General features: G+C 65.1%; 40 protein-coding genes and 1 tRNA gene. 7 read left to right on the forward strand and 34 right to left on the reverse strand.

What is annotated here, in order from left to right; translation table 11 throughout:
• From ATE71_RS18560 to ATE71_RS18655, 20 genes are all read right to left on the reverse strand, one after another.
• Nucleotides 1-876 (reverse strand): tetratricopeptide repeat protein (locus ATE71_RS18560; RefSeq protein WP_414893034.1); only part of this gene is annotated, 876 nt, incomplete at its 3' end.
• 59 nt (nucleotides 877-935) lie between these two features.
• The gene (ftsZ, locus tag ATE71_RS18565; protein ID WP_058804833.1) at nucleotides 936-2,393 is read right to left on the reverse strand and encodes a cell division protein FtsZ; all 1,458 of its coding nucleotides are present in this window, start codon (nucleotides 2,391-2,393) and stop codon (nucleotides 936-938) included.
• 153 nt (nucleotides 2,394-2,546) lie between these two features.
• Nucleotides 2,547-3,803, reverse strand: coding sequence for a cell division protein FtsA (gene ftsA / locus ATE71_RS18570; RefSeq protein WP_082665308.1), 1,257 nt, complete (start codon nucleotides 3,801-3,803; stop codon nucleotides 2,547-2,549).
• A gap of 4 nt (nucleotides 3,804-3,807) precedes the next feature.
• A complete protein-coding gene (locus ATE71_RS18575; protein ID WP_058804835.1) occupies nucleotides 3,808-4,746 on the reverse strand; it encodes a cell division protein FtsQ/DivIB in 939 nt (312 codons plus the stop codon).
• Nucleotides 4,743-5,669 (reverse strand): D-alanine--D-alanine ligase, encoded by a 927-nt coding sequence (locus ATE71_RS18580; protein ID WP_058804836.1) that lies wholly within the window; start codon nucleotides 5,667-5,669, stop codon nucleotides 4,743-4,745. Before ATE71_RS18580 ends, ATE71_RS18575 begins: the two co-directional genes overlap by 4 nt.
• On the reverse strand, nucleotides 5,666-6,598 hold the full coding sequence (gene murB, locus ATE71_RS18585) for a UDP-N-acetylmuramate dehydrogenase (protein ID WP_058804837.1): 933 nt from the start codon (nucleotides 6,596-6,598) through the stop codon (nucleotides 5,666-5,668). The genes ATE71_RS18580 and murB overlap by 4 nt, the downstream gene beginning before the upstream one ends.
• On the reverse strand, nucleotides 6,595-8,025 hold the full coding sequence (gene murC, locus ATE71_RS18590) for a UDP-N-acetylmuramate--L-alanine ligase (RefSeq protein WP_058804838.1): 1,431 nt from the start codon (nucleotides 8,023-8,025) through the stop codon (nucleotides 6,595-6,597). Before murC ends, murB begins: the two co-directional genes overlap by 4 nt.
• Nucleotides 8,025-9,209: an undecaprenyldiphospho-muramoylpentapeptide beta-N-acetylglucosaminyltransferase gene (gene murG, locus ATE71_RS18595; RefSeq protein WP_058804839.1), complete on the reverse strand. Its 1,185-nt coding sequence runs from the start codon at nucleotides 9,207-9,209 to the stop codon at nucleotides 8,025-8,027. The genes murC and murG overlap by 1 nt, the downstream gene beginning before the upstream one ends.
• Complete coding sequence (locus ATE71_RS18600; protein ID WP_201022987.1) at nucleotides 9,206-10,444, reverse strand: FtsW/RodA/SpoVE family cell cycle protein; 1,239 nt, start codon at nucleotides 10,442-10,444, stop codon at nucleotides 9,206-9,208. Before ATE71_RS18600 ends, murG begins: the two co-directional genes overlap by 4 nt.
• Nucleotides 10,441-11,745, reverse strand: coding sequence for a UDP-N-acetylmuramoyl-L-alanine--D-glutamate ligase (murD, locus tag ATE71_RS18605; protein WP_058804840.1), 1,305 nt, complete (start codon nucleotides 11,743-11,745; stop codon nucleotides 10,441-10,443). Before murD ends, ATE71_RS18600 begins: the two co-directional genes overlap by 4 nt.
• Nucleotides 11,742-12,812, reverse strand: coding sequence for a phospho-N-acetylmuramoyl-pentapeptide-transferase (mraY, locus tag ATE71_RS18610; RefSeq protein WP_058804841.1), 1,071 nt, complete (start codon nucleotides 12,810-12,812; stop codon nucleotides 11,742-11,744). The genes murD and mraY overlap by 4 nt, the downstream gene beginning before the upstream one ends.
• Entirely contained in the window at nucleotides 12,812-14,188 is a 1,377-nt protein-coding gene (locus ATE71_RS18615) for a UDP-N-acetylmuramoyl-tripeptide--D-alanyl-D-alanine ligase (protein ID WP_058804842.1), read from the reverse strand. The genes mraY and ATE71_RS18615 overlap by 1 nt, the downstream gene beginning before the upstream one ends.
• Entirely contained in the window at nucleotides 14,185-15,624 is a 1,440-nt protein-coding gene (locus ATE71_RS18620) for a UDP-N-acetylmuramoyl-L-alanyl-D-glutamate--2,6-diaminopimelate ligase (RefSeq protein ID WP_058804843.1), read from the reverse strand. Before ATE71_RS18620 ends, ATE71_RS18615 begins: the two co-directional genes overlap by 4 nt.
• On the reverse strand, nucleotides 15,624-17,312 hold the full coding sequence (locus ATE71_RS18625; RefSeq protein WP_058804844.1) for a peptidoglycan D,D-transpeptidase FtsI family protein: 1,689 nt from the start codon (nucleotides 17,310-17,312) through the stop codon (nucleotides 15,624-15,626). The genes ATE71_RS18620 and ATE71_RS18625 overlap by 1 nt, the downstream gene beginning before the upstream one ends.
• On the reverse strand, nucleotides 17,309-17,911 hold the full coding sequence (locus tag ATE71_RS18630) for a hypothetical protein (protein ID WP_058804845.1): 603 nt from the start codon (nucleotides 17,909-17,911) through the stop codon (nucleotides 17,309-17,311). Before ATE71_RS18630 ends, ATE71_RS18625 begins: the two co-directional genes overlap by 4 nt.
• Nucleotides 17,905-18,900 carry a 16S rRNA (cytosine(1402)-N(4))-methyltransferase RsmH gene (gene rsmH / locus ATE71_RS18635; protein WP_235588071.1) on the reverse strand — a complete coding sequence of 332 codons (996 nt, stop codon included), beginning with the start codon at nucleotides 18,898-18,900 and terminating at the stop codon, nucleotides 17,905-17,907. Before rsmH ends, ATE71_RS18630 begins: the two co-directional genes overlap by 7 nt.
• Entirely contained in the window at nucleotides 18,897-19,475 is a 579-nt protein-coding gene (locus ATE71_RS18640; protein WP_235588072.1) for a division/cell wall cluster transcriptional repressor MraZ, read from the reverse strand. Before ATE71_RS18640 ends, rsmH begins: the two co-directional genes overlap by 4 nt.
• 197 nt (nucleotides 19,476-19,672) lie before the next feature.
• Nucleotides 19,673-20,812 carry a GldG family protein gene (locus ATE71_RS18645; RefSeq protein ID WP_235588073.1) on the reverse strand — a complete coding sequence of 380 codons (1,140 nt, stop codon included), beginning with the start codon at nucleotides 20,810-20,812 and terminating at the stop codon, nucleotides 19,673-19,675.
• Between the two features lie 20 nt (nucleotides 20,813-20,832).
• Nucleotides 20,833-21,228, reverse strand: a complete 396-nt coding sequence (locus ATE71_RS18650) for a hypothetical protein (RefSeq protein ID WP_058804848.1) — start codon at nucleotides 21,226-21,228, stop codon at nucleotides 20,833-20,835.
• Complete coding sequence (locus ATE71_RS18655; RefSeq protein ID WP_058804865.1) at nucleotides 21,225-22,217, reverse strand: cysteine synthase A; 993 nt, start codon at nucleotides 22,215-22,217, stop codon at nucleotides 21,225-21,227. The genes ATE71_RS18650 and ATE71_RS18655 overlap by 4 nt, the downstream gene beginning before the upstream one ends.
• Before the next feature lie 192 nt (nucleotides 22,218-22,409).
• Between ATE71_RS18655 and ATE71_RS18660 the strand changes: the two genes are divergently transcribed.
• Nucleotides 22,410-24,542: a TonB-dependent receptor gene (locus ATE71_RS18660; protein ID WP_058804849.1), complete on the forward strand. Its 2,133-nt coding sequence runs from the start codon at nucleotides 22,410-22,412 to the stop codon at nucleotides 24,540-24,542.
• Nucleotides 24,543-24,602: 60 nt separating this feature from the next.
• On the opposite strand, the gene fabG is transcribed toward ATE71_RS18660, so the two are convergent.
• The 3 genes from fabG to ATE71_RS18675 are packed head-to-tail and all read right to left on the reverse strand — an operon-like array spanning nucleotide 24,603 to nucleotide 27,181.
• The gene (fabG, locus tag ATE71_RS18665; protein ID WP_058804850.1) at nucleotides 24,603-25,343 is read right to left on the reverse strand and encodes a 3-oxoacyl-[acyl-carrier-protein] reductase; all 741 of its coding nucleotides are present in this window, start codon (nucleotides 25,341-25,343) and stop codon (nucleotides 24,603-24,605) included.
• 25 nt (nucleotides 25,344-25,368) lie between these two features.
• Nucleotides 25,369-26,307, reverse strand: a complete 939-nt coding sequence (gene fabD, locus ATE71_RS18670; RefSeq protein ID WP_058804851.1) for an ACP S-malonyltransferase — start codon at nucleotides 26,305-26,307, stop codon at nucleotides 25,369-25,371.
• A gap of 46 nt (nucleotides 26,308-26,353) precedes the next feature.
• Nucleotides 26,354-27,181, reverse strand: a complete 828-nt coding sequence (locus ATE71_RS18675; protein ID WP_058804852.1) for an LD-carboxypeptidase — start codon at nucleotides 27,179-27,181, stop codon at nucleotides 26,354-26,356.
• 148 nt (nucleotides 27,182-27,329) lie between these two features.
• Here ATE71_RS18675 and ATE71_RS18680 point away from each other — a divergent pair, with 148 nt between their 5' ends.
• Nucleotides 27,330-28,712, forward strand: a complete 1,383-nt coding sequence (locus ATE71_RS18680) for a Mur ligase family protein (protein WP_058804853.1) — start codon at nucleotides 27,330-27,332, stop codon at nucleotides 28,710-28,712.
• On the opposite strand, the gene ATE71_RS18685 is transcribed toward ATE71_RS18680, so the two are convergent.
• Entirely contained in the window at nucleotides 28,709-28,990 is a 282-nt protein-coding gene (locus ATE71_RS18685; RefSeq protein WP_058804854.1) for a hypothetical protein, read from the reverse strand. The genes ATE71_RS18680 and ATE71_RS18685 overlap by 4 nt on opposite strands.
• A 234-nt stretch (nucleotides 28,991-29,224) precedes the next feature.
• On the opposite strand from ATE71_RS18685, the gene rpsF reads away from it, so the two are divergent.
• The 4 genes from rpsF to ATE71_RS18705 all read left to right on the forward strand — a co-directional run bounded on the left by rpsF (nucleotide 29,225) and on the right by ATE71_RS18705 (nucleotide 31,100).
• A complete protein-coding gene (gene rpsF / locus ATE71_RS18690) occupies nucleotides 29,225-29,590 on the forward strand; it encodes a 30S ribosomal protein S6 (protein ID WP_037554563.1) in 366 nt (121 codons plus the stop codon).
• Between the two features lie 11 nt (nucleotides 29,591-29,601).
• Complete coding sequence (gene rpsR, locus ATE71_RS18695; RefSeq protein WP_037554562.1) at nucleotides 29,602-29,826, forward strand: 30S ribosomal protein S18; 225 nt, start codon at nucleotides 29,602-29,604, stop codon at nucleotides 29,824-29,826.
• Between the two features lie 13 nt (nucleotides 29,827-29,839).
• Nucleotides 29,840-30,469 (forward strand): 50S ribosomal protein L9, encoded by a 630-nt coding sequence (rplI, locus tag ATE71_RS18700; RefSeq protein ID WP_058804855.1) that lies wholly within the window; start codon nucleotides 29,840-29,842, stop codon nucleotides 30,467-30,469.
• Between the two features lie 118 nt (nucleotides 30,470-30,587).
• A complete protein-coding gene (locus ATE71_RS18705) occupies nucleotides 30,588-31,100 on the forward strand; it encodes a hypothetical protein (RefSeq protein ID WP_152998848.1) in 513 nt (170 codons plus the stop codon).
• Here the strand turns inward: ATE71_RS18705 and folE are convergent.
• Nucleotides 31,094-31,696: a GTP cyclohydrolase I FolE gene (gene folE, locus ATE71_RS18710; protein WP_058804857.1), complete on the reverse strand. Its 603-nt coding sequence runs from the start codon at nucleotides 31,694-31,696 to the stop codon at nucleotides 31,094-31,096. The two genes, ATE71_RS18705 and folE, sit on opposite strands and share 7 nt — an antisense overlap.
• A gap of 440 nt (nucleotides 31,697-32,136) precedes the next feature.
• Here folE and ATE71_RS18715 point away from each other — a divergent pair, with 440 nt between their 5' ends.
• Entirely contained in the window at nucleotides 32,137-35,172 is a 3,036-nt protein-coding gene (locus tag ATE71_RS18715) for a TonB-dependent receptor (RefSeq protein WP_152998849.1), read from the forward strand.
• A 115-nt stretch (nucleotides 35,173-35,287) separates the two neighbouring features.
• Here ATE71_RS18715 and ATE71_RS23125 read toward each other — a convergent pair whose 3' ends face one another.
• The 9 genes from ATE71_RS23125 to ATE71_RS18755 all read right to left on the reverse strand — a co-directional run bounded on the left by ATE71_RS23125 (nucleotide 35,288) and on the right by ATE71_RS18755 (nucleotide 42,412).
• Complete coding sequence (locus ATE71_RS23125; RefSeq protein ID WP_321164290.1) at nucleotides 35,288-36,154, reverse strand: TonB-dependent receptor; 867 nt, start codon at nucleotides 36,152-36,154, stop codon at nucleotides 35,288-35,290.
• Nucleotides 36,155-36,360: 206 nt separating this feature from the next.
• A complete protein-coding gene (locus tag ATE71_RS23130) occupies nucleotides 36,361-37,884 on the reverse strand; it encodes a TonB-dependent receptor (protein WP_321164291.1) in 1,524 nt (507 codons plus the stop codon).
• A 218-nt stretch (nucleotides 37,885-38,102) separates the two neighbouring features.
• A tRNA-Phe gene (locus tag ATE71_RS18725) sits at nucleotides 38,103-38,178 on the reverse strand.
• An 85-nt stretch (nucleotides 38,179-38,263) separates the two neighbouring features.
• Nucleotides 38,264-38,446 (reverse strand): DNA gyrase inhibitor YacG, encoded by a 183-nt coding sequence (locus ATE71_RS18730; RefSeq protein ID WP_058804858.1) that lies wholly within the window; start codon nucleotides 38,444-38,446, stop codon nucleotides 38,264-38,266.
• On the reverse strand, nucleotides 38,436-39,428 hold the full coding sequence (locus tag ATE71_RS18735) for a ribonuclease (RefSeq protein ID WP_058804859.1): 993 nt from the start codon (nucleotides 39,426-39,428) through the stop codon (nucleotides 38,436-38,438). Before ATE71_RS18735 ends, ATE71_RS18730 begins: the two co-directional genes overlap by 11 nt.
• A complete protein-coding gene (locus ATE71_RS18740) occupies nucleotides 39,421-39,993 on the reverse strand; it encodes a Maf family protein (protein WP_058804860.1) in 573 nt (190 codons plus the stop codon). Before ATE71_RS18740 ends, ATE71_RS18735 begins: the two co-directional genes overlap by 8 nt.
• 14 nt (nucleotides 39,994-40,007) lie before the next feature.
• Nucleotides 40,008-40,226, reverse strand: a complete 219-nt coding sequence (infA, locus tag ATE71_RS18745) for a translation initiation factor IF-1 (RefSeq protein ID WP_010162480.1) — start codon at nucleotides 40,224-40,226, stop codon at nucleotides 40,008-40,010.
• A 117-nt stretch (nucleotides 40,227-40,343) separates the two neighbouring features.
• Complete coding sequence (locus ATE71_RS18750) at nucleotides 40,344-41,210, reverse strand: cupin-like domain-containing protein (RefSeq protein WP_058804861.1); 867 nt, start codon at nucleotides 41,208-41,210, stop codon at nucleotides 40,344-40,346.
• Nucleotides 41,207-42,412: a GNAT family N-acetyltransferase gene (locus ATE71_RS18755; RefSeq protein ID WP_235588074.1), complete on the reverse strand. Its 1,206-nt coding sequence runs from the start codon at nucleotides 42,410-42,412 to the stop codon at nucleotides 41,207-41,209. The genes ATE71_RS18750 and ATE71_RS18755 overlap by 4 nt, the downstream gene beginning before the upstream one ends.
• Nucleotides 42,413-42,572 lie beyond the last annotated feature (160 nt).

Genomic DNA, 42,572 nt, shown 5'->3' on the forward strand with positions numbered 1-42,572 from the left:
CGTCCAGGTGGCGGGCACGGGCGCCGGGGTCGCCGCCGCCACCTGGACGGGCCGGCGCTTCGGCCCTAGCTGGCCGTTCGGGAAGCGGCCGAAATGCGCCGCCGCCGCCTGCTGCGCCGGATTGAGGCGGTCCATCTGGGTCAGATAAGGCAGGATATTCTGCGCCATTGCCGGTGGCATCGTCGCGTTAACGATCTCACTCGCCTCCTTGTCGCGGCCGTTCATCGCAAGGATCATGGCGCGGAGTCGCCAGGCGCCGCGATCCTGCGCGCGCAGTTGCGGCGTCAGCATGGCGATCGCGCGGTCGGCATCACCGCTGATCCCCAGCGACAGCGCGTAACGCCGGGTCAGCTCGTCATTGGGGGTGATCGACAACGCAAGCTGGTAGTCGCGCTGCGCCGCCTCCTGCTGGCCAAGCAGGTCGCGCGCCAGCCCGCGGTCGGCAAGGAACAACCGTTCGGATGCACCCATCAATTGCGCCTCGCCGAAATAGTCGAGCGCGCGCGTCGGGTTTTCCATATGGACCATCGCCGACCCGAGCGCGGCCTTGATCGCGCCGTCGCGCGGGCTCGCCTGTTCTGCGCGAACAAGAAAGCCGAGCGCGGCCCGATAATCCTCAAGATCGATCGAGGCACGGCCCGCGTCGAGCAATGCGCCGGTATCGCTGGCGTTCGCGGCGATACGCGCGAGCGCCGACGACAGCAGCGTGCGGGCCGTGGTCCGTTTCTCCATTGCCGCCTTCGTTGCGGCATCGGGCGGCCGCGCCTGCATCGCTTGGGCGGGCAAGATTAAAACAGGGCCCAGCAGCAGCGCGCCGAGCGCGCGGGCTATTCGTCCCGCGCGCCCCGGCTTCGCCGTCGATTTCACCTGCCGCATGGGCAACTCATCCCGATTTCCGGCCTGCCGTGCCCGGCGGGCGACCGTTCGATGCCCTGTTACTGGTTATTCTGGCGCCCCAGGAAGCGCGGGATATCGACCCCGTCTTCCTTGTCGCCCTGTTCGCTCTCGGGCGCAGTCGCCCCACGCGACAGGCGCGACATGCGCTCGAACAGCGTGCCGCCACCGATGCTGCGCGGCGCGGCTTCGGGCGTCGGCGCCGCGTCGGCGGCGGGTGCCGCGCGATAGTCGGCGGCCGGCACTTCGGGCGCGTCGAGCACCAGTTCATCGGCCGTATCGTCATAGGTCGCGGCGACCTGCGACAATTCCATCGGCTCTTCCTCGGCCGCTGCGGCCGGGGGTTCGGCCGCATCGCCCAGCGAAAATCCGGGTGCCGGATCATTATCCTGCCGGGCCGGTTCGCCCTCCGCCAGCGGCTCTTCCTGGGCTTCGGGTTCGACGATCTCTTCGGCTACCGGCGCGGGCGCCGCAGCGCGCGCGGGGGCGAAGGAAAAGCTGCGCGTCGCGGGCGCCGCCTGCGCCGCGTCGCCAGTGCCGTCGATGCCGGTCGCAACAACCGACACGCGAATCTTGCCGTCAAGGCTGTCGTTGAAGGCGCTGCCCCAGATGATGTTGGCGTCGGGATCGACCAGTTCGCGAATATGATTCGCCGCCTCGTCGACTTCCATCAGGCGCATGTCCTCGCCGCCAGTGATCGAGATGATGACGCCCTTGGCGCCCGCCATCGACACGCCGTCGAGCAGCGGGTTGGCGATCGCTTTCTGCGCAGCTTCCAAGGCGCGGCCGTCGCCTTCGGCTTCGCCGGTGCCCATCATCGCCTTGCCCATTTCGCGCATCACGCTGCGCACGTCGGCGAAGTCGAGGTTGATCAGGCCGGGCATGACCATCAGGTCGGTGATGCCGCGCACGCCCTGCTGCAGCACTTCGTCGGCCATGGTGAACGCTTCCTTGAAGGTCGTGTTCGGATTGGCGACGAGGAAGAGATTCTGGTTCGGGATGACGATCAGCGTGTCGACATGATCCTGCAGTTCGGAGATGCCCGATTCCGCCGAGCGCATGCGGCGCTGACCTTCGAACGTGAAGGGCTTGGTCACGACGCCAACGGTCAATATGCCGCGGTCGCGCGCCGCCTTGGCGATCACCGGTGCCGCGCCGGTGCCGGTGCCGCCGCCCATGCCCGCGGCGATGAAGCACATATGCGCGCCATTCAGCGCCTCTTCGACCTGCGCGATGCTTTCTTCGGCCGCCGCGCGGCCGACTTCTGGCCGCGAACCCGCGCCCAGTCCCTGGGTGATCTGCGTCCCCAGCTGGATGCGGCGTTCAGCCGGCGAAGCGTTCAGTGCCTGCGCGTCGGTGTTGGCGACGACGAAATCGACGCCCTCTACGCGCGAGGCGATCATATTGGCGATGGCATTGCCGCCCGCGCCGCCAACGCCGATCACCGCGATGCGCGGCTTCAGCTCGTCGACCTGCGGCGGGCCAATATTGATGCTCATCAATCAGTCTCCCTGCAGCGGCGAACCGGTGCCGCTTCCCTCACCATGCGACCCAGACGGACGGTGGTCCTGCCGTCCGGATTCCTGTCACCGCATTGCACTATTGTGACTTCGGAATCACCCAAAAAATTAACCTTTTTGCCCTTTGAGCCTTCAAAAACTGCTTTTCAATGCCGCCATCAGCCGATGGAGGATTGACGTCCCCGCCGGCCGGTGGACGTCCTGTGCCATCATCGGCAGGTCGCGCAGGTCGACGGGATCCGACGCGGCATAGAGAACCAGACCCGCGAGCGTCGCGAAAGCGGGGCCACCATGCGCATCGGGCAGGCCGTGCAAGCCGCGCGGTCGTCCGACGCGCGCGGCGCGCCCCAGCGCCACCTGCGTATAGTCGGCGATGCCTTTGAGGTCGGCGCCGCCGCCGACGAGCACCACCTGCCGCCCGATCGGGCCGACAAAATGCAGGTCTTTGAGCGTGCGGCCGATCTCGCCCATCATCGCGTCGAGCCGCTGGCGGATCACCGTCACGAGCTGCGCGCGGGTGATGCGCGGGGAATCGCTGCCCGACGGTGCGCCGGGTTCGAGCTCGATGATCTCGTTATTGTCGCGCGGGCTCGCCGACGCCGAACCATAGAAGCTCTGCAACCGTTGCGCCTGGCTGCGACGGATGCCGAAGGCCGAGGCGATGTCGTCGGTGATGTCGCTGGCGCCGAACGGCAGCGACGCCATTTCGACGAGCATTCCGCCCGCATAGAGCGAAACGGTGGTGACCGCGGCGCCGAGTTCGACGAGCGCGACGCCAAGGTCGCGCTCCTCATCCGACAGGCAGGCGAGCCCCGCCGCGATCGGCGAGGCGACGACGGCGTTGACGTCGAGATGCGCTTGCCGCACCGCTGCCTCCAAGTTTCGCACCGGCGCGCCGTCCGCCATGATGATATGGATATCGACGCCGAGCCGATCGGCATGGAGGCCGATGGGATTCTTGACCCCGGTGAGGCCGTCGAGCGTGTAGAGCGCCGGCTGCGCATGCAGGATCATCCGGCCTTCGGGATCGATCCCGGCGCGGCCCGCGGCGAGCAGGTCGTCGATATCCTCCTGCTCGATCCGGTGACCGCCGAGTTCGCTCTCGATCGGCGCGACGTCGCTCAAAAGCCCGCCTGCCGAGAAGCTGACCCAAACATCGTCGATATTGAGCCCGGCGATGCGTTCGGCCTGTTCGATCGCCTCGCGCACGACATGCTCGGTCTGTTCCATGTCGGCAACATACCCGCGCTGGACGCCGCGGCTTTCGCGCTGGCCGGTGCCGAGCACATGGAGTTGGCCGTCGGCGGTCTGTCCCGCGATCAGCGCGCAGACCTTCCACGATCCCACATCGAGTGCGGTGAATATCTTTTCGATCCGCGGCGGCGGCACGGCGCTAACCCTCGTTCGACTGGCTGGCGGCGACCGCATCGACCGCCGCGCGCGCGTCGTCGAGCCTGGCCGGCGCCACCTGCCCTTCGTGCGGCAGGCGCAGCACAAAACGGTCGGGATCGCGCATGTCGAAGCGCAAAATGCCGCGGCCGAGCAGCCGGTTGGCGCCGTCCATATGCGCGAATTTGGCAAGCGCGGCTTTCGCCTGCATCTCGCCTTCGGGCAGCGACAGCGTCTCGCCGCTACGGAACCGAAGGTCCCAGCGGCGGTTGCCGACCCAGGTCGCGCCCGCGAGCAATTCCTTGAGGCTGCTCGCCTCGGCGAGCAGGCGGTCGAGGTCCTGCGAGCGCTGGTTCGCATTCGGCCCGATGACGAGCGGCAGGTCGGGCATCGTCGCGACAGTGACGGGTTCGAGGACGACGCCCTTTTCGTCGATCAGCGACAGCTTGCCCGAATGCTGCCAGATCGCTGCCGGGGTGCGCTCGACAATGTCGACGACAAGCGTGTCGGGCAAACGGCGCGATACGCGCGCATCCTTGATCCAGCCATATTTCATCAGGTCGCTGCGCACATCTTCCAGATCGACCGCCGCCATCGAGCGGTCCTTCTGCGCGAGCGCGATGTCATAGACCTTTAAACGGTCGATGCGGTCGGCGCCGACGACCTCGACCTTCTTGACCTGAAAGCCCGCGCGGCCGACCGCCTGCGCATATTCCTCGTGGATTTTCGCGGTGACGCCCGTTGCGTGGGCGGCGATAGCGACGACCGCGCACAGGCTGAGCCCGACCGTCCAGTTTGCGATCTTCTGGAGCCGCTGCGGGCTGACCGGCAGCGCGTTGATGATCGCGTCGAGGCGCGATTGCTGGACCTTGCGCCGCTTCTTCGGCGCGCGCGCGGGCCGCCGAGGCGGCGCCTTTCCACGCTTGATCTGCGTCTTGCTCATAATAACGCTTCCCCCACGATGCGTTCGACGAGTTCGGCATAATCCATGCCGACGGCGCGCCCTTGTTCGGGCACGAGGCTGAGCGGCGTCATGCCCGGCTGGGTATTGACCTCGAGCAGGAAGATGCCCGTAAGGCCGTGTTCGTCGTCCCAGCGGAAGTCCGAGCGCGAAGCGCCCTTGCAGCCGAGCAGGCGGTGCGCCTTCAGCGCCAGGTCCTTCATCCGCTGCGCGACGTCATCGGGCACATCCGCGGGGCAGACATGTTCGGTCAGCCCATCGGTATATTTGGCGTCATAGTCGTAGAAACCCGACTTCACGCGCAATTCGGTAACGGCAAGCGCCTGGTCGCCGAGCACCGCGACGGTCAGCTCGCGCCCTTTGATAAAGGGTTCGGCGAGCAGGCGGTCAAACTCCTGCCACGGCCCGACAGCATCGCGCGCGATCGGGTTGCCGTAATTGCTGTCGTCCTTGACGATCGCGACGCCGACCGACGATCCTTCGTTGACGGGCTTCAGCACATAGGGGCGCGGCAAGGGGTCGACTGAAAACAGGCTTTCGCTGTCGACCATCGTCCCCGTCGGCATCGGAATACCATGCGGGACGAGCGCCTGCTTCGTCAATTCCTTGTCGATCGCGATCACCGAAGTGACGAGCCCGCTGTGGGTATATTTGAGGCCCATCAGGTCGAGCATGCCCTGCACCGTCCCATCCTCGCCGGGCACGCCGTGGAGCGCGTTGAACACGACATCGGGCTTCGCTTCCGCAAGCCGCAGCGCAACGTCGCGGTCCATGTCGATGCGCGTAACCTTGTGACCGCGCGATTCCAGCGCGTCGGCGACGCCATTACCGCTCATCAACGACACTTCGCGCTCGGCCGACCAGCCGCCCATCAGGACGGCGACATGCCACGGACCCCGGCTCATTTCGCCACTCCCACATTCTCCTTTTGCGCATCGGCAAACATGCCTACGCGTTGTATCTCCCATTGCAGTTCGATGCCGCTCTTCGCTTTCACCCGGCGGCGGACTTCCTCTCCGAGCGCCTCGATATCGGCGCTCGTCGCCGCACCCGTGTTGATGAGGAAATTGGTGTGCTTTTCGCTGACCTGCGCGCCGCCGACCGCAAAGCCGCGGCAGCCGGCCTCGTCGACAAGAGCCCAAGCCTTGTGCCCGTCGGGGTTCTTGAAGGTCGACCCGCCCGTCTTCGAACGTAGCGGCTGCGAGGCTTCGCGGCTCGCTGAAATTCGGTCCATTTCGGCCTGGATCGCAGCGGGTTCGCCCGGACGACCGCGGAACGTCGCACCGATCACGACCGCGCCGTCGGGCAATTCGCTGTGGCGATAGGTATAGCCCAGCTCCGCAAGCGGCAACGTCTTGCACTCGCCCGAGCGGAGCACGACGTCGCAGTCGATCAATATATCCTTGACCTCGCCGCCATAGGCACCACCGTTCATGCGGACGAAACCGCCGACGGTGCCGGGGATCGAGCGGAGGAATTCCATGCCGGCGATGCCCGCATCGCGCGCGGTCGAAGAGACGAGGATGCCCGACGCGCCGCCGCCACAGCGCAGCGTCGTCGCGTCGATCGCCTCGACCTTGGCAAAAGCCTTACCAAGCCGGACGACGACGCCGGGAAAGCCGCCGTCGCGGATGATCAAGTTCGAGCCGAGCCCGAGCGCCATCACCGGTACGGCGGGGTCGAGATCGCGCAGGAAATCGGCGAGGTCGCTCGCGTCCTTCGGTTCGAACAGCCAGTCGGCGGGACCGCCGGACTTGAACCAGACAAGCGGCGCCAGCGGCGCGTTGGCGGTCAGTTTGCCGCGCACCGAAGGGAGGGTTTCGACGGCGCTCATGCCGCCTCCACCGCGCTCGCCAGACCCGCCGCCATCTTGGTGATATCGCCCGCGCCGAGGCAAATGATCATGTCGCCCGCACCCAGATTGCCCCCACGGATCGCGTCGGCAATGGTAGTTGCCAGCGCCCCGGCGTCGGCAACGGTCGATGCGTGGCGGTGGCCGCGGTCGCGCAGCCCCTGCGCCAGCGCGTCCGACGACACGCCCTCGATCGGCGCCTCGCCCGCGGCATAGACGGGCAACGCCAGCACCATGTCGGCGTCGTTAAACGCCTGCTGAAAATCATCCATATGGTCGCGGAGCCGCGTAAATCGGTGCGGCTGGACCACCCCGACGACGCGCCCTGCCCCCGCCCCTTCGCGCGCCGCCGACAGCACGGCGCGAATTTCGACGGGGTGATGGGCATAGTCGTCAATCACCGTAATGACGCCGCCCTCGACCGCAATCTTGCCAACCTTGGTGAAGCGGCGCTTGACCCCGGCAAAGCCGTTGAAACCAGACACGATCTTGTGGTCCGGCACACCCATGTGCAGCGCGACCGCGATCGCGGCGAGCGCATTCTGGACATTGTGGCGCCCCGACATCGGCAAATGGATGCCCTCGATCGTCCGGCTGTTCCCGTCGCGGTCGCGGACGACGACGTCGAAGCGGTTGCCGTCGGGGCCAGGCGTCACATTGGTGCCGCGCACGTCCGCTTGGGCAGAGAAGCCATAGGTAATGATACGCCGGTCGCGAATTCGCGGGATGATCGCCTGCACTTCGGGATGGTCGAGGCAGAGCATCGCCGCACCATAGAAGGGCACATTCTCGATAAATTCGACGAAGGCGTCCTTGATCGCGTCGAAGCTGCCATAATGATCGAGATGTTCGGGATCGATGTTGGTAACGACCGCGATCGTCCCGTCGAGGCGCAGGAAGCTGCCGTCGCTCTCGTCGGCCTCGACCACCATCCAGTCCGACGCACCAAGCCGCGCGTTCGAGCCATAATTGTTGATGATGCCGCCGTTGATGACGGTAGGGTCGATCCCGCCCGCGTCGAGCAGCGCGGCGACGAGACTGGTCGTCGTCGTCTTGCCGTGCGTGCCCGCGATCGCGACGGTCGATTTCAGCCGCATCAGTTCGGCAAGCATTTCGGCGCGGCGGACGAGCGGGATGCGGTGCGCGAGCGCGGCCTCGACCTCGGGGTTGCCGCGCTTGACCGCAGTCGAGGTGACGACGACCGCGACGCCGTCGACGTTCGTCGCTTCATGGCCGATCGCGACCTTGATCCCGCGCGCCCGCAAGCCTTCGACGACATAGGAGTCAGCGATGTCGCTGCCCTGCACCTGATAGCCCAGGTTGTGCATCACCTCGGCGATGCCCGACATGCCGATACCGCCGATGCCGATGAAATGGATGGTGCCGATATCGGTCGCAACGCCGCGCATCAGCGATCTCCCGCGCGGGTGGCGGCGACGCCGCCGGCGACGGCGGCGCTGCGCGAGGACGCGCCGACGCGGATGACGTCCATCATCGGCGGCGCGGCGAGCGATTCGACCAACTCGGCAAGGTCGCGCGTCGCATTGGGCAGGCCGCAGCTCGCCGCCCGCTCGGCGGCTTCCTCGAGCGCGCCGGGTTCGAGCGCCATGCGCTGGATATGCTTCGCAACCTCGGCGGCGGTAAAATCGGGCTGCTGGAACGAGATCGCCCCGCCCGCCTGAACCAGGTCGACGACATTATAGGTCTGATGATCGTCCATAGCGCTGGGATAAGGGACGAAGATCGCCGGGCGCCCGGCGCAGGCAAGTTCGGCAACGGTCGATGCACCCGCACGCGCGACGACCATATGAGCCCAGCGCAAACGCTCCGGGAAATCCTTGATGTAGGGCGCGCATTCGGCGGCAACGCCGAGTTCGGCATATTTGGCACGCACCTCCTCGATATCGTCCTCACGACATTGCTGGACGACCTGGAGCCGGTCGAGCAGCGCGCGCGGCAGCATCGCGATCGCGGCGGGGACGACTTCGCTGAGCACCTTGGCGCCAAGGCTGCCCCCGACGACCAGCAGCCGGAAGATGCCGTCCTCGGGCAGCGGCGGGAAGCCGTCGTCGCGGATCGCGACGATCTCGTCGCGCACCGGATTGCCGGTGATATGCTTCTTCAGCTCATGCCCTTCGGGGTAGCGCTGGATATTATGGTATGCGACCGCGACCGCATCGACGCGCGGCGCCATCATCCGGTTGACGCGGCCGAGTACGGCATTTTGCTCGTGGAGCACGCGCGGCCGTTTCGTTGCGCCAGCGGCGAGCAGGCTGGGCAGCGAGGGATAACCGCCGAACCCAACGACCACCGCGGGGTCGAATTCGTCGATCAGGTCGATCGCCATGCGGCGCCCCTTGCGAATCGCAAGTGCCGCCTTGAGCCAGCCGACCGGCCCGCCCGACACGCGGCCGGCAGGCAAAACATGCGTTTCTATCTCGACGGGCGCGCCCGGAATCTTCAGCCCGCGGTCGTCGCTGACCAGCGCGACGCGGTGACCGCGCGCGATCAGTTCGCCCGCGAGGGCGTAAGCGGGCAGCATATGTCCCCCCGTCCCGCCGGCGGCGAGAAGGAAGTGGCGGGTCGCGGTCATTTCTTGTTCCAATTTCGGGTCATCGATACCCGAGCCGCATAAGGGTTTCGCCGGGTCAGCGACAAGAGCAAACCCATGCCGATCGACAGAGCGATGAAGGACGAACCGCCGTAGCTGATGAAGGGCAAGGTCATTCCCTTCGACGGGAAGATTTGCGTGTTCACAGCCATGTTGATCACCGCTTGGCCGCCGAACTGTGCGATCAGCCCCGCGACCGCGAGGATCAGGAAGCTGTCTTCCTCGTCGAGCAGGCGGACGAGGACGCGCACGATGATCGCAAGATAGAGGATCGCGATCGCGATGCACGCGATCATCCCGAACTCTTCGCCGATAACCGAGAAGATATAGTCGGTATGCGCTTCGGGCAGCTGGAATTTGGCGAGCCCGGCTCCGGGGCCGGTGCCGATCAGCCCGCCCGCAGTCAGCGTCGCGTGCGCCTTGTCGACCTGGAAGCTGTCGCCTTCGGCAAAGAGCCAGATGTTGATGCGCTGCTGCGCGACGGGGTAGAAGAAATAGGCAAGGATGATCCCCGCGACCCCCGCACCCGCGAGCATGCCCATGATCCGCATCGACAGGCCGGCGACAAGCACAAGCACGAACCAGGTCGCGGCGAAGATGATCGTCTGCCCAAGGTCAGGCTGGCTCATGAGCAGCAGCGCGATGACGCCGGTAAGCGCCGCGGCGAGCGGCACGACGGGCAGACTCTGGTCGTGCAGGCGCAGCGATAATATCCACGCGAGCGACACCGCGAAGAAGGGCTTTAAGAATTCGGAAGGCTGGAGCCGGAACACTCCGCTGCCCAGCCAGCGCTGCGCACCGTTCACCGAGGTGCCGACGAGCGGCACCAGGAACAGGAGCGCGAGGAAGACAATCGTACCGTAAATCGCGAAGCGCCGTGCCTGCGGCTTGGGCAGCATCGATACCATCAGCATCACGGGCACGCCGACGATCACCCACATCAGCTGGCGGTAGAAATAATAGAGCGGGTCGAGCGACGCGGTCGAGGTCGACAGTTTCTGCGCCGCCACGGGCGACGCGGCGGCTACCGCGACCAGCCCGACCGCGACGAGGATCGACACGAGAAGCAGGAGGACGCGATCGATTTCCCAGAACCACAGGCCCAGCGGCGTGCGGTCGGCGCGGCTGAGGCGCGGGCCGCGGCGTTTGGTCGCGCGCGTCGTCGCGATCACCGGGCGTTCGTTCGCGGTGTCCATATTGTCCATCCCCCCGCTCATGCCCCAAGCGCCCGTACGAGCGTGCGGAACGCATCGCCGCGCTGTTCGTAATCCTTATATTGGTCGAACGAGGCGCAGGCGGGCGACAGCAGGACGATGTCGCCGGACCTTGCCGCCGCAGCCGCCTGTTTCGCCGCTGTCGCCATGTCTCCCGAACGCTCCACTGGGATCACGTCGCCGATTTCCGCCGCGAAACCCTCCATCGCCTCGCCGATCAGATAGGCGCGTTTCACATGGCCGAACCAAGGGCGGCACGCACCTAGTCCGTCGCCCTTTGCCTGCCCCCCGGCGATCCAGTGGATACGCTGGTCCGGCGCCGGCGGGAATGCCGCCAGCGCCGGTGCAGCGGAAGCCGCGTTGGTGGCCTTGCTGTCGTTATACCAGCGGACACCATCGGCTTCGCCGACCAATTCCATGCGGTGCGGCAGCGACGTGTAGGTCGCAAGACCACGTTCGATCTGCTCGTCATTCAGCCCCAGCAGGCGGCAAACCGCGATCGCGCAGACGGCGTTCTGGGCGTTGTGCGGCCCCTGCAGCGCCGGCCAGCGCGCCTGATCGGCGGGGTCTATATCCTTTGCCGAGACGCGATGGAGCCGGTGGTTGATGCGCCCGGCGATCATCTTCGACGGGTCATCGTCGACCGCGACGATCGCGACCTGATCGCGGTGCTGGAGGCCGAACAGGCGCGCCTTCGACGCAGCATAGCCGGCAAATCCGTCGTAGCGATCGAGATGGTCGGGGCTGAGATTGGTCAGCACCGCGATATCGCAGGCAAGGCTGTGCGACAGGTCGATCTGGTAACTCGACAGTTCGAGTACATAGACGCCATGTTCGGGAAGCGGATCGCGCGACAGGATCGGCAGGCCGATGTTGCCGCCCATCAGCGCCGGGATACCCGCGCTTTCGAGCATATGGGTGACGAGCGCGGTGACGGTCGACTTGCCATTGGTGCCGGTGATGCCGACTACCTTGTGCGCCGGCAGTTCGCCGCGCGCCTCGGCAAAGAGTTCGATGTCGCCGATAACCGGGACGTGCGCTTCGCGCGCATGCGCGGCGATCGGATGTCGGTTCAGCGGCACGCCCGGCGAGACGACGACGCCCGCGAAACCGATGAGGTCGATCTGGGTGGGGTCGCCGATATCGGCGCCGAGCGCCATCGCGTCGTCGCGCGCGGCTTCGCGGTCGTCCCACGCGGTGACGCCCGCGCCGCTTGCGATCAACGCCTCGACCGTCGCGAGCCCCGAGCGCGCCAGTCCCAGCACCGCATAGCGGCGGCCAGCAAAGGCGCGCGAGGTGATCACCGCAGTTTCAAGGTCGCGAGCCCTGCCAGCGCGAGGACGATCGAGACGATCCAGAAACGGATGACGACGGTCGATTCGGGCCAGCCGAGTTGCTCGAAATGATGGTGGATCGGCGCCATGCGGAAGACGCGCTTGCCCGTCCTCTTATACCAGAAGACCTGGATGATCACCGATAGCGCCTCGACCACGAACAGCCCGCCGACAAGGACGAGGACCAGTTCATGCTGCGCGGTCACCGCGATCGTCGCGAGCGCGCCGCCGAGCGCAAGGCTGCCCGTATCACCCATGAAGACGGCGGCGGGGGGCGCATTGAACCACAGGAAGGCAAGGCAGGCGCCGATGATCGCGGCCGCGAACACCGCAAGCTCGCCCGCGCCGGGAACGTGCGGGATGCCAAGATATTCGGCGAATTTCACATTGCCCGACAGATAAACGATGACGAGGAAGGTCAGGCTGGCGATGATCACCGGGAAAGTCGCGAGCCCGTCGAGCCCGTCGGTCAGGTTCACCGCATTGCCGAAGCCGACGATCAATATCATCGCGAACACATAATAGAGCGGCCCCAAAGGGATCACGATGCCGCTGAAAAAGGGCAGGTAAAGGTCGGTGCCGGTGCGCGAGACGATCAGCAGCACCGCGACCCCCGCGATCAGGAATTCGACGAGCAGGCGCACGCGCCCCGGAATGCCGCGGTGGCTGGCCTTGGTCACCTTGTCGAGATCGTCGAGAAAGCCGACGGCGGCAAAGCCGCCGGTCACGAAAATGCACGCCCAGACGAAGCGGTTGGACAAATCCATCCAGAGCAGCGCCGAGATCATCAGCGAAATGAGGATCATCAACCCCCCCATCGTCGGCGTGCCCTTTTTCGCGAGATGGCTTTGCGGGCCGTCGTCGCGGATCGGCTGCCCCTTCCCCTGCCGCATACGCAGCATCAGGATGAAGCGCGGCCCGATCCACAGACCGAGGATCAGCGCGGTCGCGACCGCAGCCCCCGAGCGAAAACTCAGATAGCGAATGAGGTTGAGAGCCCCCGGAAAGCCAAGCCATTCCGCCAGCCAATATAACATCAATAATCCCCGCTCATCAGCGCCATCACGATATGCGACAGGCCGACGCTGTTCGACCCTTTGACCAGCACGGCGTCGCCCGGACGGATCACGTCCTTGAGCCGCGCCGTCGCAGCCGAGTGGGCGGGCACATGCTCGAAATCGATGCGCCCCTCAAGCGCTTTGGCGAGCGGCGCCATCTCGTCGCCGACAAGCAGGGCGAATTGCACTCCCGCAGCGACGAGCGGAGCCGCAAGACCCGCATGATAGGCCTCGCCGCCGGCCCCCAGCTCCTTCATTGACCCCAGAATCGCGACTTTGCGGTCCGCGGATTCGGTGCCGAGTTGGCTGATGGTGGCCGCCATCGACGCGGGATTGGCGTTATAGCTTTCGTCGATGACGAGGATATGGCCGCCGGGCACCGCGACGCGGTGGCGTGCGCCGCGGCCGGCAAGCCCGCCCATTTCGGCAAAGGCCAGGCCCGCCGCGGGCAGGTCGCCGCCGACCGCTTTTACCGCGGCAAGCACCGCGAGCGAATTGGCGACCCAGTGCGCGCCGGCCTGTGCGATCGTGAAACAGAGCAACGAATCCTGCACCTGCGCAGTGACGAGCGAACCGCCCAGCCCGTCGGGCAGCCAGTCGACCGCGCGCACATCGGCGCCCTCATTCACCCCGAAGCTGACGATCTGCGCGGCGTGGCGTTCGGCCTTGGCGCGGAGGCGCGCATAATGCGGGCTGTCGAAGGGCACGATGGCAGTGCCGCCGGACTCGATCCCTTCGAAAATCTCTCCCTTCGCATCGGCAATCGCTTCCTCGCTGCCAAAAAATTCCATATGCGCTGGGGCGATGGTGGTGACGATGGCGACGTGCGGGCGGACGATGCGCGTCAGCGCCGCGAGTTCGCCGGCATGGTTCATCCCCATTTCCAAGATGCCATAATCGGCGGTCGAGGGCATGCGCGCAAGGCTGAGCGGCACCCCGACGTGGTTGTTGTAACTTTTAACCGAGCGGTGCGCCTTGCCGGGGCGGAAGCGGTCGAGCGCCGCGAACAGCGCCTCCTTCGTCCCCGTCTTGCCCGCCGATCCGGTGACGCCGATGATGCGCCCATGGCTGCGCGCGCGCGATGCGATACCGAGCGCATTCAGCGCGGCCGCGCTGTCGGCGACGCGGACATGCGGATGGTCGATCGCGCTTTCGCAGACGATGCCCGCGGCGCCAGCGGCTATCGCCTTGTCGATAAACGCATGGCCGTCGGCGACCTCGCCCTTCATCGCGATGAAAAGGTCGCCCTTCGTCACTTCGCGCGAGTCGAAGGCGACGCCCTGTACGGTGAAGTCGGTGCTCGCGACGCCGCCCGTGGCAGCGGCGATGGCGCGCGCGGTCCAGAGCGGGTTCATGCCGCCTCCTCGCGCGCGACGGTCACATCGTCGAAGGGGATGACGTGCATCGCGTCGCCTCGCCCGACGATCTGGCCCTGCTCATGCCCCTTGCCCGCGATACAAACGATGTCGTCGGCGCCCGCCGCGGCGATGGCGGCGGCGATCGCCGCGCGGCGATCGCCGATTACCTCGGCCCGGGGCGCGGCAGCGGCGATGGCGTTACGGATGGCAACGGGGTCTTCGCCGCGCGGATTGTCGTCGGTGATAAACAGCAAATCGGCCTTAGCCGCCGCGATCTTGCCCATTTCGGGGCGCTTCGCCTGATCGCGGTCTCCGCCCGCGCCGAAAACGAGGATCAGCCGGCCGCTCGCATGCGGGCGCAGCGCGTCGAGCGCGGCCTCGATCGCATCGGGCGTATGGGCATAATCGACATAGACGGGCGCGCCCGTCCGGGCGATCGCTGCGCGTTCGAGCCGGCCGCGTACCGGCTGGAGCCGCGCGAGATTGCCGAGCGTCTGCGCTACATCGCCGCCGGTCGCGATCACAAGACCCGCAGACACAAGCGCATTGGCGGCCTGATAAGCGCCAATCAGCGGCAGATTCACTTTTTGGAGGAGGTCGCCAGCTGCGATGACGAGCGATTGGCCAAGTTGGGTCGGCTCGCGCGAAACGAGGCGCAGCGCCTCGCCGCCCGCCCCGACGGTCAGCAGACGGTGGCCGTGCGCCCGAACCGCGGCGATTACCGGCGCAGAATATTCGTCGTCGGCCCACACGACGGCCGCCCCGCCGGGTTCGACCACCTCCGAAAAAAGCCGCAACTTGGCGCCGAGATAGGCCTCCATCGTGCCATGATAATCGAGATGATCGTGGCTCAAATTGGTGAAAGCCGCCGCCTTCACCGGCAGCCCCTCGGTCCGATACTGATCGAGCCCATGACTGGAGGCCTCGAACGCCGCATGCGTGACGCCTTCGGCGGCGAGCCCCGACATATTCGACAGGAAGGTGACGATGTCGGGCGTGGTGAGCCCCGTCGAAGCGCTTTCCATCGACGTCGTGATACCTAGCGTGCCGATCGACGCGGCGTTGACCCCCGCCATCCGCCACAACTGGCGCGTCATTTCGACGGTCGATGTCTTGCCGTTCGTGCCCGTCACCGCGACGCAGGTTGCAGGAAAGCGGTGAAAAAAGCGCGCCGCGATATGCGCGAAGGCGCGGCGCGGGTTGGCGTCGGCAACATGCACCACGCCCTCCACCTTCGCCTCGGGCCGCGCGACAACCGCGACCGCGCCCGCCTCGACCGCTGCGGCAATGAAATCCTCGCCGTTGAATCTTTCTCCGACGAACGCACCGAAGATCGTTCCCGGCGCGACCTTGCGGTGGTCGATCGCAAGTCCCGTCACCACGGGATCGCTGCCCTCCAGCGTCTGATCTTCGAGCAGCGCAGCGAGACGCATCAGTGCGCCTCCTCGCCTCTCCGCAGCAGCGGAGTCAGTTCGGACACATCGACGTCGCGGCTTTGGTCAGGAAATACGCCGAGCATCGGGCCGGCGCGCGTTACGACCTTGCGCACCACGGGCGCCGCGGTCCAGCCCGCCGTGCGCTGCCCGGAGCTATAAGCATTGCCCTTGGGCTCGTCGATCATCACGAGCACGACATAACGCGGATTGTCCATCGGGAAGGCCGCGGCGAAGGTCGAGACGAGCGAATGGCGGCGATAGCCGCCCGCCCCAGGCTTTTCGGCGGACCCGGTCTTCCCGCCGACGCGGAACCCTGGAGCATCGGCCTGCTTTCCCGTGCCATCGGAAACGATCAGGCGAAGCAGCTGGCGCATCCGCGCGCTGGTCGCCGCCTTGAACACGCGGCGCCCTTGCGGCGGCGCCTTGTCGCCGAGCCTCAGCATCGTTGCGGGGCGATAGATGCCGCCGTTGACGAGCGCGGCATAAGCGCTGGCAAGGTGCAGCGGCGTCACCGCGATGCCGTGGCCATAGCTGGTCGTCATCGTCGTGACCCGGCCCCAGTTTTTCGGCCAGAGCGGGAAGGCGCGCTCCTTGAGATCGATTTGCGCCCGCTTGTCGAAATCGAGGTTACGAAAGAGCCGTTCCAGATTTTCGCGGCCGAGTTCGTCGGCGATGCGCGCGGTCGCGATGTTCGAACTTTCGATCAGCGTTTCGGGCACATTGTACCAGCGACCCGGGTGGCTGTCGCGGATGCGGAAGCCCGCGATCGGCAGCGGCGCGGTCGCGTCGTAACGACGCGCCATGCTGGTCACCACGCCGTCGTCGATCGCGGCGCCGATCGACAGCGGCTTGAAGGTCGAGCCCAGTTCATAGAGATTATAGGTGACCGAGTTGCGGCGTGTCGTCGGATCGCTGCCCGCCAGCTTGTTCGGATTGAAGGTCGGGAGCGAGGTCATCGCCGCGACTTCGCCCGTATGGACGTCGAGGATCACGCCGGCGCCGCCGATCGCTTCGAGGTTGGCGACCGCGGCGCTCAGCTCGCTTTCGAGCACGCCTTGGACGCGCGCGTCGATCGACAGCGCGAGCGGATCGCCGCGGGTCGCCTTGTCGATCAGGCGCTGGTCGAACGCTCCTTCCACGCCGGTGACGCCATGGCCCTCGGCGTTGGTAAAGCCGAGCACGTGCGCGGCGAGGGTCGACTGCGGATAGAGGCGCTCCTTTTCGCGCGGAAAGTCGAAGCCGACGTCGCCGATCGCGTTCACCGCCGCGACCTGGTCGGGCAGCGCGCGGCGGCGGATGTAGGTTGGACGCGGCCCGCTCAGCTTGGCGAGCAGATCCTCGCGCGACATGTCTGGGAAAATCTTGTGCAGCTCGTCAGCCAGATATAGCCGGTCGTTGAGCAACTTCGACGGGACCACGCGGATCGAATAGCCGTCGATCGTCCGCGCGAGCGGAACGCCGTGGCGGTCGACAATATCGGCACGCGCCGGAACAAATGCCGTGGCGGCGCGGTGGCCCGACGAGGTATCGAAAAGCGCAAAATAGAGAAGGCGGACCGATACAACCAAAAAAGCCGCCGCGAACAGCAGCATCAGGATCATCAAACGCTGCTGCGCGGTCAGCAATATCTGCTGCCGCACACCAGCGGTGCGAACCCGGGTCGGACGGACGACCAGCGTGTTCATCGGCCGGACGCTCCTCCTGCCGCTTCGGCCGCCGCGGCGCGCTTCAGGTCGGCAAGCGTCGATTCGGCGAGCAATTGATCCTCGATCATCTTGAGCTGTTCGCGGCGACGCGTTGGCGCCATGCGCGGCGGGGTGTCGCTGCGGATCGCGCTTTCGGCCTGCGCCAGTACGACGGGCTTGGTAGCGGACTTCGTCGTTGCCGACGGCTTTTCCGCGTCGGCGTCGGGCGCGGTGGGCGTACCGACGGGCGAGACCATCGCCATCAGCACCGGCGCGACCTCGTTCGCGCCGCGCGCACGCGGCAGCCGGTCGAGCGATGCGAGTTGGCGCTCGTTTGCCAGATATTGACCGGCATCGGGCGCCGAATAGCCGAAGGTGTCGGCGTTCCACTGTTCGAGCTGGCGCATCGAAGCGCGGACCGCGAGCTCGGACTCCAGGTAGCGGATATTGTCACGCGTTCGGACGATGTCGCGCTCGATACGCGTCAATTCGCTGCGCGTCGCCGCAACCTTGAGCGACACGGGATAGAGCATCATCGCGAAGATGAGCACGAGCAGGACCAGGCCGATTCCCTGGAGCTTGCGGGCCGCCATCAGCATGACATTGCCTCCTTGCCTGACTTGTCTTGGGCCGATTGTGCCGGCGCCGCGGTCCGGATCGCACTGCGCAGCGTCGCCGAGCGTGCGCGCGGATTGCGCGCTTCTTCTTCCTTGCCCGGTCGCACCTTGCGCGCCGGAGTTTCGAAAGTTGCGGCCCGCGCCTGAGAGGTTGGCGCGGGCCGGTGGCGCGAACCGGCGGCATCGCCTCCGCTGCGTTCGCGCAGGAAATTCTTCACGATCCGGTCCTCGGTGCTGTGAAAGCTGACAACGGCAAGGCGGCCGCCCGGACGCAGTACCCGTTCGGCTGCGTTGAGCCCCGCGACGAGTTCGTCGAGTTCCGAATTGATGTGAATGCGGATCGCCTGAAAGCTTTTGGTCGACGGATCCTTGGGCGCGCCGGGCGGGTGGCGCAGCGCCTTGCGGATCACCGTCGCAAGCTCACCGGTGCGCGTCAGCGGGCGTGCGGCGACGATCGCGCGCGCCACGCGGCGCGACTGGCGTTCGTCGCCATAGTGAAAGAGGACATCGGCAATCTCGGTCTCGTCGGCGCTGTTGAGCCAGTCGGCGGCGCTTTTCCCCTCCTGCGCCATGCGCATGTCGAGCGGGCCATCCTTCTGAAACGAGAAGCCACGTTCGTCGCGATCGAGCTGCATTGAGGAGACGCCGATGTCGAATGTGATGCCGTCGACCGCATCGATCCCGCGCTCGGCGAGCAGCCGGTCGATCTCGCCGAAGCGGCCGTGGATCAGCGTGAGCCTGCCGCCGGCCTGTTCGACCAGCGCCTGCCCTTCGGCGATCGCGTCGGGATCGCGGTCGCAGGCAACAACCTCTGCGCCCGCAGCGAGCATCGCGCGCGTGTAGCCTCCGGCGCCGAAAGTCGCATCGACATGGCGCTCGCCCGGGGCGATGGCGAGTGCGGCGATGACTTCTTCACGGAGGACCGGATCGTGGCGCGGATCCCGAGACAGTTCGTGGGAAAAGTCGGTCACTTGCGCCCCTTCCCTTTCGTGGCGTCCCAAGAGGCCGCGAGGCGCTGGAGCACCGGATCAGCCTCGGCGCATTCGGCCAGCGTCGCCAGCCACCAGATTTCGAGGCGACGCCCCGAGCCCACAAAAGCGGTCGCGCCGGCATCGCCGACGCGGTCACGATGGATGAAACTGGGAAGGAAGCGGCCGCTGTCGTCAAGCGCATAGGGCTCGGTGTAACTGAAGCGCTTCTTGAACTCGCCATCCTCGTCGAAATCGAGGTTGCGCAACCGGGCGGTCTCGCGGTCACGCTCGATCTCGCCGTTCAGCCGATCATACTGGTCCTGGCCATAGGCGACAAGGCAGGGCAGCTTTTCATGGAACCCAACCCAAAGCACGCGCTGGCCGTCCGCATTGAGGGGCACATTGTTGCGGAACTGTGAGGGGACGGCGACGCGCCCTTTGCCATCGATCGCGGCGAAATTGGTGCCCGCATACTGGCCGGGCGTCACAATCGCCATCGCTCTGCCCCCCGTATCCGCGCCACCGGGCAAAACTTCCCCATCCCCGGAATCACGGGATTCCAGCTGGTTCGGCACGGGTGGAGATTGCCCCTCTCCGATTCCTGACTATCAACTATAGATCGGGGTGAAAAGGGGTAATTTAGGGTGAAATAGGGAATTCAGGCCCAATTTGCGGCAAAACGACTGAATCGGCGACCGAAAAGCCGCCGCCGCGCGCAAGACGCCGCAACAGCGCTAGATTTTTTCGGGGTGAAAAGGGGGCAAAACCCGACTCAAATGGAGCGGCGGCGAATCCACAGTGGATGGACCAGGCGCTGCCCGGCACCCGACCAAAGGCGGCCAGAGAGCCATTCCATCGTATCCGCCTGGCCGAGATGCGCCGCGCCCGGAAAGACCGGCTGCCAGAAGGGCGCGAAGAGCAGGTCGGCATCGCCGACCAGCCACACCTCGCCGCGGCCAATGCGGCATTGCAGGATGCGATGATGCGCATAGGCGCGGCATTGCCGCGACAGGCGTACAAATCGGCCCGCGCTGAACAAGCGCAGGCGGATACCGTCGATATCGGCCGTCTCCGGCTCGATCTCGTCGGCCGATACAGCACCAAGCACCACGCCCCAATGATCGAGCAGCGGGGTAAGCAGGCTCGTCACCGGCGGATTGCGCGGATCGCCGAGCGGATGCCGCGCCGGCCAGCCCGACAGCGCATCGGCGAGGACGACCGCGCGGCCGCCACCGCGGACGAAGGCGTCGATCGCGACCAGCTCGCGCGGTGCCAGCGCGCGCGGATGCGCGACGAGCAAGGCTCCGCCCGGCGGCGGAACATGATCGACGAGGCTGTCGACCAGCAGGACGGGGCCAGCGGCCTCGATCCGCGCCAACGCCGGATCGTCGCGCATCCCCGCCGCAATCATCGCCGCCATGTCGCCCTCCCCCGACCAGCGCAGCGGCAAGCCGGTCAGAACCGTCGCGGCGGGCGATCCGGCGGGGGCGGCCGCAGGGCGATAGAGGATAGCAAGCAACGCGTGCCCGGCCCCGAACCAACCGGCCACGAGCAACAGGCCAGCTAGCCAGGGCAGCAACCAAAGGCGGGGGCGCCACTGGACCAGCCGGTCGGCGGCGAAAGCCGCGCCGACACCGGCGAACATCACCAAGGCGAGCTGCGCCCACGCCGTCGATCCAGAGAGCGAATAGGCGAGCAACGCCTGCGCTATCGCAGCCCAGCCCAGCGAGAGCAGCGCCGTGCGCCAGCGGATCGATGCGGCTTCACGCCGCTGCCACCCTGCGAGCGCGAGCATGGGGACGGCAAGCAGAGGAAGCGACAGCGCCGGGTCGATGCGGCAAAGAAACGCCTGTCCGCCGAATACCCAGCCCAAGCCGATAAGGAAGATCGCAACGACAATGGCGCGCAGCACGGCCCCGCGCGAAGAGGCCGTCACTGATTCGACTGGCGCGCGCGCTGAAGGGCGGGATCGGGTTCGAGATCGGGAACGGTCGACGACGGCGCCGCCTGCGGCACCTTTACCGAGGTCGCCGCGTTTTCATCTTTCGACGAAGGCGAAACCGGCTGGACTCCCAATTCCTCGAGCGGCGCCCCGCTGACGGCTTCCTCGTCGCCCGGCATCTTCACTTCGGTCGTCGAGGAGGCGTCGGCAGCCGCATTCTGGCGCGCGCGGTCGCCGATCAACCCGGCCATGCCCACGAGCAGCAGAACCGTCAGTACCCCGGCGATACCGATCTGCAACCGCCGCATCGTGTCGTTTACCGGCGGTGGGGCATGAGTGACCGCAGAGTTGGGCGCCATGCCGTTGTCGATCCGCATGTCCTTCATGCCCGCATCTCCTCGGGAGCCTCCGCAAGCCCTTTGCTCGCCAGCCATTCGGGGTTGAAGAGCGTCGAAAGATAGCGAAACCCGCTATCGCACAGGATGGTTGCAATGCGCTTGCCGGGTCCGAGTCGACGCGCAAGCGCCATCGCGCCCGCGACATTGATCCCCGACGACAGGCCGAGGCACAGCCCTTCTTCGTCGAGCAGCTGGCGGACAACCGCAAGCCCTTCGGCATCCGAGATGCGGAACTGGGTGTCGATCGGCGCCCCATCGAGATTGCCGGTGATGCGGTTCTGCCCGATCCCTTCGGCGACGCTGCTGCCTTCCGGTTTCAATTCGCCACACTGGTAATAGCTATAAAGTCCGGCGCCATGCGGATCGGTGAGTGCGACAACGATGTCGTTATTCTTTGCCTTGAGCCCGAGCCCGGTTCCGGCGATCGTGCCGCCGGTGCCCGCAGCGCAGGTGAAGCCGTCGATGCGACCGTCCATCTGCTCCCAGATTTCTTCCGCCGTGCCGAAAATATGCGACTTGCGATTGGCGATATTGTCGAACTGGTTGGCCCAGATCGCATTGTCGGTTTCCTCGGCAATGCGGCGCGAGGTGTGAACGAAATGGCCGGGATTGGCGAAGGGTGCGGGTGGCACGAGCACGAGTTCGGCGCCCAACGCGCGGATCGTCGCCATCTTCTCGGCGCTCTGATTGTCGGGCATGACGATGATCGTACGGTAGCCAAGCGCGTTACCGACAAGCGCAAGGCCGATGCCGGTGTTGCCCGCCGTCCCCTCGACGATCGTGCCGCCGGGCCGCAGGCTGCCGTTCGCCTCGGCATCACGGACGATATAGAGCGCCGCGCGATCCTTCACCGAGCCGCCGGGGTTGGCATATTCGCACTTGCCCCAGATTTCGCAGCCGGTCGCTTTGCTCGGTCCCTTGAGCAGCACCAGCGGCGTGTTGCCGATGAGGTCGAGGCTGTTTGCAGCAATAGTCATGCGCATGATCTAAGCCCGCACCCACCGCCTCGCAAGACAGCTTCGCTTGCCCCGCCTATGACGCGCCTTTGTCGACCAACGGGCATCGCTGCCCGACGAACGACCGGCCCGGGCAATGCCGGGGGTTGTTATTGTGACAGTATAACATTACTGCCACATCATCTGGTCGCCATCAATTCAGGACTTTCTCCCATGCGTTTGCTTTGTTCCGCCGGCTTCACCCTTGCCTTCTTCCTCGCCGCCCCCGCCTTTGCGCAGGACCGTGCCAGCGCCGGCAGCGACGACGATGTACACACCGGCGAACCGATCGTCGTCACCGCCCCCTATGTCCGCAGCCTCGACATTCTCGGCAATGTGTCGGTGATCGAGGGCGACGAGCTGGCACGCGACATCCGCGGACAGATCGGCGACACGCTGACCCGGCAACCCGGCGTGTCGGCGACGAGCTTTTCGCCGGGCGCGTCGCGCCCCGTCCTGCGCGGCTTTTCGGGCGAGCGCGTCAAGGTCCTGACCGACGGCATCGGGTCAATCGACGCTTCGAATACGTCGGCCGACCACGCGGTGACGATCGACCCGCTGACGGTCGAGCGCGTCGAAATCCTGCGCGGCCCCGCCGTGCTGCTGTTCGGCAGTCAGGCGATCGGCGGCGCGGTCAATCTGTTCGACCGGCGGATCCCGCGCAAGGTTCCCACGGACCATGTCCATGTCGATGCGATCGGCGGCTATGCGACCGCGGCCGACGACCGCAATATCGGCAGCTCGATCGACGTCGCGTTGAGCCCGCAGATCGTCGCCCATCTCGATGGCAGTTGGCGCAAGACGGGCGACACCCGTTCGGGAGGCTTCGTCTACGCCCCGGCCTTGCGCGGCGAATTGCTCGACCTTGCAGCCGAAGAGGCCGAGGAAGGCCATGCCGACGAGGCGGCCGAACTGACGGAACAGGCCGGCAGGCGCGGCAAGATCGACAATACGCAGAGCGAGACATGGACCGCCGGCGGCGGGCTATCGCTGATCAACGACGGCGGCCAGCTTGGCATTTCGGTCAGCTATTTCGACAGCGATTACGGCGTGCCTGCGCGTCCCGGCACCGAGCACCACCATGAGGGCGGTGAGGAAGAGGGCGAAGAGGAAGAGGGTCATGAGGAAGGCCCGGTCACCATCGGCATGAAGCAATGGCGCGCGGACCTGCGCGGCGAAGTTGAGCTGGGCGAGGGTTTCTTCGACAAGCTGCGCATCCGTGCGGGCTTTGCCGATTACAAGCACACCGAGTTCGAAGGCGACGAGGTCGGCACGGTTTTCACCAACCAGGGTATCGAAGGCCGCCTCGAGCTTGCGCAGAACGATAGGGGTGGCTGGCGCGGCGCGAGCGGCGTCCAGTACAGCCACCGCGATTTCGATGCGATCGGCGCCGAAGCCTTTGTCCCGCACAACCTGACCGACCAGTTCGCGCTTTTCACGCTGCAGGAACTGACGATGGGCCCGCTCGGCCTCGAAGCCGCAGCGCGCTATGAAAAGACCAATGTGCGCGCGCAGACGCTGGGCTTCGAACGCAATTTCGATAGCTTCTCGGGCGCGTTCGGCGCGACCTATGACATTTTCGAGGGCGCGAAGTTCGGCGTCTCGGTCTCGCGCGCCGTCCGCGCGCCGTCGGCCGAGGAACTGCTGTCGAACGGCCCGCACATCGCGACGCAAAGCTTCGAAGTCGGCGACCCGAACCTGCGGCTAGAGAAAAACTGGGGCGCAGAAGCCTCGTTCAAACTCAAGACCGACGGTTTCAATCTAAGCCTCACCGGCTATTCGAACTGGTTCGACAACTTCATCTATTCGGCCGCGACCGGCGCCGAGGAGGATGACCTGCCCGTCTTCCAATATTTCCAGCGCGACGCGCGCGTCTATGGCTTCGAAGCCGAAGCCAGCGCACGCCTCGCGCAGATCGGCGGCTTCAACATCGTCGGCGACGTCACCGCCGACATGACGCGCGCCAAAATCAAGAACGCCGGGCTCGATCGCAATGTGCCGCGTATCCCGCCGCTGCGCGTGCTCGGCGGGCTGGAAGCGCAGGGCGAACGCGTCGACGCGCGGGTCGAGGTCGAATGGACCGACGACCAGACGCGTGTCGCGCAGTTCGAGACGCCGACCGAAGGCTTCACGCTCGTTAACGCTTCGCTGAGCTGGCGGCCGCTTCCCGACACGAAGAATCTGACGCTCAGCCTGTCGGCGAACAACATCTTCGACGTCGAGGCACGCCGCCACGCCAGCTTCACCAAGGATTATGTGCCGCTGGCGGGCCGCGATTTCCGCCTGACAGCCCGGGCGAGCTTCTGACCCCTCTCTGCGCTCGTCCCGCGGGCCGGGTCCGTTCGACCGGATCCGGCCCGATCCCGTTCAGGACAGCATCGCCATGCCGCCGTTCACGTGCAGCGTCTGGCCGGTGACATAGCCGGCTTCTTTCGACGCGAGATAGACGACGGCGGCGGCGATGTCGCTGCCCTCGCCCATCCGGCCCGCCGGGATGCGCTGGTTGAGCGCTTCCTTCTGCGTGTCGGGCAAGTCGTCGGTCATCGCGGTCGCAATGAAACCCGGCGCGACGCAATTGACCGTGATGCCGCGGCTCGCCAGCTCCTGCGCCAGCGCCTTGGTCATGCCCGTGACGCCCGCCTTCGACGCGGCATAATTGGCCTGCCCGGGGTTGCCGGTCGCGCCGACGACGCTGGTGATCGAAATGATCCGGCCGAAACGCGCCTTCATCATCGGCTTGGCGGCGGCGCGCGCGAGGCGGAAATTGGCTTCGAGATTGATGCGGATGACGTCCGACCATTCGTCATCCTTCATGCGCAGGATGAGGTTGTCGCGCGTGACCCCGGCATTGTTGACGAGAATGTCGATCTGCCCGAGCGCATCGACCGCCGACGGCACGAGCGCATCGACCGCCGCGCCGTCGCCGAGGTTGCACGGTAAGGCGACATGATCGTCGCCCAGCGTATCGCGAAAGGCGGCGAGCTTGTCGGCATTGGAACCAGAAAGGGCGAGCCGCGCGCCCTGCGCAGCGAGCGCCTGCGCGATGGCCGAACCGATGCCGCCCGAAGCGCCGGTGACGAGGGCGGTCATGCCGGTGAGATCGAACATCTGAATTTCTCCTGAAATCTTGGAATTAGAGCGCCTTGAGCAGCGCTTCGATGTCGTCCATCGAAATGACGCTGACCGTCTCGACTTCGCCAGCCGCGCTCCGCTTGACCATCGGCGAGAGGACCTTGCCGCCGAGTTCGACGAAGTGCGTGACGCCGATATCCTCCATCGCGCCAACGCTTTCTCGCCAGCGGACGCGGCCGGTCACCTGCTGCACCAGCAGGTCACGGAGCGTGTCTGGGTCGCTGACGGGGCTCGCGGTGACATTGGCGACGACGGGCACGATTGGTGCGACGGGCGCATTGGCGCCCAGTGCCTCGGCCATCGCGTCGGCGGCGGGCTGCATCAGCGGACAATGAAAGGGCGCCGAGACGGGCAGCAATACGCCGCGCTTTATGCCGTAATCTTTCACCAGAGCCACCGCACGTTCGACTGCGCCCTTGTGTCCCGAAATCACGACCTGCGACGGGTCGTTATCGTTCGCGACGGTGCACACCTCGCCCTCGGCCGCCGCATCGGCGAGCTTTTGCGCCGTTTCGATATCGGCACCAAGCAGCGCCGCCATCGCGCCCACACCGACGGGCACTGCTGCCTGCATCGCCTGCCCGCGCGTCTTCAAAAGCCGCGCGGCGGTCGCCAGGTCGAGCGCGCCCGCGGCGCAGAGCGCGCTATACTCGCCAAGACTGTGGCCGGCGACATAGTCGGCCTTGGCGGCGAGCGTCACGCCGCCCTCCTTCTCGAGCACGCGCAGCGTCGCAATCGCGTTCGCCATGATCGCGGGCTGAGCGTTTTCGGTGAGGGTCAGCTGATCCTCGGGACCTTCGCTCATCAACTTGAAGAGGCTCTGGCCGAGCGCATCATCGACCTCCTGAAACACCTCGCGCGCAACTGGCGAAGCGTCGGCGAGCGCCTTGCCCATGCCGACCGACTGGCTGCCCTGACCCGGAAAGATGAATGCGCGCATATTGCGTCCCCTGCGTATTTTCTGAAATTGGCTCGCGCCTATTCGCTCACCCCGCGCGATGCAAGCCGAAGGGCACGACCTTGTTCGCCGCGTCGTGGCCGATGTCGGCCCGGCCGAGGAACGCGATGCCGGTACGCGCACACCAGCCGGCCACAATCTCCTCTGCCTCCATTCCGAACGGCCGGTCGTTTTCGGGAATATCGCTAACGCGCCCGAGCCGGATACCTGCGAGGCCGCGCGGGCCGAGGTAGCTGGCCATATGAAAGAAGGCGCGGTCGAAGGCGTAGAGATATTCGCTGACCTCCTCGACGAGGAGGACATGGCCCGAGAGGTCGGGCTCGAGCGGCGTGCCGAGCATCATCGACAGCGTCATCAGATTGAACGCGGCGTGGCGCGCGCCATGCGTAAGCCCCGCTTCGCAAGCCCCCGGATCGCGCGCGACGAGCCAGTCGAGCGCGCGCTGTACCGTCGTCTCACCGCCCTCGCGCCGGATGTCGGCGACCATCGGCCCGTGCGCGACATGGTCGAAACCCTCGCGATAAAGCGCGCCGAGCAAATTTCCCTGATCCGAATAGCCAAGGAAGGCCTTGCCACGCGCGACGTCGGTCATCGCCGCGACCGCATCCTCGGCGATGCGGCACGCGCCATAACCGCCGCGCGCGAACCAGACCGCGTCGATATCGGGCCGGTTCGCCATCTCGACGAGCGCGGCAAAACGATGCCCGTCCTCGCCCGCGAAATGGCCGTGGGTGGCAAAGCATTGCGGATCGAACACCAGTTCGACGTCGGGATAGCCGAGGCTGGCGATCGCGCGCACCGCTTCGGCATCGTCGGGCAGGATCGGGGTACTGGGGGCGACTATTCCTATACGCATGAGTCCCCATATCCGCTCGCATCGAACGAAGTCGAGATGCCTCTCGGCCTTGCGCTATTCCGGCGGGTGTCTCGACTTCGCTCGACACGAACGGAAATCGGGGTGAGTGCCGGTTGCAAACCCTCCTTCAAAGCCATATCGCGCCGCGATGGCCGAAAACAAATCCTATTTCTTCTGCGGCATCGGCGGCTCGGGCATGCTGCCGCTGGCGATGATCGTCGCCGCACGCGGCGCCGCGGTATCGGGGTCGGATCGCAGCCGCGACCAAGGGCGAACGCCGGAGAAATTCGCCTGGCTCGAAAGCCAGGACATCGTATTTTTCCCGCAGGATGGCAGCGGGCCGCGTACGGGCCAAATTCTCGTCGCGTCGGCAGCGATCGAGGACAGTGTCCCCGATGTCGCCGCCGCCAACAGGCTCGGCCTGCCGCGGATGACGCGCGCCGACCTGAATGCGGCGCTGTTCAACGCAGCGGAAAAGGCGATCGGCATCGGCGGCACGAGCGGCAAATCGACCGTCACCGGAATGATCGCCTGGATCCTCGAAAGCGTGGGGAAGAAGCCGACAGTAATGAACGGGGCGGTGATGCGCAATTTCTCCGGCGACGACCGGCCCTTTGCCAGCGCGCTCGTGGGTGACGATGCTTTTTACGTCAGCGAGGTCGACGAGAGCGACGGGTCGATCGCGCTCTACGCACCCGATGTCGCGGTCGTCACCAATATCAGCCTCGACCACAAGAGCCTTGAAGAGTTGCACGGCCTCTTCGGCGATTTCGCCGCGAAGGCGCGCGTCGCGGTGATCAATGCCGACGATCCGGAATCGGCGCCGCTGGTGTCGGCCGGCAATGTCGTGGCCTTCGGTTTTGGCGACACCGCAACGGTGCGCGGCAGCGATTTCGAGGCGCTGCCCGATGGGTGCCGCTTCGCCGTCCATGCGGACGGCACCGCCTATCAGGTAAAGCTACGGATGCCCGGCCGCCACAATGCCGCCAATGCGCTCGCGGCGATCGCGGCGGCGCATGCGGCGGGTACAACCATCGCGCAGGCGGTCGAGGCACTCGCCGAATTCGCGGGTCTCGCGCGGCGCTATGAGGTGCTGGGACAGGCGAACGGCATCACCGTCATCGACGATTTTGCGCACAATCCGGACAAGGTCGCCGCGACGCTCGCCGCCGTTGCCGAACTGCCGGGCCGCGCTTTGCTCTTTTTCCAGCCGCACGGATATGGCCCGCTGCGCCAGATGGGCAAGGAACTGGCGGCCAGCTTCGCCGCTGGAATGCGGTCCGACGACAAGCTCTATGTGTGCGATCCCGTCTATTTCGGCGGCACGGTGGACCGCAGCATCGGCAGCGAGGCGCTGGTCGCCGACATCGTCGCGGGCGGCGGCGATGCCGTCCATATGACGACCCGCGCGAACTGCGCCGCCGCGATGCTCGACGAAGCGAAGCCGGGCGACCGCATCCTGATCCTCGGCGCGCGCGACGACACGCTCACCGAATTTGGGAGGGAGTTGCTCGCCCGGCTTGGCGGTTAGCCGAACGTATCTTCGATGTTGCTGATGCTCGCCTTGCGCGCCCGATACCGCCCGATACCGAAGCCGACGAAGAATACGATCGTTTCGAGAACCAGCTCGAACGCGATCGTGAAGATTATGGCGACGCTCACCGGAACTTCTTCCCCGCCCGTAATCAGGCCACCCAGTCCGCCGAACAGGCACGAAAGCAGGAGGATGACACCGGCGTGTTTCCACGCAAGCCGATCGCTGTTCATCCCCCAGCTAAACAGACCGATCAGCGCAGCAATTTCCAACATCTCAGTCCCCCTCAATCCCGGCAGGGGTGTTGCGCGTCGCAGCGGGAGGAGCAAGCCTTTTCAGGCGCAGCCTTGCTTTCTCGCCGCGAATCTGTATAGGCGCCCTCATTCGGGGCGAGGCCTTGTGCCGTTCGCCCCGTTTGCTTTGCACCAATACGCAAAGCCGGACGACAGCCGGAGGGGTTTCGCGATTGGCGCGAAATCAGCGATCGGCCAAATCGAAGGACGCAAACCATGCCGTTTTACGAGCATGTCTTTATCGCGCGTCAGGACCTGAGCCAGGCTCAGGTCGATGCGCTGGCGGAAACCGTCACCAACGTCATCGGCGAATTCAAGGGCACGGTCCACAAGACCGAGACCTGGGGCCTGAAGCAGCTCGCCTACAAGATCCAGAAGAACCGCAAGGGTCATTATGTGATGCTGTCGGCCGAAGTGTCGGGCGAAGCGATCGCAGAGATCGAGCGTCAGGCTGCGATCAACGAAGATATCATCCGCTGGCTCACCATCAAGGTCGACGAACTCGAAAAGGGTCCGTCGGTGATGATGCGCAAGCAGGAACGCCGCGGTGGCCGCGGTCGTGACCGCGACGGCGAAGAATAAGGAACAGCATCATGGCACGACCCTTTTTCCGCCGCCGCAAGACCTGCCCCTTCAGCGCGAAGGACGCGCCGGTCATCGATTATAAGGACGTCCGCCTGCTCCAGGGTTACCTGTCGGAGCGCGGCAAGATCGTCCCGTCGCGGATCACCGCGGTGTCCACCAAGAAGCAGCGTGAGCTGGCGAAGGCGATCAAGCGTTCGCGCCACATCGGCCTGCTCCCCTACATCGTGAAGTAAGGAGGGCGGACAGATGGAAATCATCCTGCTCGAACGTATCGAGAAACTGGGCGGTATCGGCGACGTCGTCACCGTCAAGAACGGCTTTGCCCGTAACTATCTGCTGCCGAACAACAAGGCGCTTCGTGCGAACGACGCCAACAAGAAGCTGTTCGAAGCCAACCGTTCGAAGATCGAGGCCGACAACGCCGAGCGTCGCACCGACGCCGAAGGCCGCGCCAAGGACATCGACGGCAAGCAGATCGTCCTGATCCGTCAGGCGTCGAACACCGGCCAGCTTTATGGTTCGGTTGCGGTCCGCGACATCGTCGAGGCGCTGACCGAAGACGGCGTCCAGGGCGTCACCAAGGCGATGGTCGAACTCGAACGCCCGATCAAGTCGCTCGGCCTCGTCGACGTCAAGGTCAAGCTGCACCCCGAGGTCGTCGTGACCGTCGGCGTCAACGTCGCGCGTTCGCCCGACGAAGCCGAAATGCAGAAGCAGGGCATCGACGTCATCGCCGCGATGTTCGAAGAAGAACAGGCCGAGGCCGCTGCTGCCGCGCTCGAACCCGACAGCGAGGACGAATTCGAAGACGCGACGCCGCCTTCGCAACTCGCTGCCGAGGAGGCTCCGGCTGCGGACGAGGACGAAGAGGCCTGAGCTTCTTCTTCTCGCAAGTAAAAAAAAGGCTTCGGAACTTCGGTTCCGGAGCCTTTTTTCTTTGACGACGCATCGACAGCGAGACAATTTTTGCGAGATGAGTCGATCGGGAGCAATATTGCTGACGTGCCTGTTGGTCGCAGGTTGCGGAGCGCCACATGACGCGGCAGAGAAACGACCCACCCGCGATCTCGAAACTCTGGTTCGCAACGAGATCGCAAGCGACGAAGAAGATTGGTCGGGCGACGGATTATTTGGCCCGGTGAAACTGAATATTCTGAAGGCATCGGTTCCCGGCACGGCGCTCACGCTGATCTACCCCTACGGCGGTCGTATGTGTGGCTCGGGCGGCTGCTCACTCTTTGTGGTGGAGCAAAATGACGATGGGGTCAGAATTATCGGCCGGACGGCGCAGGTTCTTCTGCCGGTTAAGCGCGTCGCGGGCGGCAGCTCGGCCCATCCCGATTTCAGCGTTTTCCTTCGCGGCTACGGTGAATTGGGGACGCGGGTGAGACTGGCCTATGCTGCAGGACGCTATCCCGGCAATGCGTCGTTACCGCCCGCACATAGGCTGCCTGACGACGGCGACGGCCTCGTGCTGCTCGACTATCCGCGCGCGACCTCTCAATAACCCATCAGCGACAGCACTTCCTTGCGGCTGCGTTCGTCTTCGAGGAAACAGCCGAGCAGGCGGCTGGTCACCATGCCGACGCCGGGGGTGCGGACGCCGCGCCCGGTCATGCACCCGTGCTGCGCGTCGATCACCACCGCAACGCCGTGCGGGTGGAGATTGTCCCATATGCATTTCGCGACTTCGGCGGTCAGCCGTTCCTGCACCTGCAGGCGCCGCGCATAACCGTTGAGCACGCGCGCGAGCTTCGAGATGCCGACGACGCGATCCTTGGGCAGATAGGCGATCGATGCCTTGCCGGTGATCGGCGCCATATGATGTTCACAGTGCGACTGGAACGGAATGTCGCGCAGGAGCACGATCTCGTCATAGCCGCCCACTTCCTCGAAAGTGCGCGACAAATGGATCGCAGGATCGTCGGCATAACCCGAGCAATATTCTTTCCACGCGCGCGCGACGCGCCGCGGCGTATCGAGCAGGCCTTCGCGCTGGGGATCGTCGCCCGCCCATTCGATCAGCGTCCGCACGGCGTCCGCAACATGATCGGGGACGACCACCTTGCCGTCCGGTCCCAACTCGGTCTTGTTGTCGCTCATCGCCCCGCTTTCACTGTTGCCTTGATGTCGCACATTTCGACGTCCCGGTGCCGATAAGCAAGGGCCGGACCAAAAGAAATTGTCCTCCCTCATCAACTTTACGTTGCGGAATCTTAGCTTTTTCACCTTTCCGAGAGGCGCGGATTCACGTCCTTTTTTGGGCCTAACAAGTGACTTGACGCTTTCGTCAACTCGGCGCACCTTTGTCTTGCATTACAGAACCCGCCCAAGCGGGTCGTGATCCGGAGAGGCCGCGCGTTTTTCCCCGACGCCGGCGGGAGAGGACGATGACCAGCACAGCTGGCAAGTGGGACATCAATGCGCGTCTGGCCATGGCGGCCCGGCGACCTTTGCCATGCTTGGTCGGTTCCCCTCCCCTTACCACAATTTGAAAGTTGGGCGTTCCCGCACCTCGCGGGTTCGAAAAAGGGAGGCTGTAAATGAAGTTCAAGGCACTGATCGGAACCTCGATCCTTGCGATGACGGTGGCGACACCGGTCTATGCGCAGGATGCGGCGGAAGAAGTTGAACGCGATGCTTTCGGCGGCGAAATCGTCGTCACGGCGCAGCGCCAGTCGGAACGCCTGCAAGACGTGCCGATCGCCGTCAGCGCCTTTTCGAGCGAGGCGCTCGAAGCGCAGCAGATCAAGACGCCATCGGATCTTCAGCTGACGTTGCCCAACGTCACCTTCACCAAGACCAATTTTACGGGCGCGAGCTTCACGATTCGCGGCATCGGCGATCTTTGCGTCGGCACGACCTGCGACAGCGCGACCGCGATCCACCTGAACGGCGACCCGCTGTTTTCGACCCGCCTGTTCGAAACCGAATTCTTCGACCTCGAACGCGTCGAGGTTCTCCGCGGCCCGCAAGGCACGCTGTTCGGCCGCAACGCGACGTCGGGGGTGGTCAACGTCATCACCGCCAAGCCGAAACTCGGCACCTTCGAAGCCGCCGCCGAAGCCGAATATGGCAATTATGAATCGATGAAGGGCAAGGCGATGGTGAACATCCCCGTCGGGGACACCATGGCGCTGCGCGTTGCGGGCATCTACCTGAACCGCGACGGCTATACGAAAAACACCTTCCTCAATACGCGCATCGACGATCGCGACCTCTATTCGGTTCGCGGGTCGCTGCGCTGGGAGCCGTCCGACGATACGACGATCGATCTGCTCGCATCCTATTTCCGGGAAAAGGACCGGCGCACGCGCATCCAGAAACAGCTTTGCCAACGCGACCCGACCGGCATCCTCGGCTGTCTCAACAGCCGCCTCGACAATTCGCCCTTCAACGGCAATGCGACCTTCACCGCCGCGCTGACCTCGCGCGAGTTCCTGGCGATCCGCGGCATTCCGCAAGGCTTTGCGCTCGGCAGCCTTTATGGCCCCGACGTCTATGCCAATACCACGATCCCGGACGATCCGCGGACGGTGAACACCGCCTATACCCCCGAATATTTCACCAGCGAACTCACGTTGCAGGGCCAGATCGAACATAATTTCGGCCCCGTTTCGCTCCAGGTTTCGGGCCAGTATCAGAAGGTCAAGCTCGACGCGTCGCAGGATTACAACAGCAATATCGGCAACCGCTCGCTCTATGCGCAGGGACTGAACACGCTCGCATTCTTCGCGGCCAACCCCATTCCGCTGGGCGTGGACGCGGGCGGAAACCCGATCCTGTCCAACGCCTATTTCGGCCCGGTGGCTGCGGCGATCATTCCCGACGGCCCCGACGGCCAGCTCTGTACGTCGCTCGCCGAGGAAAGCGGCTATGGAAGCTACGGCGGCCAGAAGATCTGCAGCGACCAGTCCCTCCAGTTCGACCGGTCGAACCAGTATAACAGCAGCTGGTCGGTCGAAGGTATTTTGTCGAGCGACCTCGACGGGCCGTTCAACTTCCTGGTCGGCGGCATCTACGCCGATTACCACCTGACCGAGAACAGTTATTATGTGAACGCTTTCCCGATCGATTATCTGACTGGGGTTCTGGGGGCGTTCACCGCCGCCACCAACCGCGTTCCCGACCCGAACAATCCGGGGCAGACGATCGCGGCGCCCTTGCCGCCGTCGTTCCTCGCGACACCTTTCTTCCGCAACAACACCGACGATCTGAAGATCACGTCCTACGGCCTGTTCGGCGAAGCCTATTTCGAGGTCAGCGACCGGCTGAAACTGACGGCGGGCCTGCGGTACAATAATGACAAGAAGAGCGTGCGGGCGCGGTCGACGCTGGCAAGCTTCCTTGCGCCGCACGGCGGCACGGGCAGCGCGTTCGACTCGCCGTTCGTGGGCTCGTTCGACGCCGACCCCGGCACGCCGGGCAACCAGATCATCCAGGAACGGTCGGTCAAGTTCAACAAGCTGACCGGCCGCGCGGTGCTCGACTTCAAGGTCACCGAGGATAACCTTCTCTATGCCTCCTATTCGCGCGGCTATAAATCAGGCGGCATCAACCCGCCGCTACAGCCAATCTTCGAGGTACCCGAAAGCTTCAAGCCCGAACAGGTCGACGCGTTCGAAATCGGGTCGAAAAACACCTTTGGCAATGGCGCGCTCCAGCTGAACCTCACCGCCTTCTATTATAAGTATAAGGACCTGCAGCTCAGCAAGATCGTCGCCCGCACCGCGGTCAACGACAATGTCAGCGCCGACATCTATGGCTTCGAGGCCGAAGCGATCGTCCGGCCCGACCCCGACTTCGTCGTCAACCTCGGCTTCAGCTACCTGCACAGCAAGGTCACCGACGACAAATTTACCAGCAACCCGCGCGATTTCGGCGGCGGCCGCGCCGATGCAGTGATCATCAAGGATATCACCAACGCCGCAAACTGTGCCGTCGCATCCTCTTCGGGCAACGTCGCGGGGGTCAACGCGTTTGTGAACAGCGTCCAGCAGGTGATCAACGGGGGCTTCGTCCCGGGCGTAGCCGGGGGCGCAAACCTGCAACCGACGACCGCGTTCCCGGCCGATGGCGGCATCGCTTCGACCGGCGCTTTCAGCATCTGTTCGGTCATGGACGCCGCCGCTGCCGGCGCTTTCGCGCCGGCGGGTCTGGATCCGGCAGCGTTCGGCGGGATCGATTATTTCTCCGCCGGCATTCCGGTCAACATCAAGGGCAACGAGCTCCCGCAAGCTCCGAACTACAAGTTCAGCGCGGGCGTGCAATATACGGCGCGGCTCGGCGACGGCGGCATGTCGCTCGTCCCGCGCCTGGACCTTGCCTATACCGGCGAAAGCTATGGCAGCATCTTCAACGGCAACGTCAACCGCATCAAGGGCTATGCCCAGGTCAACGCCCAGCTGCAGCTGAACGGTCCCGACGACAAATGGTATGTCAAAGGCTTCATCCAGAATGTCTTCGACGCCAACAGCGTCACGGGCCTGTACATCACCGACCAGTCGTCGGGTAATTACACCAACATCTTCACGCTTGAACCGCGCCGCTACGGCATTGCGGCGGGCGTGCGGTTCTAAACGCCTCGGCGGCAACGCCAAAAAAGAAACCCCGGCCTCTCGACAAGAGAGGCCGGGGTTTCTTTTGTCCGCAAAGGACCGGGCGAAGCGGCGAACCGCTGCGCCCCTGGCCCGATCAGAATGTAAAACGCCCGGTCACGCCATAAGTGCGCGGCTGGCTGGGGTAGCCCGACACGCTGCCCGACTGGGCGACGGCGTTAAAGATGGTCGTCAGATATTGCGCGTTGGTGAGGTTGCGGCCCCAGACCCCCAGTTCGAAACCGTTGGTCAGCGCCACGGTGAACGACGCGTTGAGCTGATTCACCTCACGCTTCAGATTCTGCGCGACGCTCGCGGGGAGGCCCAGGAGACCGTCCACGATCTGCGTCGGGCTTTCATACTGATAGTCGATATGTGCGATCGCCTTGGTCCCGCCCGCGAATTCGTGGGTGTAGGTACCGCCCATCGAGACCGACAGATCGGGGATGCCCGCAGGCTTCAGGCCCGAAAGATCGCCGAACGCCGAGGCGACGAAGCTGTCATATTTGGGGTCGAGGTAGGTTACCGCAAGATTCAGATTCAGGCCCTGTACCGGACGCACCGAACCGTCGAACTCGATCCCCCAGGTCGACTGCTTGCCCGCGTTGGCGAGCGCGAAGCCCGTTCCGGTGAAAACGTTCGACTGGAAGCCCTTGATCGACTGCTTGAACACCGCAAGGTTCAGTGCCGCAACCGACCACTGCGCCTTCAGGCCGGCTTCGTAAACCGTCGACTCTTCGGGAGCCGCGAAGCGCGTGCCCGAAACGAGGTTCGGCGTGCCGAGACCGCCCGCGATGATCGCCGGCAAATCGGCCGCCGTCGGGCGGCTGTCGCGCGACAGGTTGACCGAGCTCGCCTTGAAGCCCGTCGCATAGGTCGCGTAGACGTTGACCGTGTCGGTCAGTTCGTAAGCGAGGCGCGCGCTGTAGCTGAAGTCGCCGTCGTTGGTCTTGCCGCTTTCCACCGCGTTCGGGACGTTGAGGAACGGCGGCAGGAACTGGAACGCCTTCAGATCATTGAGCGGATTTGCTGCGGGATTGTTCTGGTTGGCGTTGGCGAAGGCCTGGAACTGCGCAAAGGTCGCCGCGGTTGCAGGGTTGGTCGCAAATGCGAGGACGGCCGCGGGATCGTTCGGATTGACACCCGCCTGCTGCAGCGCGCCGCCGAGTATCAGCTGGTTGCGGAACGGCGCATAGTCCGGCGCATCGAGGTTGATGCCCGAAAAGACATCGGTGCAGTCACATCGGTCGTGAAGCGCTTCTTGTCCTTGGTGTAGTTACCGCCCAGCGTCAGCGTCAGACGATCGGTGACCTCGAAATCCAGCGTGCCGAAAATCGACCATGCGGTGTTCTTCATGCCATAATATTCGTCCATGCCGTCGCCGGCGCGGAAGAAGGAGCCGCTCGGCGCGCCGAGCGCGGCCTCGAGCACCGGAACGCTCAGCGCCCCGCCGCTCGCCGCCTGGATCAGCGCATTGCCATAGGGACGGAAGTCGTCGCCGAAATAGATCTGGCTGTGCTGCTTGATCTTTTCGTTGAAATAATAACCGCCGATCAGGAAGTTGAGCGGACCGTCGAAATCCGACGTCAGGCGCAGTTCCTGCGTGAAGGTGTTGATCGCGGTATCGTCCGACTTCTGGCCGATCAAGTCGGCGCTGGTGAAATCCGAATCCTGATTGGTGTCGGCGCGAACCTCGCGATAGGCGCTGATCGAGGTCAGGGCCATGTTGCCGAGGTCATAGTCGATCTGCGCCGAGCCGCCGTAATTCTTGATCAGGTTCGACGACAGGAAGTTGTTGTAGACGTCGTACGAAAAGGGATTTTCGCGATCGACGCTGGTGCCCCCGGCGAGCGCGTCGGTGATTGCAACGGTCGGGCCCGCGATGACATTGCCCGCGATGCAGCAATTTTCGTCGATCTTGTCATAATCGCCGATCAGGCGGATCGACAGCGCGTCGGTAGGCTCGATCAACAGCTGGCCGCGCACGCCCCAACGGTTGCGATCGTTGACGTCGGTGCCGAGGTTGACGTCATTCGCATAGCCGTCGCGGCGATTGAAATTGCCGCCGATCGAGAAAGCAATCGTGTCGCTGATCGGGCCGGTTATGTCGCCCTTGAGCACGATGGCGTCATAGTTGCCATAACTCGCCTCGACCGAACCGCCGAATTCATACTGCGGCTTTTGCGTGACGATGCTGATCACACCCGCCGACGCATTCTTTCCGAACAGCGTCGACTGCGGGCCGCGCAGCACTTCGATGCGTTCGACATTGGGCAGGTCGCCGATCTGGGCGGCCGAACGCGAACGATAAACGCCGTCGATGAACACGCCAACCGACGGCTCGATGCCGGGGTTGTTCGCGCCGTTGCCAAAGCCGCGGATGATGAAGTTGGTGTTGGCGCTCGACTGGAGCTGCGAGACGCGAAGGCTGGGCACCGCAGACTGCAGGTCGATGAGGTCACGGATCTGGGCATTCTGAAGATCGGCGGCCGACGTCACCGACACCGCGATCGGGGTGTCCTGCAACGTCTGCGACCGCTTGCTCGCAGTCACGATGATGTCGTTGCCATAATCGGTGTCGTCGACCGTAACCGCCGCGTCGTCGGCGGGCGCGGCGTCCTGGGCAAGAGCGATGGCGGGGGTCGTGATGGCGCACAGCATGGTGGCGCCCAACAATATGTTGCGCAAAGTCATGATGATGTCTCTCTCCAAAACCATCCGGGCGCAGCTGAAAGCTTATCGGGAGATGCCCGGCAGTTACCCACCGCTGTAACGCACCGCCTTGCCGCGTCAACGCGCGCGCGCGGAAAATCCCGGATTTCGGCGGATTAGTGGCTAAAAAGCAACAGTTTACGCTACGGCAAGGCGCAGTGCATCCCGCACGAACAGCGAAAAATCGGATGAGGGGAAAATGGTGCCTGGGGACGGGATCGAACCGCCGACACTGCGATTTTCAGTCGCATGCTCTACCAACTGAGCTACCCAGGCGAAGCGCTTGCGGCCGGACGGCCGCGCTGGCGAGCGGCGGCTATAGGCAGGGCTTAGCGTCCTGTCCAGCACCTTTCTGAGCCTTTTATCCTTCGTCGAAACGATCCTCATCGGCCGTCCCGTCGGGGGCTTGGTCGACGGGTACGCGATAGCCCTCGCCGAACCAGGCCAGAAGGTCGCGGTCGCGGCAGCCACGACTGCAAAAGGGTTTGAACTCGGCGACGCGCGGGTCACCGCACAGGGGGCAGGCAGGCGATTTACTGGGCATGACCGGATCCTTTCGCAGCCGCGTCCGCGATCAGGCGGACAGCGCGGCCGATACGTTGTTGCAGCATATCGACCCAGTGCGGGCGCGCCGCAATATGATCGATCACGCCGCTGCGCGCGGTTAGCGTCAGGACACCGATCCCCTTCGCCCGCTCGGCGTGGCGCAGCAAGATCGCGGCATCGGTGGCCACGGGATCGAACCGGACCTGTTCGATCAGCGATGGCCGGTCACGGCGGCGAACGACCTGCATCAGGCCGAAGCCGTTGACGGCAGTACGTTCGAACGGCGGCGGCAGCGCGGCGTCGGCCGCAGCATCGACCGCCGCCCGCGCCGCGCGATCCGGAAGTGAGGGAAAATCGATGCCGATCGAACCGCCGATGTCGCAGCGGCGGATCACTGCGGCGGCGGCGATCGCCCCCGCTTTGGCCAGCGCAAGCGCGTCGCCGTCGCCATCGATGTCGATCAGCACCATTGCAGGCGTGGCGTCGACCCACAGCGCGCCGCCCGCGAAGGGCCAATGGCCGGCGCGTGCCGCGTCGATCAATTCGGACCAGCCGGCTTGTTCGAGCCGATCGGGCTCGCCCGGCCGCAACTCGACGACAGGAAGATGCGTCGCCGCGATCCGTGCGCGCAGGTCGGGCCCATCGGTGGGGGCTGCCCCCGCCTCGGCAAGCCGCGCCCGTGCCGGCTTGTCCCGTCCGCGCTCACGCAGCGCCATGCGCGTGATTTCGACCAAAAGTCTCGCGCCGGTCGCGGTTTGCGGCGGAAGCGCGGCGATCGTCGCATGTCGCTGCCCGTATCCGTCCAGTGCGACGAGCGCCCCCTTCCCGCCCCGCCCGGTCTCGACCAGCTTGGCCGCAACGATCGCGCCCAGGCGTGGACCTTCGTCCTCGCGCTCGATCCGGGCCTCGACGATTTCACCATGCTCGATCAGCGCGGCGCGAGTCTCGCCGATCCCGGCTTCGTACAGCCATTCAGCCAAGAGGGATTCCCGCGCTGGCCAAGAGCGTGCTGGTTTCAAAGACGGGCAGCCCGACGACGTTCGAATGGCTGCCCGACAGGAAGCGAACAAATATTTCGGCGCGGCCCTGGATCGCATAGCCGCCCGCCTTGCCCATGCCTTCGCCCGATTCGACATACCAGTCGATCTCGGCCGCGCTCAGCACCTTGAATGCGACAATGGTATCGACGGCGCGGACGCGCGGCTTGCCGTCGGTTCCGATGACGCAGACCCCCGACCAGACATGATGCCGCCGCCCGGAAAGCAGCGCCAGCATGCGGCGCAAGTCGGCCTCGTCGGCCGGTTTTTCAAGAAGGCGACGCCCGACTGCGACGGTCGTGTCGCCTGCCAGCACGACTTCACCCGCTGCGCGGTCGACTGCGAGGGCCTTGTCGCGGGCGAGCCGCGTGACATAATCGCGCGGCAGTTCGCCCTTCCTCGGCGTTTCTTCGATGTCCGGAGATGCGATGCGTGCCGGGACCACACCGATGCGCGCGAGCAATTCGCGCCGGCGCGGCGAAGACGACGCAAGCACGAGGGCGGGCATGGTCGCCTGCCCACTCACTTGAAGCGATAGGTGATCCGACCCTTGGTCAGGTCATAGGGCGTGAGTTCGACGAGGACCTCGTCGCCGACAAGCACGCGGATGCGGTTCTTGCGCATCTTGCCGGCCGTGTGGCCCAGAATCTCGTGGTCGTTTTCCAGTTTGACGCGAAACATCGCGTTGGGCAGCAGTTCGACCACCTGGCCGCGCATTTCCAGAAGTTCTTCTTTCGCCATCTATCCTCTATGGGCTCGAAATATCAGGATGCGCGCCCATAACCGCAATTGGCGGCAATTGAAAGCAATCTGTCATGGGGGGCGTTTCGGTCGGCATGAATGCCGGAAACCGGAGCATCACGACACCAGTTTGAGCTTTCGCGCGATGCGCCAGCCGACCGATCGCGCCCAGGCATAGCTCGGCCAGCGCGGCGGCATCGCGGGGTCGAGCCCGATGCGGCGCAGCGCGGCATTGGCGGCATGCGCTTCGGATTCGCGATAGCTCCATTCGCTGCGCCAGGTGATCGACAGCGATATCGACGGCGCATCGCCATTCGCGACGAAATGCGGCGCCATCACCGGCATCAGCACTGCGTCGCCGGGGCCGAGCGGAATCTGCTGCGCATCGCTGCGATAATCGTCGTTCCACGGCAGGTTGCGATGGCCGCCACCGTGATAGCGTTCATGCTCGCGGCGATGCGCAAAGCGTTCGTCGCCCGCAGGCCAGACGTTCATCACCTTCGTACCGCGCAGTTGCAGCAGGATATTATGTTCGGGATCGAAGTGGAACGGCGTAATCGATCCCGGCGACGAAATGAAGATGAACCCCTGCGGCGTCAGCATCGCCCCGGTGCGCGGTTCGACGACCGGCTCGAGTTCGCCGAGCAGGTCCATCAGCAAGGCGCGATAGGCGGGAACATTCTCGATATTCTTGAGCACTGCCCAGCTGTTGTTGCTGTCGATGCCACGGATCGTTTCGCCGATCGACAGGCCGTTCGATGGCACATCCTCGGGCCGGATGCCGATCGGCACATTGCCCGGATTATATTCGACCTCGCTTGCGGGCAGGCTTTCCCCGAGCGTCGCGAGCGCTTCGAGCGACAGCAGCGGATGGTCGGGCAGATGATGGTGGAGCAGTCCCGCCTGCAGCGGATAGAGCGCGGCCATCCGATCGAGCGTTGCGGCAGGAAAGACAGGCCGGGAAATCGTCTGGTGTGCGGTCATGACGGGCTTTCTACCTCATTTTCGGGTGTCGGGGCAGTCTTCAGCCGCCGCCAGGCTCGTTCGGCGCGCGTCAGCATGGCGAACCGCAACCGGTCCGATGGTGCCGACAGGGGAATATTGACCCACACAAGCGCGCGTCGTTCGCGCCACACACTGTCGATCATCGGATGGCCGGGCGCGGCACAACTGTCGACCCAGTCGATGCGCGGGTCGCTCAGCAGGTCCAGATTTTCCTGCTGCAACAGAACGCCCGGCGAAAAGCGGGCATAATCCTCGTCGAACGCGGTCTTGAACGAAAAACCGCCGGGCGGAACGAGAAAGTTGACGAGCATCGCGAGCGGGCGCTCGTCCAGATCGAGCGCGCGCATGTCGAGCTTTCCGGCCTCGGCCGCGCCGGTCAGGATCGCGCGAAACCAGGCTTCGGTATCGCCCTGGCTGGCGAGCGCCGACCCCGCACGCCCCTTCCACCCGCGCGCTTCGAGATCGAGGAAGCCGTCGATCCAGCGATCGAGCGCCTCGCCCGCTTGCCAGCGGCGAAAGGACACGGCGCCCTGTTCAGCCAGCCGGTTCGCCTGCCGGCGCAGTTCCTTGCGCTTTTTCCCGCGGACGGCGGCGTCCCAATAGTCTTCGGGCGACAGGCGGCTTTCGAGCAGGGCGCGTTCTTCGCGGTGGACGACCTCGGCCTCGCCGCCGCGCACGCGCGCAACGTCGACCAGCGCGCAGTGGAGCGGGCCGCCCTCGGTCAGGCGCGGGACGTGAAGCAGCGTGCGCGCCCACGGCGCCGCGTCGCACCATCCAAGCAAGATCGACCAGAACAGGCGCTCGAACCCTGCTCGAACCAGCGGGCTGCCAAGGAAATGATTGGGATGCGCCCACCCCGTCACATGGCGCAGCGGCAAGCGGCCGTAACGCGCCGCAGGCGCGATCGGCATGACGCCAATCACCGGCCCGCCACTGCCGTCGCGGACGAGGACAAGGCGCGCGAGGCGATCGGGATCGAGCAGATGCAGCGCCGATTGCAGGCACCAGCGTTCGGCAAAGGGATTGGGCTCGCTCGCGTCGTCGGCCAGCCGGTCCCACCCTGCCGCCAGATCGTCCGACAGCGAAAGCGGATCGACGACGCGCACGGTCAGCGGCAAGGCTTCGCCGGCATTCGTCGGAAAGGCAGGATGGACCGTCATCGGCGAGAGATTAGCAGCCAAGCGTTAAGATGGCGTGGCGATTCGGATCTGCGCGAAGGTCATGGGGTGGGACGGCCGGTTCCGACCGATTGCGGACATAAGAATTTCGTCTAGTTTGCGAGGATGTTGAAGCCTCACATTCTTCCAACGATCCTCTTGGCGTTGGGTTTGCTCAGCTGCG

The organism is Sphingopyxis sp. H115 (assembly GCF_001468465.1).
Taxonomy (GTDB): domain Bacteria; phylum Pseudomonadota; class Alphaproteobacteria; order Sphingomonadales; family Sphingomonadaceae; genus Sphingopyxis.

What these genes read in the sequence shown, in the direction of transcription:
- ATE71_RS18730 (WP_058804858.1), bottom strand. Translation starts at nt 38,446, where the DNA reads ATGCCCAGTAAATCGCCTGCCTGCCCCCTGTGCGGTGACCCGCGCGTC.
- ATE71_RS18660 (WP_058804849.1), top strand. Translation starts at nt 22,410, where the DNA reads ATGCGTTTGCTTTGTTCCGCCGGCTTCACCCTTGCCTTCTTCCTCGCC.
- ATE71_RS18740 (WP_058804860.1), bottom strand. Translation starts at nt 39,993, where the DNA reads ATGCCCGCCCTCGTGCTTGCGTCGTCTTCGCCGCGCCGGCGCGAATTG.
- ftsZ (WP_058804833.1), bottom strand. Translation starts at nt 2,393, where the DNA reads ATGAGCATCAATATTGGCCCGCCGCAGGTCGACGAGCTGAAGCCGCGC.
- ATE71_RS18575 (WP_058804835.1), bottom strand. Translation starts at nt 4,746, where the DNA reads ATGAGCAAGACGCAGATCAAGCGTGGAAAGGCGCCGCCTCGGCGGCCC.
- ATE71_RS18750 (WP_058804861.1), bottom strand. Translation starts at nt 41,210, where the DNA reads ATGACCGCACACCAGACGATTTCCCGGCCTGTCTTTCCTGCCGCAACG.
- murG (WP_058804839.1), bottom strand. Translation starts at nt 9,209, where the DNA reads ATGACCGCGACCCGCCACTTCCTTCTCGCCGCCGGCGGGACGGGGGGA.
- mraY (WP_058804841.1), bottom strand. Translation starts at nt 12,812, where the DNA reads ATGTTATATTGGCTGGCGGAATGGCTTGGCTTTCCGGGGGCTCTCAAC.
- ATE71_RS18615 (WP_058804842.1), bottom strand. Translation starts at nt 14,188, where the DNA reads ATGAACCCGCTCTGGACCGCGCGCGCCATCGCCGCTGCCACGGGCGGC.
- fabG (WP_058804850.1), bottom strand. Translation starts at nt 25,343, where the DNA reads ATGTTCGATCTCACCGGCATGACCGCCCTCGTCACCGGCGCTTCGGGC.
- ATE71_RS18650 (WP_058804848.1), bottom strand. Translation starts at nt 21,228, where the DNA reads ATGAAGGACATGCGGATCGACAACGGCATGGCGCCCAACTCTGCGGTC.
- ATE71_RS18620 (WP_058804843.1), bottom strand. Translation starts at nt 15,624, where the DNA reads ATGCGTCTCGCTGCGCTGCTCGAAGATCAGACGCTGGAGGGCAGCGAT.
- murB (WP_058804837.1), bottom strand. Translation starts at nt 6,598, where the DNA reads ATGAGCGCCGTCGAAACCCTCCCTTCGGTGCGCGGCAAACTGACCGCC.
- ATE71_RS18715 (WP_152998849.1), top strand. Translation starts at nt 32,137, where the DNA reads ATGAAGTTCAAGGCACTGATCGGAACCTCGATCCTTGCGATGACGGTG.
- ATE71_RS18675 (WP_058804852.1), bottom strand. Translation starts at nt 27,181, where the DNA reads ATGCGTATAGGAATAGTCGCCCCCAGTACCCCGATCCTGCCCGACGAT.
- folE (WP_058804857.1), bottom strand. Translation starts at nt 31,696, where the DNA reads ATGAGCGACAACAAGACCGAGTTGGGACCGGACGGCAAGGTGGTCGTC.
- rpsF (WP_037554563.1), top strand. Translation starts at nt 29,225, where the DNA reads ATGCCGTTTTACGAGCATGTCTTTATCGCGCGTCAGGACCTGAGCCAG.
- ATE71_RS18625 (WP_058804844.1), bottom strand. Translation starts at nt 17,312, where the DNA reads ATGAACACGCTGGTCGTCCGTCCGACCCGGGTTCGCACCGCTGGTGTG.
- fabD (WP_058804851.1), bottom strand. Translation starts at nt 26,307, where the DNA reads ATGCGCGCATTCATCTTTCCGGGTCAGGGCAGCCAGTCGGTCGGCATG.
- ATE71_RS18655 (WP_058804865.1), bottom strand. Translation starts at nt 22,217, where the DNA reads ATGACTATTGCTGCAAACAGCCTCGACCTCATCGGCAACACGCCGCTG.
- ATE71_RS18580 (WP_058804836.1), bottom strand. Translation starts at nt 5,669, where the DNA reads ATGAGCCGGGGTCCGTGGCATGTCGCCGTCCTGATGGGCGGCTGGTCG.
- infA (WP_010162480.1), bottom strand. Translation starts at nt 40,226, where the DNA reads ATGGCGAAAGAAGAACTTCTGGAAATGCGCGGCCAGGTGGTCGAACTG.
- ATE71_RS18600 (WP_201022987.1), bottom strand. Translation starts at nt 10,444, where the DNA reads ATGAGCGGGGGGATGGACAATATGGACACCGCGAACGAACGCCCGGTG.
- murC (WP_058804838.1), bottom strand. Translation starts at nt 8,025, where the DNA reads ATGCGCGGCGTTGCGACCGATATCGGCACCATCCATTTCATCGGCATC.
- rpsR (WP_037554562.1), top strand. Translation starts at nt 29,602, where the DNA reads ATGGCACGACCCTTTTTCCGCCGCCGCAAGACCTGCCCCTTCAGCGCG.
- rplI (WP_058804855.1), top strand. Translation starts at nt 29,840, where the DNA reads ATGGAAATCATCCTGCTCGAACGTATCGAGAAACTGGGCGGTATCGGC.
- ATE71_RS18685 (WP_058804854.1), bottom strand. Translation starts at nt 28,990, where the DNA reads ATGTTGGAAATTGCTGCGCTGATCGGTCTGTTTAGCTGGGGGATGAAC.
- ATE71_RS18630 (WP_058804845.1), bottom strand. Translation starts at nt 17,911, where the DNA reads ATGCTGATGGCGGCCCGCAAGCTCCAGGGAATCGGCCTGGTCCTGCTC.
- ATE71_RS23130 (WP_321164291.1), bottom strand. Translation starts at nt 37,884, where the DNA reads ATGACTTTGCGCAACATATTGTTGGGCGCCACCATGCTGTGCGCCATC.
- ATE71_RS18680 (WP_058804853.1), top strand. Translation starts at nt 27,330, where the DNA reads ATGGCCGAAAACAAATCCTATTTCTTCTGCGGCATCGGCGGCTCGGGC.